The organism is Frankia torreyi (assembly GCF_000948395.1).
GTDB classification, from domain to species: domain Bacteria; phylum Actinomycetota; class Actinomycetes; order Frankiales; family Frankiaceae; genus Frankia; species Frankia torreyi.
In genome coordinates, this window is the sequence record NZ_JYFN01000023.1 from 57,672 (window position 1) to 107,928 (window position 50,257).

Here is a 50,257-nt window from a genome sequence, read left to right on the forward strand (position 1 = left end):
GGCCCGGTCGGGTCTCCCGACGGCCCGCCCGAAGGAACAGCGCCGCCTGCACAGCAAGATCGACCGGATCACCGAGGATGTCCGCCCGGCCCTCGGCTTCACGCCGACCATCCGCTACTCCCCGCGGCAGGGTGACCCGGTCGTCCGCGGTGACCCGGGCGGGCCTCGGGGCTCGGTCCCGACCGGGGGACGGGGACACCGGGGTGCGTAGGCCCGAGACTCTGCTGTGCGCCCACCGTCTGCGCCGCAGCGCGGCGGCGTCGCGGGCCTTGGGCGCCGACACCGACGACCGGCTGGGGAACCTGACCGAGAACTCGTCCGCGGTGTCAGGCCGAGGCTAGCCGTAGCGGCACTGCGGACCGGGCGACCCGGCCTGCGTCGGCACTCCAAAAGTCCCTGGTTACGGCCCTGTGTCGTTGAGAGGCTGGTCACAGCAGCACGTCCCCCTGCGGAACGAGTCTGGAGACGTCCATGCGCCACTGTCTGGTTGCCGCAGCTCGGAACGAGGCCGATCCCGTGGCCCGGGCGTCCGGCCGCGTGGGTCGTCAGTCCCCCCGGATGGGGGGCCTACTGGCATTCGCTGGCCGTGATCCCCGGCTGCGGCGGGGNCTGGGNGGACGTGCTGGACCTCGGCGATGGGCGGCTCGCGCTGTGCGTCGGCGACGCCGCCGGACATGATGAGCGGGCCGCGCGGTTCGCCCGACGCCTGCGGGAGGCGATGCGCCGGCATCTGTGCGCTGGTGTGATGCCCGATATCGTGGTCAGCCGGGCGATGGCCGACGTCGCCGCGGCCGGTGATCTCGGGGAGATGTTCGCCACCGCCTTCCTCGCGGTGGCCGATGCCCGGTCGGGCCGCGTGGACTACGTCAACGCGGGGCATCCGCCGGTCCTGTATCTCCCCGCGCATCCGGCCGCCGGCGGTGGCGGTGGCGGTGAACCATGTTCGCTTGGCCCGACCGGGCCGATCCTCTCCGATCTGTTCGCCGGGACCGAGATCTGGTTGACGCGTTCGTTGACCGTGGCGGTCGGGGACTGCCTGCTGCTGTACACCGACGGCATCAGCGAGGCCCGGGACGAGCATGGCGATCAGTTCGGCGTGCTTCCCCTGACCGCCGCGTGCGCCGGGACGGACTCGCCCGACGGGTTGCTGCACCGCCTGTTTACGCAGGTCGCCGAGCACGCCTGCGGGGCCGTCCGGGATGATCGCACGATCGCGGTCCTCGCGCGGCAGCCCCGGTCGATCCCGCCCCGCGGCGGCTGCGTCCGCGGGTGACCGTCACCGGCGATGCCGCAGCCGACTGTCGCGCCGCGCGCGCCGGCCACCGTGTCACCGGCCCTCGATGCTGAGCCTCTCGGTGTCGAGCCCTTCGGCACCTGCCGCTACGTGTGGTCCTGCTCGGGTGGCGCCGCCGTGGCACGACGGCCCGCCTACGGGCGGCCACGATTCCGAACGTCTCGGGAGACCAGAAAATAGGTCAGGCCGGGGCGCACCGGAATGCCCATGATGAACCGCCCCGAAAAAGGAATCGTTACGGATCGACGTCAGGTGCGAACCGGAACGAAAAAGGGCGTGGAACAATGGTTGCCACTTTATCCCGGTCGGCAGCGGCCGCGGTGGCCGCGATCCTGCTCGCGGTGCCGATGGCCGCCTGCGGCGACTCCCGCGACACCGCTGTTCCGGTGCCGGCCGCTACCACCACCTGCCCGCCGTCGGCCTCGTCGACCGGAAGGCCGCGTCCCTCGGCGACACCGACGTCGGCGGCACCTGCCTCTGCGGCGCCCCCGTCGGCGATCTCGCCGACGCCGTCGAGCACGCGGCGTCCGTCCTCGGCGGCCGACGGCCTCGCGGCGTTCCTCGCCGAGGCGGCGCGGAGCGATCAGCGGCTACGGGCGACCGCGGCATTGATCAACGGTGACGTCGGCACGTCGGGGACGATCCGCTTCCGGCCGGAGACGCTCGCCGCCATACGCGCCGCCTGGCCGCCCGACGCGGCGGCCAGGGCGATTCCCGCCGGGTTGCCGCCGCAGTTGCTCCGCTCCGTGCTGCTCGTCTACAGCGACCTGGCCGCCAGGGCCGCGTCGATCAGCATGGTGCGCCACGAATCCGACCGCGCGGACCAGCTACGCTGCCTCGGCTACGGTGCCGCGCCCGCCGCCCGCTTCTCCGGCGACCTCGCCGCGCTGCGGGCGCAGGCTGCCGCATCGCCGGCCGTCGTGATCGCCCCGGCCGACTCCCGTGCGGTCGCGGAGGTCCTGCTCCGCACGGCGTACATCGACGGGTCCAACGCCGGCTGCGGTAGCTGCGGCGGCCAGGTCTTCACCGACCTCACGCCGATTGTCTGGCGGACCCGGGTGATGACCGCCGGCCAGCCACCCGTGGACGGCACCATCGGCACGGCCTTGTTCCGGGCTCACTACCAGGCCGGATCAGGCTGGCAGGTCACCATCTTGGCCTGCTGATCGGGTGCGTGGGCGGTCAGCTCAGGGCCCGGTCGGCGGGATCGGTTCGCCGGAAGCCGTCGCCGCCCGGCGCCGCGACGCCCGCCAGAGTTCGTCGGCGCCCCAGACCAGGACCGGCAGCGGGAGCAGCAGGAGGAGATCGGAGGGCGGGACCGAGGCGGTGCCGAGAACGTGCTGCAGGGGCGGGACGTAGACCACCACGGCCGCGAAGGCGATCTCGAAGGCGATGCCGGCGAGGAGCAGCCGGTTGGTGAGCAGCCCGACGGCGCGCAGGGAGGCGTGCTCGGTGCGGGCGGCGGTGGCCGTGCCGATCTGGCAGGCCACGATCGCGAGGAAGGTCATGGTGGTGGCGCGCAGATAGCCCTCGTGCAGGGGGGTGCCCTTGTCGACGGAGTCGCCCGGGTGCCAGCCGATGCGCCAGAGCACGGCGAAGTAGACGGCCATGACGGCGGCGGCGGAGACGAGGCCGAGAACGGCCCAGGCGCGTAGCAGCATCACCGGCCGGATCACTCCCTCGTTGCGCGGCCTCGGCGGGCGCTCCATCAGGCCCGGCTCGGCCGGCTCCCGGCCCAGCGCCAGCGCCGGCAGCGTCTCGGTGCCCAGATCGATCATGAGGATCTGCAGAACGGTGAGCGGCAGGGGCACCGTGCCGCCGGACAGCGCGAAGACCAGGAACGGGACGAGCTCCGCAACGGCGTGGGCGAAGATGTAGACGATGAACTTCCGGACGTTGTCGTAAACCTGGCGGCCGGCCTCGACGGCGCGGACGATCGTGGCGAAGTTGTCGTCGGTGAGCACCATCGTGGACGCCTCGCGGGCCACGTCCGTGCCGGAGCGTCCCATCGCGACGCCGATGTCGGCGCGGCGCAGGGCGGGGGCGTCGTTCACACCGTCGCCGGTCATCGCGACGACCTCGCCGCGGGCGTGCAGGGCATCCGTGACCCGCAGTTTCGTCTCCGGTGAGCTGCGGGCGAAGACGATCTCGCGGTCGTCGTGCAGGAAGGCGTCGAGGTCGGCCTCTGTCGGATCGCCGAGGTCCTCCGTGGTGACCACCTGCAGGCCCGCCGTGCCCGGCCCGCCGATGCCGACCTGGCGGGCGACGGCCGCCGTGGTCAGGGCATGGTCGCCACTGACGACGTTGATCCTGATCCCGGCGCGGTGGCAGGCCGCGACGGCCTCGGCCACGCCCGAACGAGGCGGATCGGCCAGCCCGACGATGCCCAGCAACCGCAGATTCGTCTCGAGGGCGTCCCGGTCAATCCCACCGGCCTGCCCGCCGCCGAGCGCCGGATCCCCGTCCGGCAGCTCGCGGTCGGCCACGGCGAGGACCCGCAGCCCGTCGGCGGCGAAGTCGGCGAGCCGTCGGGTGAACCCGTCGCGGTCGGCGTCGGTCAGCGGGCGGGATCCCGCGGGCGTCAACAGGCTCACGCAGCGCGCGAGAACCGCTTCCGGGGCGCCTTTGACGGACGCGACGAGGCGCCCGGGCTCGACCTCGTCGACGGTCGACATCCGGCGCGCGCGGGAGTCGAAGGGCGCTTCCGCCCGCCGCCGGGCGGACCGCGCGGCCGGGTCCGTGTCGGCGCCGAGCCACCGGGCGGCGTGCAGCAGCCCGATCTCGGTCGGATCGCCGTGGGCGCCGCGGCCGCGGTCGGGATCGCCCAGATCGGCGTTGGAACAGGCGGCCAGGGCCTTCCCGAGCGGGCCGGACACCGACTCGGGCACCGACACCGGTATGGACGGGGGCGCCGGCATGGACGGGGGCTCCGGTAGGGACGCGGATGCGGTCACGGGCGCGGTCACGGGCGCGGGCACGCTGACGGGCTGGTCGCCCGCGGCCGTCCACAGCCGGACCGGCCGCATCCGGTTCTCGGTGAGCGTCCCGGTCTTGTCGGTGCAGATCACCGTGGTGGAGCCGAGGGTCTCCACCGCGCTGAGCCGGCGCACGACCGCGCCCCCGCGGGCGAGGACCCGCACGCCGACCGCGAGCGCGAGGGTGATGGTGGGCAGCAGACCCTCGGGTACGTTCGCGACGAGCAGGCCGATGGCGAAGACGAGGGCCTCGTTCACGGGGAGCCCGGCCAGGACGCCGAGCGGCAGGAAGGCCAGCCCCACTCCCACCGCGACCGCGGCGATCAGCCAGGCGACCCGACGGACCTGCCGTTCCAGCGGGCTGTCGTCCCGGGAGACCTGTTCGGTCAGGGCCGCGACCCGGCCGATCTCGGTGCGCATGCCGGTCGCCACCACGATCGCGCGCGCGGAGCCGGCGGTGCAGGTGGTGCCGCTGAAGACCAGGTCGCGCGCGGAGAGCAACGGGCCGGTGTCCGGCTCCTCGCCGGCCGAGCGCGGCACCGGGACCGACTCGCCGGTCAGCATCGACAGGTCGGCCTCGACGTAGCCGCTCAGCAGCCGGGCGTCGGCCGGGATCCGATCACCCTCGCTGATCACGATCAGATCTCCGGAGACGACCTCGCGGACGGCGATGCTCTGCTGGACACGGTCCCGGACCACCGTGGCCTGGGGCGGCAGGTAGGCGCCGAGTGCCTCCACAGCGTGCTCGGCGTGCCGTTCCTGGACGAAGGCGACCGCGGCGTTCAGCAGCACCACGGCGACGATCGCGGCGGCGAGCACGGTGCTGCCCGACAGCAGGGCCAGCAACGCGGCCAGCCACAGCAGGAGGGCCAGCGGGTGCACGAGCTGGCGGCCGATCTCCCCCGGCCAGGTGAGCCCCCGCCGCCTCGACAGTTCGTTCGGCCCGTCGGCGAGAAGCCGGCGGGCGGCCTCCCGGCTGCTGAGCCCGTCCGGACCGCTGCGTAGGTCACGGAACAGCAGCGCGAGGGGCTCCCGGGGATCCGACGTCATCGTGTCCGTAGCCGGACGGCTGTTTCCTGGCGTTTCGGTGCTCACGTCAGACATCGCCACGTCCGATCAGGATTTCGAAAGTTCGATCGGGATTTCGGATTTCGGCGTTCACTCGGTCGGGGCCGGGGCGGGATCCCGACCGGGTGCCGGTTCGGCGCCGCCGGAGTCGAGCCGAAACGGCGGGTACTCGTCGGTCATTTCCTGTCGGGACGGATGTTTCCTGGCAGGCCGGACGGTTTCAGGGGCCGTTGTACCCGCCGCCGCTGGTCCTGTCGGGGGGTGCACACCATCCGATCGGCCCCCCGGGAGGGCAGGGGTGCCGCGACCTTCGGCCGGCGCCGGTGGGTCACAGGTCCCGGGCCGGCCGGGAGCGACGTCTGTGTTGCCCGGATCCGCGAGGGGGGACATTGCACCGTGAGGTCGCCGCGCGGTGACAGGAGGAGTACCTCATGAGGCGTGAGATCACGTACAGGGCGCCGGTGACGGTGCCCGCGGACAGCCGGATCCAGCAGGCCGCGCAGCTCATGGACCGGGCCGGAGTCGGATCGCTGATCGTGACCGAGGGCCAGCGTCCGGTGGGAATTGTGACAGATCGTGACATGTCCCTGCGGGTCGTCGCCGGTGCCGTGCCGCTCGACGGCCGGATCGACGCCGTCATGACCTGCGGGGTGGTGAGCGTTGCGCACACGGCCACCTGGGAGGAGGTCGCGCAGGTCTTCGTCGGGCACGCGATCCGCCGCGTGGCCGTGACCGACGGCGATGCCCTCGTCGGCGTGATCACGCTCGACGACCTGCTGGCCGCCGGGACGGACGCGCCGGCCGCGGCCCTGGCCGCCGTGGCCGCCGAGGAGATCGGGCATCCGCGACACGAGGGCGGCCTGCCGCTGCCGTTGAGCGCGCTGCTCCCGCAGACGCGGGCGCTCACCCGGTGGCAGGCCCGGATCGGGGACGCGATCCTGGTCCACCCCGCCAGGGGCGGCGCGCCGCGGGACGGGGAGATCCTCGAGGTCGCGACGCCTGCCGGCGACCCGCCGTTCCTGGTCCGCTGGTCCGACGGCCGGCGCAGCTACGTCTACCCCGGCCCGGACGCCCAGATCCACCACTACGCCGAATCGGCGCAACAGGGGTCCGTGCCGGCCGCTCAGGACGCGTAGCGGGCCCGAGTGCCGATGCGGTGGCGGAACTTGCGGATCTCCTCCAGCCACAGCGCCGAGGAGGCGATGCCCGCCGCCAGCAGCCATTCCCGCCAGCCCAGCGGCGCGGTGTCGAAGAATCCGCGCAGGGCGGGGACGCTGACCACCAGGACCTGGAGCAGGACGACGCCGCCGATCGCCGCCAGCACCGCCCTGTTCTCCAGGGTCCGGGCGTTGAACACCGACGCGGTTTCGCTGCGCAGGTTCAGCAGGTTGAACATCTGGAACAGGGCGAAGGTGGTGAAGGCAACCGTGCCCGCGGTCGTCTCGGCGCCCTGCGCGGGCAGCGGGCCGGGCAGCACGCTGATCGCGATGAGGGTGCCGGCCGCCATCACGGCGGCAAGGCCGATGATGCGGGCCAGCCGGCGGCCCGTCAGCAGGCGTTCCCCGGCCGGTCGGGGCGGGCGGCGCATCGTGTCGGGGGCGGGCGGGTCCACCCCGAGTGACATCGCCGGCGGGCCGTCCATGATCAGGTTGACCCAGAGGATCTGCACCGGGGTGAACGGCGCGCCGGCCATGATGTCCGCGGATCCCGCGACGAGAAAGATCACCACGAAGGCGATCGCCGTGGTGAGCTGGAACTTCACGAAGTTCACGATGTTGTCGTAGATTCCGCGACCGGAGCGCACCGCCTCGACGACGGTGGCGAAGTCGTCGTCGGTGAGCACCATCGCCGCGGCGTCCTTGGCGACGTCGGTGCCGGAACGGCCCATCGCGACGCCGATGTCCGCCATGCTCAGCGCCGGGGCGTCGTTCACGCCGTCGCCCGTCATCGCGACGATGTCGCCGCGTTCCTGCAACGCCTGCACGATGCGGATCTTGTGCTGCGGCGCGACCCGGGCGATCACGGCGATGCCGTCGAGGCGGCGGCGCAGCTCCTCGTCGTCCCAGCCGTCCAGGTCTCGGCCGAGCACGACGTCGCCGTCGAGACCGAGCTGGCCGGCGATGGCCGCGGCGGTTCCGGCATGGTCGCCGGTCACCATCCGGACCCGGATGCCGGCCTCGCGGCAGGCGGCGAGCGCCGGTCCGGCCGACTCCCGCGGCGGGTCGACGATCGCGACGAGCCCGATCATCGCCAACCGCGCCACCCCGGACAGCGGATCGCCCGGCGGCAGCGCAACCGCGCCGGGAGGATCATCGCGGTAGGCCAGCGCCATCACCCGCAGTCCCCGGTCGGACAGGACGGCGTTGGCCTCGCGCCAGCTCTTCCGGCGGGCGTCGTCGAGCTCGACCACGTCGCCGGTGCGGTCGAGCTGGGCGGTCGACCGTTCCAGCAGCGCGTCCGGAGCGCCCTTGACGAGCAGGCGGGTCGACCGGCCGGCGCCGCCGTCGGCCGCGGGAGCCCGCCGCCCGCCGCCGGCCGCCTGGGTTCCATCGGCTCCGTCGGCTCCATCGGCTCCATCGGCGACATCCTCGACGGGATGCACGGTCGCCATCAGCCGGTAGTCCGCGTCGAACGGGACCTCGGCGAGGCGGGGTCGGCGCCGGCGCCGGGCGCCCACGTCCACTCCGCTCTTGGCGGCGAGGGCCACCAGCGCGCCCTCGGTCGGGTCGCCGACGAGCTGCCCGTCGCCGACGGTCGCGTCCGAGCACAGCGCGAGCACCTCGACGGCCACGGGTGGCAGGCTGGCCGGGGCACCGTCCCCGTCGTGGAGGCGGCCGTCCGGGCCGTAGCCGAGCCCGGTGACGCTCAGCTCCCGGCCACCGGACCAGATCGCGGTGGCGGTCATCTCGTTGCGCGTCAGGGTGCCGGTTTTGTCCGTGCAGATCTGCGAGGTCGACCCGAGCGTCTCCACCGCGGCGAGCCGTTTGACGATCGCGTTGCGTTTCGCCATCCGGGACGTGCCCATCGCGAGGGTGAACGCGACGACCGCGGGCAGCCCTTCGGGGATGGCGGCGACCGCCAGCGACACCCCCGTGAGGAACAGGTCCGCGAGGTCGCGTCCCTGGACGACCCCGAGCACGACCACGACGACGACCACGGCGGCGGCGATCGCCGCGATGGTCCGGCCGAGCTGGTCGACCTGACGCTGCAGCGGCGTGCGTCGGACCGGCGTCTGTTCGAGCAGCTCGGCGATCTGGCCGATCTCGGTGCCCCGGCCGGTCGCGGTCACGACCGCGAGCCCGCGGCCGCGGGTGACGACCGTGTTCATGTAGACCATGTCGGACCGGTCGGCCAGCGCCGCGTCGGGCGGTGCCGCGCCGGTGCCCTTGCCGACCGGTGCGGCCTCCCCGGTCAGGGTCGACTCGCCGACCGCCAGCGTGGCCGCCTCCACCAGCCGCCCGTCGGCGGGGATCCGGTCACCGGCGGCCAGCAGCACGATGTCGCCGGGCACCAGGTCCGCCGGGTCGATCTGTTTCTCGGTGCCGTCGCGGCGCACCGACACGGTCGCGGTCAGCATGCCGCGCAGCGCGGCGAGGCTGGCCCGGGCCCTGGTCTCCTGGATGAAACCCAGCGTGGCGTTCACCAGCACGACGACGCCGATGACGATCGGCGTCTCGAGCGACTTCGACACGACCGCGCTGACGATCGCCGCCACCGCCAGGATGGCGATCAGCAGGTCCGCGAACTGCCGGAGGAACAGCCTCCAGACCGGCTCGACGGCGGGCTCGGCGAGCGTGTTCGGGCCGTACCGCGCCAGCCGGCGGGCGGCCTCCACGCTCGCCAGCCCCTCGGCCGGATCGACGTCGAGGGCGGCGGCGGCCTCGTCGGGGTTGAGCGCATGCCAGACCCGGGCGGCCTGGCCGCCGTCACCGGAGAGCATGTCTCATCCCATCACGGCCAGGGCCACCACCGCGTCCTCGACCGTCATGAACAGGCGGTCCGGGCCGAGCGCGGCGAGCAGGCCGGCGTGCACCAGGTCGTGGTGGACGAGGTGGGACGACCGGGCGATCCCGACGGTGACGCCCCGTCGGCGCAGCCTGTGCAGCAGGTCCCGCAGGGTCTGTGCGGCCGTGTAGTCGATGTCGGAGATGCCGCCGGCGTCGAGCACGAAGGCGTGCACCGGTGAGCGCGCCGCGTCGACGAGGTCGCGGATGCGGGCGGCCGTGTGGTCGGCGTTGCCGTACCAGAGCGGGCCGTAGAGCAGGTAGACGACCACGCCGGGCACCTGTTCGGTGGGCTGCCCGACGTCGACCGGAATCCAGTGATCGGTACCGGGTTCGCGGCCCAGCACCACATCGGCGGGACGGGCGGCCCGCCAGGTGCGGTCCGCGAGCGCCAGCACCATCGCCACGATGACGCCCTGTTCGACCCCGACCAGCGCCACCGCCGCGGTCGTGACGACGGCCAGCGCGTACTCGAGCCGGTCGAACCGCCGGATCGTGCGCAGCTCGGTGATCCGCAGCAGCCGGGACGCGACGAAGACGAGGATGGCGCCGAGGGCGGCCTGCGGCAGATTCCGCAGCACGCCGGCGGCCCCGGTGACGAAGCCGAGCGTGAGGCCGGCCGCGACCACGGCGCAGACCTGCGTGCGGCCGCCCGTCGCGACCACGATCGCGGTCCGCGGCGGGCTCGCGTTCACCGCGAACGATCCCCCGAGACCCGCCAGCAGGCTGCCGGCACCCACGGCCACCAGGTCGCGGTCGAAGTCGCCCGCGGTCCCGGGGGCCGGGGCGGCCCCGCGCTCGGTCGCCGCCGTCTGGATCACGCACAGGAAGGTGACGACCAGCGCCGCCGGCAGGAGGTGGCGCACCTCGCTCCACGGCGCCGACGGCAGGCCGACGGTCGGCAGGCCGGCCTGGACCGGGCCGACCGTCTCGACGCCCCGGGAGCCCAGCCCGAGCCAGGCGACCGCCACGGTCGATCCGATCACGCCGAGCAGCGCACCCGGTATGCGGCGGTCGAGGCGTTCGCCCGCGACGATCACAGCGAGGACGAACGCCGCGATGGCCACCGCCCAGCCGTTGGTGTGGCCGAGCCGGCCGGCGACGGCACGTAACCGGCCGATGGTGTTCGTCCCCTCCCCGGGGACGCCCAGGACGGCGGGGAGCTGGCGGACGAGGATCTGCACGGCGATGCCCGCCAGCACCCCCGTGACCACCGGCGTGGACAGGAACTGGGAGACCCAGCCGAGCCGGAGCAGACCGACCGCGGTGACCAGCAGTCCGACCATCACCGCGAGGATCGCGAGGGACTGGACGTAGGGCGGACTGCCCGGGGAGCCGACGGTCGCCGCCGCCGCGGCCAGCAGCGGCGCGATCGTCGAATCGGCCCCCACCGAGAGCTGGGGATGGCGGCCGAGCACGGCGAACATCAGCGATCCGGCGACGAAGGCGTACAGGCCGGCCCAGGCCGGTGCGCCCGCCAGGCCCGCGGTGGCGACCTGCTCCGGTACGGCGACGCCGGCGAGGGTCAGCCCGGCGGCGAGATCCCGACCCAGCCAGGCGGCCCGGTAGCCGCGCAGGGTCGGGATGATCGGCCAGGAGGTCACAGTGCATCCCTGTATACAGGGATGCCGCCGGCCGGCGCCTACCCGGGCTGCTCGTCCTCGCCGGGGTTCAACCGGGCCGCGAGCACGCCCGGCACCGCCCGCACCAGCCGCAACGCCGTCTCCGGCTCGGGCAGGCCCGCGACGACGAGGGTCACCTCGCCCTCGGTGACCTCGACGGTCGGGCGCAGGCCGCCGTCCCACCGGGCGAGCACGTCCCGCACGTCCGCGGCGATCTCGGCGTCGGGGCGGGCCAGCGGACGGAGCAGGTCGCTGCGGCTCACCAGGCCGACCAGGCGCTGATCCTGATCAAGGATGGGCATCCGGGTGATGTGCTCGGACAGCATCGTCTGGATGATGTCCGCGACATCGGTGTCGGTGCGGGCGGCCACGACGGGGCTGGTCATCGCCTCGCCGGCGGTGAGCGGCACCCGGTCGTCGATCGGCAGGTCGCGGCGGAGGTGGCGGCGAGGGTCGGGGGTGGACTCGACCGCGATGAGGTCGGCCTCCGTGATCATGCCGAGCAGCCTGCCGTCCTCGTCGACGACGGGGACGGCGCCCACCCCGCGGTGGACGAGGAAGACGGCCACCTCCTTGAGTGGGGTGTCGGGGGTCACCACGCAGACCTTGGGTGTCATGATCTCGTCGGCGCGCACGACCTGCCTCCTGGACGTCGGCGGCACGGGGCCCGTGGGGGCCGCGCGGTGCCACGCGGCGGCCCTGTGTCGAGGATCTCCCCGCCGGCCTGCGGTGGACAGGGACGAACGACACACCGGCCCGGACCTTCGGCCCTCGATCGGGAGCCGTCTGCGGAGGATCGTCCCGAACGAGGGTCGCCGCAGGGAGGCGTCTCGCCGGCAAGGGGATGATCCTTCATGTTCACGGTTCGTATCCATGGGTTCGGCGGTCAGGACGTGCTGGCCGCCGCCGAGCTGCTGTCCGTCGCGGCGTACACCGACGGTCGGCACGGGCAGGCCTTCCGCGTCGGCGGCCAGGAACGGACCGGCTCCCCGACGGTCGCCTGCTGCCGGATCGACGACCGGCCGCTGCCCGCCCGGGAGCCGGTGCTCACGCCGGACGCCGTCGTGGTTCGCGACCCGGCGTTGCTGGGCGTTCACGAGGTGTTCGACGGCCTCGGCCCGGACGGCTACGTCCTGATCGACGCCACCGGTGCCGCCGGCCGGTTCGGGCTGGCGGCGGCCGCCGGCCGCCGGCCGGAGCGAACGGTGGCGGTGCCCGCGAGCGAGATCGCGCGGCGTGAGCTCGGGCTCGCGCTGCCCAACGCTGCCCTGCTGGGCGGTCTTGCCGCGCTGACCGGCGTCGTGTCGCTCGCTTCGGTCGAGACGGCGATCCGGGAGTCGTTCGGCGGCCGGTTGGCGCACGACAACGTCGAGGCGGCGCGGGATGCCTTCGCGTTCGTCCGGTACCAGCAGCGGGAGCGCCTCGGCGCCGCCGCGGCGGAGGCACCGGCACCGGCGGAGGTACCGGCGCCGGCGGAGGTACCGGCGCCGGCGGAGGTGCCGGCGCCGTAGGGGCTGCCCTCGGGCCGGCCGCGAGCGGTGAAGGCCGGGTACCTGATGCGCCGCGGCCGTGGATTGGGACGATGGGGGTATGCGAATCGTCAGCACGTCCCTGCTTGGCCAGCTGGTCGCGGGGCATCTTGCCGGCCGCGGTGACGGGGCCGCCGGGCGGCGGCCGGTGGTGGTGGCGTCGGGGAACTTCGCCAGTCCGGGGGTGGCCCTGCGGGTGGTGGACGAGGTCGTCGAGTCCTACCGGTTGTTCGTGCTCAATCCGCAGGCGGGCCTGCCGGTGCGGGCGGGGGTGTCGCATGTGACGCCGTTCGTCGGTCCCGGCATGCGGGGGCTGGCGACGTTGGAGTACGTGCCGTGCCGGTTGAGCCTGGTTCCCCGGCTGCTCGCCGGGCCCTACCGTCCGGATGTCGTCGTGGTGCACACCAGCCCGCCGGTGAACGGGCGGGTGTCGCTCGGCACCGAGGTCAACATCCTGCCGGCGGCGGTGGAGGCGGCGCGGGCCGGCGGGGGGCTGGTCGTCGCCCAGCTCAATCCGGCGATGCCGTACACGTTCGGGGACGGGGAGCTGTCCTTGGAGATGATCGATCTGGCCGTCGAGGCGGAGCAGCCGCTGTCACAGCCGGCGGTGAGAGCGGGTGACGAGGTGGGGCGGGCGATCGGGGAGCGGGTCGCTGCCCTGGTCGTCGATGGTGCGACCCTGCAGCTCGGGATCGGTGGGGTGCCGAACGCCACGCTCGCCGCGCTGACCGGCCGCCGTGGGTTGCGCGTGTGGACCGAGACGTTCTCCGACGGTGTGCTGGCCCTCGATCGGGCCGGTGCGCTCGATACCGGTGCCGATCTGGTCACCAGCTTCCTGTTCGGTTCGGCGGAGCTGTACGGCTGGGTGGATCGCAACCCGCGGGTGCGGCTGCTGCGTACCGAGACCGTGAACGATCCCGGCACGATCGCCCGCCGGCCGGCGATGATGTCGATCAACACCGCGTTGCAGGTGGACCTGCACGCGCAGGTGAACGCCTCCCACGTGCGGGGGCGGGTCTGGTCCGGCTTCGGTGGACAGCCCGACTTCGTCGCCGGTGCCCTGCACGCGGCGGGTGGCCATGCGGTGATCGCGCTGCCGAGCTGGCATGCCAAGTCGGACACCTCGACGGTCGTGGCGTCCCTCGGTGAACCGACGACCAGCTTCCAGCACAGCTACCTCGTCAGCGAGCACGGCACCGCCTCGCTGTGGGGGCGCAGCGTGCAGGGGCAGGCCCGCGACATCATCGCCCACGTCGCCGACCCCCGCGCCCGCGACGGGCTCACCCAGCACGTCGAGGCCCTGGCCGTGGCGCCCTCGGGCTGAGCGCGCGATCTTCCTGCCGTGGCCCGGGGCGGGGTTGCGGCAGGGTGGCCGGTTCCCGGCAGGTCGGTCAGTCCTCGCCGGTCAGCTTCAGCGCGTAGACCGCGGCCTGTGTCCGGCTGGTCATGTCGAGCTTCTCCAGGATGCTGGAGACGTAGTTCTTGACCGTCTTCTCGGACAGGTGCACCCGGGTACCGATCTGCCGGTTGGTGAGACCTTCGGCGATGTACTGAAGGATCTCGCGTTCCCGGGCGCTGAGGGACGCCAGCGCCGGATCCTTCTTCGGCCCCTCGCGCATGCGTTCGAGCACCCGGCGGGTGACCGACGGGGAGAGCAGCGACTGCCCGGCTGCGACCGAACGGATGGCGCTCACGAGGTCGTTGCCACGGATCTCCTTGAGCACGTAACCGGCCGCGCCCGCCATGATGGCGGAGAACAGCGCCTCGTCGTCGTCGTAGGACGTCAGGATCAGACAGGCGATGTCGGGGTGGGCGGAGCGGATGTCCCGGCACACGTCGATGCCGCTTCCGTCGGGGAGCCGCCCGTCGAGGACGGCGACGTTCGGCAGGAGAGCCGGGATCCGGCGCAGCGCCTCGGCGGCGAGACCGGCCTCGCCGACGACCTCGATGTCGTCGTGGCGTTCGAGGGTCTGTCGTAGACCGTTGCGCACGATCTCGTGATCGTCGAGGATGAACACCCGGATCGTCTCCATGCGCAGGACGATACGGCGCTCTTCCCGCTCGGTCAGGCGGAGCCGCCAACGTCCCACTCTGGACTTCTGGCCTGGCCCCGGTGCGGCCCGGGGGATGGGGCACCGTCCGCGCCGCCACCCCGGTGTGGCATGCCCGACTCCGGGCGGGGAGACCGTTGGTCCGCCCGGGCAGGACGATCGGCCCGTGTGGCCGGGTGGCCGCCGCGGGATGGTCATCTCATGAATCTCCCCGGCATTCACCTGTCCCGGTCGGCCGTGGCGTCCAGCCCGGACGCGCAGAACGGTACGGCCGTCGTGGACCCGCGCCCGCCGCACCGGGCGATCGAGCCCGGCAGCCGGTCCTGCTGCTGCCCCTCCGAGCCGGTCGCGCAGATCGTGCTCGCCCCGGGCGAGACGCATGCCCATGAGGTCGACATCCTGCTGTGCGCCCACCATCTGCGCCGCAGCGCCCTGGTACTGAGATCGTTGGGGGTCGCCGTCTACGACCGGAAGGGCAACCTCATCGAGGACCCGGCCAGGGTGTTCGGCCGGGATCGCTGATCCCGAACACGGGCGGACGAGGGGCTGTGCCCGTGAAGTGGATGACCCCACAGAGGTATCTGATCGAGGAAGCGGTCGTCCGGACCGTTCCCGACCGCCCGTCCCGGGTCCTTCGGGTGACCCGTGACGGGCATGAGGTCGAGCGTTATGCCTCCTGGATCGACCTGATGGTCGCCCTGGACGTCCACCGGATGGTCGAGCTCGACTGACGAGGTCGACTGACGAGGTCGGCGGACGAGGGCGACGGACGAGGGCGATCGACGAGCTCGCCGCCGTCGGCGCCGCGGGCCTGTGACGAACGTCCCGAAAATCCCCTACCAACGCCGCGCGATCTCTGTTCGAAAGTCGGTCGTCCGCACGGCCGCCAATCGCGACAGTCAGTGCAGGAAGCAACCGGCTGCCCGGTGGGGCGAGGATGCGGGAGGCGCAGATGAGGACCGGAACCATTCTTGTCGGAGTCGACGGTTCGGCGGGATCCGAGAGCGCATTGCGGTGGGCCGTGCGGGAGGCGCGGCTGCGGCCCGGACCGGTCACGGCCGTGTTCGGCTGGACGGCGGAGGGTCCGCGCGGCGTGTACCGCGCCGCCCCCCACGCCGACCACGACGCGCTGGCCCGGGCCGCGGCGGCGGTCCTCGACCGGGCCGTCGTGGACGTGGTCGGCCAGGACGGGCGGGTCGGCCAGGACGGGCGGGGCGCGGTAGGTCAGCTGGTCGTCGAGGCCGACCCGGTCGAAGCACTGATCAAGAACGCGGGCACGGCCGAGATGATCGTGGTGGGGGCGCGGGGGCACGGGCCGGTGCACCGGATGCTGGCCGGCTCGATCAGTCAGGGCGTCGTGCACCACGCGCCGGTGCCGGTCGTGGTGACACGCGGATCCGTCCCCGCGGTCGAGGAGCGCGACAGCCGGCCGGTGGTCGTCGGGGTCGACGGCTCGCCGTCCTCGCTCGCCGCCCTGACCTGGGCCGCGGTCGAGGCCGAGGCGCGCGGCGTCCAGCTGCGGGTGGTGCACGCCTGGGGCAGCGGCAACGTCGTGGGCCCGGCCCTGATCGCCTCCTGGCAGCAGTCGCTGGTGGGACAGGCGCAGCGCACCCTCGACGCGGCGGTGGCCGACGGCGTGGGGGAGAGGGCGAACGTCGACGCGGTCGTCACGGGCGACCTGCCGGCCCAGGCCCTGCTGCGGGAGTCCGGCGACGCCCAGCTCCTCGTCGTCGGCAGCCGGGGTCGGGGCGGCTTCGCCGAGCTGGTCCTCGGCTCGGTGAGCCACCAGTGCGTCCTGCACGCCGCCTGCCCGGTCGCGGTCGTGCGCACCGGCCCGCGGTAACACGGTCGATCGGGCCAGGACCGACTTCGGCCGCCTCGACATCCTGGCCAACAACGCCGGTCTCGGGCGGCTACGTCTCGCAGCTGTGATCCCGTGACCGCAGGATCCCGTGACCGCAGCCTGGGCTGCGGCCGTCTCCGAGTCTTCCCGCGTGTCTCGGCGAACAGCGAGGTGAGTGTCTGGGCCTCGTCATGAGGACCGAGGACGGTAAGATCCTGCGCGAGATCATCGGCCGTGGCGACCGTTTGCGGATGCTCCTCTCCGAGCACGTCCTCGCAGCAAGCTGATCCGCCCGGATCTCGCCCAGCTGGCCGGGTTTCGCCGCCGGTTCAAGCACGAGGCGGACAGCGCCCGCCGCGTCGCGCGATTCTGCACGGCGGCGGTCCTCGACGTCGACACCACCGCCGACCCGCCGTATCTGGTCACCGAGTACGTCGACGGCCCGACCCTGGCCGAGGCGGTCGGTGGGCGGGGTCCTCATCTACGCCGGAACCGGCCGCTATCCGTGTTCAGCCGATCGGAGTGCGTCCCTTGCCGTCCAGCGGGACCGACGGCCACACGGAACGCCGGATCCGGTGCGGCCGACGAAGCCGAACCTTCGGGTGCAGCACCCCTGCCGGCACCGAAACATACGGCCGGATCGAAAGGGGAGAGCACTTTCAGCGGTCACCCGTGAGGCGCTCGGTCAGGTCAGCGGTTCGGATTCCGCCCCCGCCACCGTGCAGGCCTTGCAGGTGGACGCGCGGGCCGGCCGGGGCCGACCCGCGCGGATGGTGGGGGCACCTGCAGGTGGGACTACTGGCCTGCGCCCGTGGCGGCCACCGAGCCCAGCAGCGAGGCGTTGCCGGAGTCGGCCTCCGCCTTGCGGCGGCCCATGCTCTTGGGCTCGATGTCGACGTCGGCCGCCTCGGCGCGCAGCGCGGCGACGGTGGACTTCTCCCTCGGCCGGATGGCGAAGGGGTCGAACGAGAACGCCCGCATCGCGTTCTCGTGGGTGATCTTGTTGATGTCGGCGTCCGAGACCCCGGCGAGGTCCTTGAACAGCTTCTCGGGACCGTGCGGCCAGGTGGAGTCCGAGTGCGGGTAGTCCAGCTCCCACATGATCTTGTCGATGCCGACCTGGTCGCGCAGCTTCACGCCCACCGGGTCGTCGATGAAGCAGGTCCAGATGTGGTCGTAGAAGACCTGGCTGGGCAGCCGGCCGCCGAGGTCGGTGAACGTCCACGCGTGGTGGTGCTGGTAGACGTAGTCGGCGCGCTCGAGGGCGTAGGGCAGCCAGCCGATGCCGCCTTCGGACAGGGCCATCTGCAGGTTCGGGATCCGCTTGAAGATCCCGGAGAAGACCAGGTCGGTGACCGCCATCAGGCTGTTCACCGGGGTCAGGGCGATCATGACCTCCGGCGGGGCGTCCGGGGCGGTGATGTTCATCGACGACGACGAGCCGATGTGGATGTTGACGACCACGTTGTTGTCCGCGCAGGCGCGCAGGAACGGGTCCCAGTACTCGGTGTGGTAGCTCGGCAGGCCCAGCTTGGTCGGGTTCTCCGAGAAGGTCACCGCGTGGGCGCCCTTCGCCGCGACCCGGCGGATCTCCTCGGCGGCGAGCTCGGGGTCCCACAGGACGGGCAGGGTGATCGGGATCAGCCGGTCCGGGTGGGAGCCGGCCCACTCGTCGATGTGCCAGTCGTTGTAGGCGCGCACGCTGGCCAGCGCGAGGTCCTTGTCCTTCGCGCGCAGGAAGAGCTGGCCGCAGAAGTGCGGGAAGGTGGGGAAGTTGATGCCCGCGAGCACGCCGCCGGCGCTCATGTCCCGCACGCGCTCGTCGGCGTCATAGCAGCCGGGGCGCATCTGGGCGTACTCGGTCGGGTCGAGCCCGTACTCCTCCGGGGGACAGCCGGCGACGGCGTTGAGGCCGACGTTCGGGGCGAAGCCGTCCTCGAACGCCCACAGGTCGCCGCCGTTGGGGCCCTTGACGATGTGCGGAGCCCGGTCCTTGTACTTCGCGGGGATGTGCGCGTCGAACATCGTGGGCGGCTCCACGACGTGGTCGTCGACGCTGATCAGGATAAGGTCTTCGACCTGCATGACACTCCTTGACGCTTACAGAGGACGGAGGAACGCACCGGATTTCTCCCTGCTCCTCGTCGGTGAACGTGACGCAGCTCTATGAGCTGTAACACTACTAAGACTACCGTCAGGATGGAAGCGTTGTCGGCGATGGAAGCGTTGTCGGCGATGGGAGCGCTCCCGGCGATGGGAGCGCTGTCGGCGAGGGGAGGGGTGCCGGCCTCGGACCGGCTGCGGCGATCCGATCCCGGCGCGGATCAGAACGCCGAGCGGTGATGGCCGCCGTCGACCTCGATCCAGTTGCCGGTGACGTAGCCGGCCTGCTCCGAGCACAGGTAGACGATCATCGAGGCGATCTCGTCCGGACGGCCGAGGCGCGCGGCGGGCACCCGCGCGTTGGTGCGCATCCATTCGCGGCGGGCCTGCTCGTCGTGCACGCCGACGTTGGCGTCCATGTAGGCGATCGCGTTGGCGGTCTCGATCCAGCCCGGCGCGACCGTGTTCACGGTGATGCCGTAGCGGGCGTACTCGTCGGAGACGGTCTTGAGCAGGCCGATCGTCGACGGGCGGGTGGCGTTGGCGATGGCGTGGTGGATCGCGCCCACCGGCTCCTTGGCGGTCGCCGAGCCGATGTGGACGAAGCGCCCCCAGCCGGCCTCGCGCATCCCGGGCAGCACGGCGTGCAGCAGGTAGACCTGGCTCATCGTGTAGCTGCGGAACGAGTCGACGTAGTGCTCGGGCTCGGTGATGTCCTCGAAGTCGCCCGGGATGTTGAAGACGGTCTGGCCGATCACGATCAGCGGCGGGCCGAACGTCGAGGTGACCTCGGCGACCGCCCGGTCGACGTCGGCGCGGTCGGTGAGGTCGGCCGGGACCCCGATCGCGGTGCCGCCGTCGGCCGTGATCTGCTCGACCGCCTCGTCGATGGCGGTCTTCGTCCGGGCGACGATCGCCACCTTGCAGCCTTCGGCGGCGAGCAGGCGGGCGGCCTCGCGGCCCATCCCCTTGCTCCCGCCGGTTAAGAAGACGACCTTGCCGGCGATGCCGAGATCCATGCGTTGTGCCTCCTGGGCGTGAGTGCCCGCTCGCTCGCCGGCCTGCGGCCGGGGCGTCGGGTGGTCAAGCGGGGAACGTCGGTCGGCTCCGGGGCCCGCGCCTCGCCGCGGGGATCGCGGCGGGGAACGAGGTGTGGTCAAGCCGGCAGCCGCGATGTAGAACACAATTCTAGGAACGTCCTGGCGGGAGCGTCAACGCATCGGCGGCGCCGCCACGCGGGGCGTGGGCGGCCGAACCGCCCCCGTGCCGGGCTGGCGCGGGGGAAACTTGATGATTCCGTCAAGTTCTGGTCGCCCCGACGGACTGACGAGGTGATCCCGATCTTGGTGATCATCGTGGGGTGCGGCCGGCAGGCCGACCATAGGGAGACCAGGTGTTGATCTTATGACGTTTCCGCTCACGGGTATCAAGGTGCTGGAGTTCTCCGAGCACGGTTTCGTGCCGTCCGCCGCGGCGGCGCTGGCCGACTTCGGCGCGGACGTCGTCAAGCTGGAACGGCCCACCGGCGATCCGATGCGCCAGATCCACGCCAACCGCCTCGTTCCCGAGGCCGATGGCGAGGAGTTCATGTTCGAGCTGGTCAACCGCAACAAGCGGGGCGTCGCGCTCGACGTGGAGACGGCGGCCGGCCGGGCCGTGTTCGAACGGCTCGTCCGCTGGGCGGACGTCTACATCACCAACCAGTTGCCCCGGGTGCGGCGCAAGCTGCGCACCGAGCCCGCGGACCTGCTGGCGATCAACCCGAAGCTCGTCGTGGCCAAGGGCCACGGCCAGGGCCAGGCCGGCCCGGACGCCGAGGCCGGCGGCTACGACGGGGTCTCCTACTGGGCCCGCGGCGGCGTCGCCCACGTCCTCACCGCGCCGGACGCGCCGGAGCCGACGATGCAGCGCCCAGCCCTCGGCGACGTGCCGACGGGCATGTACCTCGCCGGCGCGGTCTGCGCCGGCCTCGTCCACGTCCTGCGCACCGGCAAGGGCGTCGTCGTCGACACCGCCCTGCTCAACGGCGCGACCTGGACGATGGGCCCCGACCTCGCCTACAGCTCGCTGACCGGCCGCCAGATGCAGATGACCGGCGGCGGCCCGCGCAGCCCCCTGGTCAACACCTACCGCACCGGCGACGGCCGCTTCGTCAACCTCGTGATGCTCGACGAGGCCCGCTACTGGGCGCCCGCCTGCACCGCCGTCGGCCTGCCCGAGCTGATCGACGCCTACCCGGACGCCGCGTCGCGCCGGTCCGCCTGGGGCGAGCTGGGCGACCGGTTCCGGGCGGCGATCGGCGCGCTCACCCGCGCCGAGTTCGACGCCCGGCTGCGGGAGCAGGACTGCATCTTCTCGTTCTACGCGGTGCCGGAGGAGGTCGTCGGCGACCCGGCCGTCGTCGACAACGGCTACCTCATGGCCCATCCGACCCGCCCCGGGCTGCGTCTGCCCGGCGCGCCGGCCCAGTTCGACGACGCGCATCCGGTGATGCGCCTGGCCGCGCCGGCGCTCGGCGAGCACTCCCGCGAGGTGCTGCGCGAGCTCGGCTACGACGCCGAGGAGATCGACCGGCTGGTCAAGGACGGCGTGCTCGGCAGCCCGCCGCCCGCCTGAGCGTCCCGCCCGGCTGAGTCGCCGCCCGGCTGAGTCGCCGCCTGCCGCCCGGCGGATGCGTGGGAGCGGGCCTTCCTGTCTCGTCCACAGGGTTGCACGTCCGAGATATCCCTGTGGAGGAGACAGCTGGCGCCGCTCCCACGCGCACCGTCCGCGGGGCGCGGGGCGCGGGGGCGCGGACTAGCCGGCGACCGGCTCGTTCGGGACGACGCGGGGGACGACCGGCTGGTGGCTGGTCGCGCCGCCGTCGACGGTGAGCTGGGTGCCGGTGACGTACTTCGACTCGTCGGCGGCCAGGTAGACCGCGGCCGCGGCGATGTCGGCGGGTTCGCCGAGCCGCGGCAGCGACAGCATGCTGCGGATGACGTGCATGTACTCCTCGTCGGCGAGCAGCTTGCGCATGGTGTCGCCGTCGGTGTTGATGAACCCGACGATGATCGCGTTGGCGCGGATGGAGTCCGGGCCGTAGTCGACCGACATCTGCCGGGTCAGCGAGTTGATCGCGCCCTTGGACGCCTGGTAGGCGGGTCGGGAGCGCACGGACAGGATGCTCGACGACGCCGAGATGTTGATGATCGAGCCGCCGCCCGCCGCGCGCATGTGCGGGATCGCGTACTTGCTGGCCCACAGCGTCCCGTACAGCGCGGTGCGGACGGTGTAGTCGAAGTCCTCGTTGGTGATCTCGTCGACGTGGTTGTCGACGCCGCTGATCGTCACGTCCGTCGCCGCCGCGTTGTTCACCAGCACGGTGACCGGGCCGTAGGCGTCGACGGTTGCGGCGATGGCGCCCGCGACGTCGGACTCGATCTGGTTGTCGGCGCGCACGAACGTCGCGGTGCCGCCGGCGTCGCGTAACTCCTTCTCCAGCGCGGTGCCGGTGGACTCGTTGCGGCCGGTGAACGCCACCGATGCGCCCTCGTCGACGAACATCCGCACGATCCCGGCGCCGATGCCGGCGGTACCGCCGGTGACCAGCGCGACCTTGCCCTGAAGCCTCATGTGCCGTCCTCTCGGTGCGACCGGTACGACCGGGTCTGCTGCTGGTGCGGGCCGCTCATCCCTTGCCCGCGGCCTGCACGGCGATCGCGGCGAGCTCTCCCGGGGTGCTGCCGCGGTGCTCGCGCAGGATGTGCCGCAGCGTCAGGTCGACGTCGGCGCCCTCGGCCCGCAGCGCCGCGACGGTGGAACGCTCGCGCGGGCGGTGGGAGAAGGCGTCGAAGTCGAACGCCCGCAGCGCGTTGAGGTGCGTGATCGCGTTGACCTCGTCGTCGGGGATGCCGGCCAGCGAGCGGGCCAGCTCCTCGGGGCTGTTCGGCCAGGTCGAGTCGCCGTGCGGGTAGTCGCACTCCCACATGATCGTGTGCAGGCCGACCCGCTCCCGCAGCACGAGCCCGGCCGGGTCGTCGATGAAGCAGCTGTAGATCTGGTCGCGGAACAGCTCGCTGGGCAGCCGGTCGCCGAGCTCGGTGCCCGTCCACGCGCGGTGGTGGCGGTAGACGTAGTCGCAGCGCTCGAGGGTGTAGGGGATCCAGCCGATGCCGCCCTCGGACAGCGCGATCCGCAGGTCCGGGTAGCGGGGGAGCACGCCGGAGAACAGCAGGTCGGTCAGGGTCGACTGGGTGTTCATCGGGCTGAGCGCGATGGAGACCTCCATCGGCGCGTCCTCGGCGGTCACCGGCACCTGCGACGACGAGCCGATGTGCAGGCAGACGACGACGCCCGTCTCCGCGCAGGCCGCCCAGAACGGGTCCCAGGAGCGGTTGTGCAGGCTCGGCAGGCCGAGCTTCGCCGGGTTCTCCGAGAAGGTCACCGCGCGGCAGCCCTTCGCGGCCACCCGGCGGATCTCGTCGGCCATGAGCTCGGCGTCCCACAGCGGCATGACGGCCAGCGGGATGATCCGGCCGGGGTGGGCGCCGGCCCACTCGTCGATGTGCCAGTCGTTGTAGGCGCGCACGACGGCGAGCCCGAGCTCGCGGTCGGCGGTGGCCCGGGTCAGGAACTGGCCGCAGAACTGGGCGAAGGTCGGGAAGTTCAGGCTGGCCAGCACTCCGTTGACGTTCATGTCCCGGATGCGCTCGTCGATGTCGTGACATCCCGGCCGCATCTGGTCGAACCGGGTCGGGTCCAAGCCGTAGTCCTCCGGGCGCACGCCGGCGACCGCGTTGAGGCCGATGTTGGGGGTGATCTGCCCCTCGTAGGTCCAGATCTGGTTGCCGTCCGCGGTCTCGACGACGTGGGGCGCGCGGTCGCGATAGCGGGCGGGGATGTGCGCGTCGAACATGGTGGGCGGCTCGACGACGTGGTCGTCGACGCTGACGAGGATGAGGTCACCGACATCCATGGGGCGCTCCTGTCAGGGGGCGAGCAGGCGAGTGGGCGAGTGGGTGAGCGGCGGTCAGGCGGTGGGGACGGTGACGCCGATGTTGTCGACCAGCGGCGTGGTGCCGAAGCGGACCGAGGCGAGCAGGCGGACCTCGCCGTCGCTGGGGCCGCCGTCCGCGGCCGGGTCGAGGGTGTCCAGCGGGCGCAGCGTCGCCGCCTCGACGGCGACGATGTAGTCCGGGTCGGCGACCGGGCGCAGCCGGGCCAGGGCGACCTCGGCCGCGGCGCGGGCATCGCGTTCCCCGGCGGCGATCGCGTCGGCCGCGGCGGTCAGCGCGGCGTACAGCGCCGGCGCGGCGGCGCGCTGCTCGGGGGAGAGCTTGGTGTTGCGGCTGGAGATCGCCACCCCGTCGGGCTCCCGGCGGGTGGGGCAGCCGATGACCCGCGACGGCAGGTGCAGGTCCTCGGCCATCCGCTGGAACATCACCAGCTGCTGCCAGTCCTTCTCGCCGAAGAACGTCAGGCAGGGCCCCGCGATGTTGAGCAGGGTGGCGACCATCGTGACGAGCAGCTCCATGTGCTCGCCCTCGGGCATGCCGGTCAGGTGCCGCAGCATCCCCGGCATGGCCATGAAGGTGTTCGAGGGCCGCTGGTAGAGGTCGTGGCGCAGCGGGATGTAGAACACGTCTACACCGGCCGCCTCGAACAGCGCCTGGTCGTGGGCGAGGTCGCGGTTGTAGGCCTGCACGCCGCCGGAGGCCCATTCCAGCTTCAGCGCGCCGTTCCAGAACACCGCGACGACGTCGCACTCCTTCTTCGCCTCTTCGACCAGGGAGATGTGCCCGGAGTGGGTGCCGCCGCTGGTGCCGACCATGGCGACCCGTCGCCCGGCCGCCCGCTCGGCGTCGAGCAGCTCGCGGACCTCGGCATGCTTCTCAGTGGTGATCATGACGCGCTCCAGGGTCGAGGATCATCGCCGCTCTCTTCCGGGGAAAAGGGGGCGGGGAAAGATGGTGAGGGGATGTGATGACACTCACGGATCGCTGTCGCCGTGTCAAAGTACCGTTCAGAAAGCTGAACAAGCGTTCAGTCGGCGGACATGCGTGAGCCACCGCGTCGCGACTGCTCGCGAACGCGGTGGCTCAGACGGTGCTGTACGGCGGTGCTGTACGGCGGTGCCGGGCGGTGGGCGCTAAGGCCGGTTCTTGTCGGCTGGCAGGATCGCGGGGGCGTTGCGCCAGTCGTCCAGGCCGTACTCGGCGGTGCCGACGTACACCTTGCCGCCGGAGACCTCGCTCCAGTGCGCGTGGTTGAGCTGGTGCAGGGTGAAGGCGGAGTCGAGCGCCGAGCTGAAGCCCATCGCGTCCTGCGCCTGGTTGACCGACTCCTTGACCAGCAGCGCCGCCATCGTCGGGACCTTCGCGATCCGGGCGGCGAACTCCACCGTCCGCTCGGAGATCTCCGCGACCGGGAAGACCTTGCTGACCATGCCGAGCGCGTGCGCCTCGTCGGCGCCGAGGGAGTCGCCGGTGAGCAGCAGCTCCTTGGCCTTGCGCGGGCCGAACTCCCAGGGATGGGCGAAGTACTCCACCCCGCACATGCCCANGCGGGTGCCGACGACGTCGGCGAACACGGTGTTGTCCGCGGCCACGATGAGGTCGCAGCACCAGGCCAGCATCAGCCCGGCGGACAGCACGTTGCCGTGCACCTGGGCGATGGTGATCTTGCGCAGGTTCCGCCAGCGCTTCGTGTTCTCGTAGTAGTAGTGCCACTCCTGGCGGGTGCGGTTCTCCGCGCCGCCGTAGGAGGCACCGTTGCACAGGAAGGTCGGGTGCAGATCGGGGCCGTCCGGGTCGCGCTCGGCGAGGCTCTCCGGGGTGCCGAGGTCGTGGCCCGCGGAGAACGACGCGCCGGCACCGCGCAGGATCACCACGCGCACGCCGTCGTCGGCCTCCGCCCGCGCGAACGCCTCCCCGAGCTCGACGAGCAGGCCCCGGTTCTGGGCGTTGCGCGCCTTCGGCCGGTTGAGGGTGATCCGGGCGATCCGGCCGTCGGCGAGCGTGTCGTAGTCGATGTAGCGGTAGGTCATGCACGCACCTCTCGCGGCGCCTCTCGCGGCGCGGCCGCCAGCCGGGCACGCAGCGCCTTCTTGTCGATCTTTCCGGTCGGCAGGACGGGCAGCTCGTCGACGATCACCGCGTACCGCGGCGACTTGTAGCGGGCGATCCGGGTGGCCACGTGCTCGCGCAGTTCGCCCGAGATGAGCTCGGCGCCTGCGCCACTCTCGGCACCGGGCGCGAGGACGACGACGGCGCACACGGCCTCGCCCCACCGCTCGTCGGGCACGCCGACCACGGCGCACTGCACGACGGCGGGATGGGTGAGCACGGCGTCCTCGACCTCCAGGGAGTAGATGTTCTCCCCGCCGCTGATGATGACGTCCTTCTTGCGGTCGACGAGGTGCAGCAGGCCCTCTTCGTCGAAGACGCCGACGTCGCCGGTGTGGCACCAGCCGTCGGCCAGGGTCACGCCGGTGGTCGCCGAGTCGTTCCAGTAGCCGCGGAACATCGCCGGGGAGGCCACGACGATCTCGCCGGGCACGCCGGGCGGGCACTCGACGCCGTCGTCGTCGAGGATGCGGATCTCGGTGTCCGGGTAGGGGAAGCCGACGGAGGTGAGCCGGCGGTCCCGGTCCGGCCCCGAGCCGCGGTGCAGCTCGCGGGGCAGCCCGGAGGTGATCACCTCGGTCTGGCCGTACAGGTTGAGGAAGCCGGTGTCCGGCATGGCGGCGAGCGCCGCAGCCAGCGTCGGCGCCGTGATGGGCGCGGCCGAGTAGACGATGGAGCGCACCCCGCGCAGCGCCCCCACCGGCGCCGGGTCGGCCACCCCTGGCCCCGCCCCGGCCTCGGTCAGCACCGCCTGCAGCATGCTCGGCGCCAGGTGCAGCACGGTGATGCCGTCGGCCGGCACCGTGGCCAGCAGCGCCGCCGGCTCGAACTGCCGGTGCAGCACCGCGGTCCCGCCGCGAGCGTGCAGGCCGAAGGCCATCGCCATCGCGCCGATGTGGAACAGCGGCATCACCAGCAGGATCCGGTCGTCGCTGCCGGTGCGCATCTCGACGTTCATCGTCTGGCCGACGCGGAACATCTCCCGCTGGCCCATGATGCAGCCCTTCGGCCGGCCGGTGGTGCCGCTGGTGTAGATCAGGCAGGCGATGTCGTCGGGCCGGGCGGCGAACGGCAGCGCGTCGTCGAGCGCGGCGTCGCGGAACTCCGCCAGCCCCACGACCTCGCCGCCCGCGCTGCCCGCGGCCGGGTCGTCGAGGCGGACGACCAGCTCGAGGCCGAGCTCCGCGCGCAGCGCCGCCACGATCGGCAGGAACTCGGCGTCGACGAAGATCGCCCGAGGCTTCGCGTCGGTGAGGATCCGGGCGATCTCGGGCGCCGCGAGGCGGAAGTTGACGGTTGCGATGACGAGGCCGCTGAGCTGCCCGGCGGCCAGCACCTCGCCGAAGGCGATGCTGTTGCGACCGAGCAGGGCCACCCGGTCCTGGCGGCGCAGGCCGGCCCGGGCGAGGGCCGCCGCGATGGCCGTCGCGCGACGCAGCAGCTCACGATGGGTGACGCTGCGCCCCTCGTACAGGTAGGCGGGAACGTCGCCGAACCGCTCCGCATTGCGGTGCAGGATGTCGGCGAGGCAGGGATCCGGGATGTGTTTCGTCGGCACGGGCTACTCCGTCGAAGCTCCGAGCGTTAATGTTTGACGATGATGTCAAACAACGACACTCCGGGCAAGCGCCCCCCGCGGCCGATCGACCCCCGGACCAGCGCGGTCGTCCTGGTGGAGTGCCAGAACGGGGTGCTCGGCCCGGACTCCATGCTGCCGGCGCTCGCGGCCGACTCGGCCGACATCCGCGACGGCCTGCGCCGGCTGGTGACCGCCGCGCGGTCCGCCGGTGCGCTCGTCGTGCACGCCACGTTCGAGGGCTGGCTGGGTTCCACCGACCCCGGGACCGCGCCGCTGTGGCGGACCGCCGCCCAGAGCAGCAAGGACTGGGGCCCCGGCCACCCGGCCACCCAGGTCGTGCCCGACCTGCTCGACCCCACCGACCTGATCATCCCGCGCCACCACGGCCTGTCGCCGACCTGGGGCACCGAGCTGCTGCCGGTCCTGCGCGGGCACCGGGTGGACACGGTCGTCATCGCCGGCGTCTCGCTGAACGTCGCGATCCCGCTCGGGGTGGGGGAGGCCGTCCACGAGGGCTTCCGCGTCATCGTCCCGCGCGACGCGGCCGCGTCGACCCCGGCCGAGTACGGCGAGCAGATTCTGGCGAACACCATCGCCATGCTCGCCCGCGTCACCACGGTCGACGACATCGCCGCCTCCTGGGCCGCCGCCACCGCCGCCGTCTGAGCTGCCGGGCTGTCTGAGCTGCCGGGCCGGGCTGACGCCGCGGGGCAGCCCGAGCCGGGTTCGGGACAAGTGTTGGCGGAAGTGTCAACTTTGGCTAGGGTCAGGCGGAGCCCGATGGCCGCGGTGCCGGGCCCGTGACGGTCCGCCGAGCGTCACCGCGTAGCCCTACCGAACGTGACCGCACCGCCGGACCGGCCGTGGTCCCCGCGGCCGATCCGGCTCCCCTTCCCGGAGGCGCCCCATGACCACCAGCACCGAGTCGACGGCGAGCGGCGCCCCGGCGCCGTCGCCGGCCGGCGACCCGGCCCAGTCGGCCCGCCCGGCCCACCACGCCCACGCCGTGCTCCACTGCAACCTCAACACCGTCGACGTCGACCGCTCCGCCGCCTTCCACCTGGCGCTGTTCGCCGGCGAGCCGCGGATGCGTTCGATCAGCACCGACGGCGACACCGCCACCATGGGCCTGGGCACCGGCACCGCCAGCGTCACCACGTTCCTCTACGACCTGCGCGGCCCGCGCTCGGCCCCCGCCGTCGAGCTGGTCGGCTGGACCAGGCCGCACACCACGCCCGCCACCGCCGACCAGCGGCCCACCGGGTTCTCGGCGCTGGGCTACCGCGTCGAGTCCCTGCGCATCATCACCGCGCGCCTGGAGGCCACCGGCGTCGAATTCACGCCGGTGCCCGAGGGCCTGGCGGTCCGCGGCGCCGTGCGCCCGGCGCTGCGGCTGACCGATCCCGACGGTGCCGTCATCGAGGTCGTCGAGATCCCCGCCGCCCCCGGCGACCCGCGCCGGCTGCCGCTGCTGTCCCACGAGCGGATGCGCTGCACCGACCTCGAGCGCACCATCGCCTGGTACACCGGGATCGGCTGGACGGTGCGCGACCGCGGCGAGAGCCCCGCGGGACCCACCGCGTCGCTGGTGCTGCCCGAGGACCCCACGTTCTCCCTGGAGTTCATCCAGCAGCCCGCGCCCGCCGGCGCCACGGCGACGCCGCCGGCCAACGTCCAGGGCCTGTACCGGATCGCGCTCGCGGTGGAGGACGTCCGCGAGGCGCACGCCTCGCTCGTCGCCGACGGCGCGCTCGGCGACGTCGACGACCCGGTGGTCATGCCGATGCCGGACACGCCGACCGGCGGCTTCACGGTGCTGTTCCTGCACGACCCGGACGGTGCCGTCGTCGAGTTCGTCGACCGCCCCCGCTCGGCGGTGCGCCGCCCCACCGAACCTGCCTGACCCCGGCGGCGGGCAGCCGGCCGGACGGGGGCCGGCTCAGCCGGGGTGGATCGTGGCGACGAGCAGGGCCGCGGCCTCGGCGATGATGTCGGCCTCGTCCATCCGGATTTCGGTGGCCCGGATCTTGTACCAGCAGCGGTCGAGCATCGCGAGCACGACCAGGCCGACCGCCTCCGGCGAGCCGGCGGGATCGCGCTGGCGGGCGTGCAGCAACTCGCCGAGCTTGCGGGCGACGCGGATCTGCGTGCGGTGGGAGTCGTTGCGGAAGGCCGCGTCCGTCGGCGCGGACAGCATCGCGGCCAGCGCGAAGGCCCCGTGCTGATCGAGATGGGTGAAGTAGAGCCGGATCCACTCCTCGACGGCGGCGGCCGGCCAGTCGTCGGGCACCGCGGTGAGCCGGGCGACGACGGCGAGGCTGGACTGGTATCCGGCCCGCCCGAGCTCGGCGAAGATCTCCCGCTTGTCCCGGAAGTAGGTGTAGAACCCGGCGCGCGAGATGCCGCACGCCTCGGTGATGTCGGCGACGCTGGTGCCCGCGTAACCGTGGCGCAGGAACAGCCCGCGGGCGGTGTCGACGATGACCTGACGGGTGCGCGCGGCGCGCGGTCCGAGGTCCGCCGCCGCGGCGGGGACGCGCTGTCGGGGGGTGTCGGACGGTTGCATGGCATTCATCTCGGCGCGTCGACCCTGCCGCCGTGGCCGGCGGCCGCACGGGGCGACCGCCGGCCACGGCGGCGGTGATCAGATCGCGACGACCGGTTCGAGCTCGGCGCCGGCGAGCAGCTCGGTGCCGAGCTGCTCGGCCAGGGTGCGGTGGTCGCCGAGCAGCAGGTCGAGCGCGGCGGTCCGGGCGACGAAGCGGTGCAGCTCGCTCTCCAGCGACAGCCCCATCGCGCCGCAGACCTGCACGGCATGGCGCATGACCTCGGCCTGGGCGAGCCCGGCCCGCAGCTTGACCAGCCGCGCCGCCCAGGCGCCGCCGTCGGCCTGCCCCGCGCTGCCCCAGGCCACCGTCAGCTCGGAGCGCAGCGACTCGACCGCCACGTGCGCCTCGGCGAGCCGGTGGCGCACGGCCTGGAAGGTCGCGATGGACCGGCCGTACTGGACCCGGGCCGAGGTGTGCGCGACCGCGATCGCGAGCGCCGCCTCGCAGCCACCGATGATCTCGGCGGCGAGCGCCCGGCGCCCGGCGGCCACCGCGCGGGTCCACGCGTCGCCGGCCGGGGTGGCGGGGCCCGCCGGTCCCGCCGGCGCCGCGGAGACGGTGAGCCAGCCCGCGGCGGTGTCGAAGCCGCGCACCGGCTGTGCGGCCGCCGCGACCAGGTCGGCCGGCAGGATCCGCAGCGTGGCGCCGGCGGTGTCGCCCGCGTCGGCCGGGTCGAGGGCGGTCGGGACGACGACCTCGGCGATGCCGTCGAGGCCGCCGAGCAGCAGCCCGGTCAGCGGCCCGCGCGGGTCGGCCGGGTGGTCGGAGTGCAGCGGGTAGAGCAGCGCCCGCGGGCCGGTCGCGGCGGGCAGACCGCCGGCGAGCTCGGCGAGCAGGACGTCGTCGAGGACGCGGGAGTGGGCCAGCGCCCGCCCGTGCTCGGTGAACAGCAGGGTGGTGGCGCGGGCCGGGTCGTCGGCGAGCACGTCGGCCCAGCCGAGCTCCGCCAGCGCCGCGGTGAGGTCGCCGCCCTCGGCGAGCACCTCGCGCAGGGAACCCGCCAGCAGCTCGGCGGTGGCGTCGTCGAGTCCCGGAGTGGTCACTTCGCCTCCTTCGGCAGGCCGAGGACGTGATCGGCGATGATCGTGCGCTGGACCTCGGCGGAGCCGCCGAGGATCGTCGCCGAGCGGGAGAACCACCACTCGTTGCGCCAGGCCCTGACCTCGTCCGTGGCCCCGAGGACGAACTCGGTGCCCAGCAGGTCGCGGGCGAGGTCGAACAGGGAGATCTCGACGGTGGCGAGCAGCACCTTGTCGACGCTGGCCTCGGGGCCGACCGTGTCGCCCGCGGCGAGCCGGCGCACGGTGCCGGCGCTGCGGGCGCGCAGCGCGATGATCTGCTCGTAGACGGAGCCCAGGCGCGCGGCCGAGCCGTCGGGCAGCCGGGCGCCGGCGGCGAGCCGGGTGGCGACCTGCCCGCGCAGGTCACGCAGCCGGCGCAGCGCGTCGGCGGCGCTGAGCCAGGCGTACATCGCCCGCTCCCACTGCAGCAGGTACATCGCGACGGCCCAGCCCTTGCCCTCGTCGCCCACGAGGTTGGACGCCGGGACCACGGCGTCGTCGAAGAACACCTCGGCGAGCTCGTTCTCGCCGCTGGCCAACGCGATCGGCCGGATGGTGACGCCCGGCGTGTCCGCGTCGAGCATGATCATGGACAGGCCGCGGTGGCGGGATTCCGGGGTGCCGGTGCGCACCAGGCACACCAGCCGGCTCGAGGTCGCGCCGTGGCTGGTCCACAGCTTCGACCCGGACAGGATGTAGGTGTCGCCCTCGCGCCGCGCGCGGCAGCGCAGCGACGCCAGGTCGCTGCCGGCCTCCGGCTCGGAGAAACCCTGCCCCCACCACTCCTCGCCGCGCAGGTAGGCCGGCAGGTAGGCGGCGGCGAGCTCGGGGGCGAAGTGCACCACCGGCGGCCCGAGGGTCTCCAGCATCAGGTGCGGCGCGGGGATCGGCAGCCCGGCGGCGGCGAGGCCGTCGTAGAGGACGGCGCGGTGGCGCTCGTCCCCGCCGAGCCCGCCGGCCGACTCCGGCCAGCCGTAGCGGTTCCAGCCGGCGCGGAACAGCACACCCATGAGCAGGCCGTGGTCGGCGATGCGCTCCTCGGTGTTCGGGTAGTGCCGCCCGCGCCACCGGTCCAGCGCCGGCTCGCTCGCCAGCCACGCGCGCAACCCGCGGGCGTAGGCGTCGAGGTCGTCGCGCAGGACCGCAGGATCGGTCACCGCCGCCTCGGCGGCCGTCGTGGTGGTGGCCGCCGTGGTGGTCATGAGGGGCGTCCCGCCGCGGCCGCGCGGGCCTTGGAACGCTCGAGGAAGCTGCGCACGAGCGCCTGGTGCTCGGGGGTGTCGAAGGAGGCGAACTCCTCGCCGAGGGCGTACTCCAGCACGCCGGCCACGGCCCGCTTGATGTGCATGTTCAGCGCCCGCTTGGTGCTCTGCACGGCCTGCGGCGGCTGGGCGGCGAGCTTGTCGGCGACCTTCAGCGCCTCGTCGAGCAGCTCCGCGTCGGGCACCACCCGGTTGGCCAGGCCCAGCGAGACGGCCTGGTGGGCGGGGATGCGCTCGGAGGTCAGCAGGTACTCCTTGGCGCGCAGCATGCCCATGAGCAGCGGCCAGGTCGGCGCGCCGCCGTCGGCCGCGGTCAGCCCGACGCCCACGTGCGGGTCGGAGATGAACGCGCTCTCGGCGAGCAGCACGATGTCGCTGCACACCGCGAGGTTGCAGCCGAGGCCCACCGCGGCGCCGTTGACCGCGGCCACCACCGGCAGCGGGAAGTCGACCATCTCGTTGAGCAGCCGGCGGGCGCCGTCGATCTCGGCGCGGCGCAGCTCACGGTCCTCCCACAGCTCGACGAAGTGCTGGAAGTCGCCGCCGGCGCTGAACGCCCGGCCCGCTCCGGTCAGCACGACCGCGCGCGCGCCCGGGTCCTCCGCCAGGTGCCGCCACACCCTGACCAGGGCGTGGTGCAGCGCCTCGTTCGTCGCGTTGAGCGCCTCCGGCCGGTTCAGGGTGACGAGGCGGACTGGACCCCTCTCCTCGATGAGCAGCTCCGGCGCGAACGGGTTGTCCATCAGTTCTCCTGTCGGTCCTGCTGTGCGCCTGCGATACGTCTGAAAGGTCTGTAGGTCCGCGGTGGGCCCGCGGCTTGCCGTGCCGCCCGCCGCGCGGAGCCGGGCCGCGGCGGACGCGTCCGCGGCCGGCTGCCGCCGCGTCGTCGGGTGGGCTACCAGGCCCGGCGCCCAGCCGTCGGGTGGTGGGCGTCCGGGAAGCCTCCGGCCGGCCTTCGTCCGCCGGGGGTGAATCTCCCGTCAACTGCCCGCTACCCTGCCTGGGAACGCCACCGGTGGTGCGCCACCCCGGCCATGAGACCGTTGTTTGACGGAAATGTCAAGTTCTCCTAGGGTGCTCCTGGTGGCGGCGTCAGCCGCCCCCGAGGTCCACTGTGGGACCTGCGGACGGCGGCATCGAGGGCGCCGTCCGACGAGCGCGCGGCCCGGCCGGTGCCGTCGACCGCGACGGCGCCGGGGGCCGTGGGAGGAGGCGGCGTGACGGATACGAGTTCCCCGGCACCAGCGAGTTCCCCGGCGTACGTGCGGCCCGAGCGGCGGCTGCTGCCGCAGCCGACCGCCGAGTCGGCGGCGTTCTGGACCGGCGGGCGCGACGGTCGGCTGCTGATCAGCCACTGTCGGGGCTGCGGACATTTCTTCCACCCCCCGGGCCCGGTGTGCTGGCGCTGCCGCAGCACCGACGTCGGCCCGGAGCCGGTCTCCGGCCGGGCGACGGTGGCCGCCTACACGATCAACCGCCAGCCGTGGATCCCCGGCTACCCGCCGCCGTACGTGGTGGCGATGGTGGAGCTCGCCGACGAGCCGGACGTCCGCCTCATCACCAACATCGTCGACGTCCCGCTCGACGAGGTGCGCGTGGGCCTGGAGGTAGAGGTGTTCTTCGAACAGTGGCCGGCCGAGCCCGGTCCGGATGACTCGCCGGTGTGGCTGCCGCTGTTCCGGCCGGCCGCGGCGACGGTCGGGGGTGCGCGATGAGCGGCGGGCCGTTCGACGGCAAGGCGGTCATCACCGGGGCCGGCAAGTCCCAGGTCGGCCGGCGCCTCGGCCGCACCGGGCTGGACCTGACCATCGAGGCGGTGACCCGGGCGATCGCCGACGCGGGCCTGTCGGTCGACGACATCGACGGCATCGCCAGCTACCCGGGGCCCGGCGTGCCGGACCTGGGCTTCTCCGGGGCCACCATCACCGAGGTCCGCAACGCCCTCGGCCTGCGCAGCCGCTGGTACCTGTCCTCGACGGAGACCGCCGGGCAGATCGGCCCGGCGATCGAGGCGTGCATGGCCGTCACCCTGGGGCTGGCCAACCACGTCGTCGTCTACCGCTCGGTGTGGGAGTCGACCGCGCAGGCCGGCGCCGGCCGGGCGTCGGTGCTGTTCGGCGGTGGGGCGGTGTCGGGGCACCTGGAGTACACGGGGCCCTTCGGCGCGCTGTCCGCGGCGAACTGGCTGTCCATGCCCGCGCAGCGCTACATGCACGACTTCGGCCTCACCCGCGAGCAGCTCGCCGCGATCCCGCTCAACGCCCGCGCCAACGCCGGGCTCAACCCGGACGCGATCTACCGCGACCCGCTCACCCTCGACGACTACCTCAACGCCCGGATGATCTCCGAGCCGCTGTGCCTGTTCGACTGCGACGTGCCCTGCGACGGGGCGACCGCGGTCATCATCTCCCGGCGCGACGCCGCGGCCGGGCTGCCGCACCACCCGCTGACGGTGGAGTCGGTCGGCACCGGGATGTTCGAGCGGGCCACCTGGGACCAGCGCGTCGACGTCACCACCATGGCGGCGCACGACGTGGCCGCCACCCTGTGGGAGCACACCACCCTGCGTGCCTCCGACGTCGATCTCGCCCAGCTCTACGACGGGTTCAGCTTCCTGACCGTGATGTGGCTGGAGGCGCTGGGCTTCGCCGAGCACGGCAAGGTCGGGCCGTTCATCGAGGGCGGGGAGCGCATCGCCCTGAACGGGCCGCTGCCGCTGAACACCTCCGGCGGGCAGCTCTCCGGCGGCCGGCTGCACGGCATGGGCTTCCTGCACGAGGCGTGCGTGCAGCTCTGGGGTGAAGGCGGCGAGCGGCAGGCGCCGAACAGCCCCGAGGTCGCCGTGGTGGGCGTCGGCGGCGGCCCCGTCGGCGGCGCGATGCTGCTCAGCACCCGCTGATCAACACCCGCTGATCCACCCGGGGACGACGCCACCGCCACGACGCAGAGGGAGAACGCCCAGATGGAGATCTACCGCAGCGCGGCCGACCTGGAGGCCGCGCTCGGCAGCGAGATCGGCCCCACCGACTGGCTCACCGTGGAGCAGTCGCGGATCGACCTGTTCGCGGACGCCACCGAGGACCACCAGTGGATCCACGTCGATCCCGTACGGGCCGCCGGCGGCCCGTACGGGGCGACGATCGCCCACGGCTTCCTCACCGCCTCGCTGGTGCCGTACTTCATGAACAAGCTGCGGACCATCGAGGGCATCCGGATGGGCATCAACTACGGCCTGGACCGGGTGCGCTTCCCGTCGCCGGTGCGGGCGGGCGCGCGCATCCGCGCCCGCGCGACCCTCATCGACCTGCGCAAGCTCGACGACGGAGCCGTCCAGGTCACCAACCGGGTGACGATCGACGTCGACGGCTCCGCCAAGCCCGGCTGCGTCGTCGAACTGCTGGCCCGGTACTACTTCGCCGACGCCGCCGGTTCCTGAGCCCCCGGTTCGTGAGGCGCCGGTCCGTGGGTCGCCGGTCCGTGGGTCGCCGGTCCGTGGGTCGGCGCGGCCCACTCGCGTAGGACCTCGCCGGTGTGCTGGCCCGCCTTGGGCAGCACACCGGCCTGCGGGGCGCCGCCCGTGGCCGGGTCGTGGGCGGTGCGTGGGGAGGGCGCTGGCACGGTGACCGTCGCGCCCTCCGGGGTGCGCAGCGTGCGCAGGGCCTGCCGGTGGCGCAGGTGCGGGTCCGTCACCACGTCGTGGGCGGTGTTGACCGGCGCTCCGGGCAGTCGCGCGGCGGCGAGGCGTTCCACCGCCTCGGCGCGGTCGAGCCCGCCCGCCCACGTCCGCACCGCCTCGCCGAGCTCCCCGCCGGCGGTCCCGGCCGGCGCGCCGACGACGGCGGCGAGGTCGCGTAGCTGGCGGGGGGTGGACACGCTCACCGCCAGCCAGCCCCCGTCCGCGCAGGCGAACACGTCGCGCAGGGCCGAGCCCGCGAGCCCGCCGCCGAGGCGCCCGGGCGGTGCGGCGCCGGCCGCGACCCCCGCCGCCGCCGACACCAGCGTCGGGCCGACGACGTGCAGCATCGCCTCCACCGGGTTGACGTCGACGACCCGGCCGGGCCCGCCGTTGACCCGCACGTCGTGGCAGGCCGCGGCGACCCCGAAGGCGCCCGCGTAGGCCATCACCGCGTCGCCGAGCGGGACCGAGGGCAGCATCGGCGGGCCGTCCGCGTCGCCGGTCATGTGGGTCAGGCCCGCGAACGCCTCGCCCATCGTCCCGTTGCCCGGCCGTCCCGCGGCGGGGCCGTCGGCGCCGTAACCGCTCACGTGCGCCACGACGAGGCCCGGGTTGACGGCGAGCATCGTGTCGGGATCCAGTCCGCGGGTGGCCAGCCGCGCCGCCGGCTCGTTGACGACGACGACGTGGGCGGCGGCGACCAGGCCCCGCAGCGCCGCCCGCTCGCCCGCGTCGGCCAGGTCGAGGACGACCGACCGCTTGCCCCGTGCGACCAGCGGCCAGAACCCGGTGGCCCGGTAGGCGTCCCCGCCGGGCGGCTCCAGCTTGACCACGTCCGCGCCCTGATCGGCCAGGAGACTCGCGAGCAGAGGCGCGGCATACAGGGACGCGGCGTCGAGCACCCGCAGCCCGGCGAGCGGACCGCCCACGTTCGCATCATCGCGTCGGACCATCCGGTGTCTCCTTCTCCGCCCCGTCGGTGACCGTCGCGGGCAGCCTGCCCCCTGTTGACAGAGGATTCAACTATTTGATGTGGTTGCCCTGGTCAAGGAGAGCACCCGTCCGGCACTGCCGTCACCCACGGACTCCCGCCGCGCCGCCGGAGGCGCGACGGTCTGCTCGCCGGACGCCGCAATCCCCAGGAGGCGCGTCATGACGTCCGTGTCGAGCGAGCAGCCCGCGGCGGGCGGTCTGGCCGCGACCGAGGCGGTGGACCTCGCGCGGGCCGCGGAGCGGTGGCCGTGGCTGCTGACGGCCCCCACGGTCGACGGGTTAGTGGCCCGCCGCGCGCAGGCGACCCCCGACGCACCGATGCTGATCGACGAGCATGACGCGCGGCTGACCTTCGCCGAGTTCGACGCGAAGGTCGACCGGGTCGCGGCGGCGCTGGCGGGCGAGGGCGTCACGGCCGGCACCCGGGTGGCCTGGCAGCTCCCGACGAGGATCAGCACCCTGCTGGTGATGATCGCGCTGCGCCGGCTCGGTGCCGTGCAGGCGCCGGTCATCCCGATCTACCGCGAGCGGGAGGTGGGCGCCGCGCTCGCCGCCGTCGACGCGGAGGTCTTCCTGGTACCGGGGACGTGGCGGGGCACCGACTACACGGCGATCGCCCGGGCGGTCGCCGCCGCCGGCGGGCCCNCGCCCCGGCTGCTGGAGATCGGCCACGACGCACCGGAGGCCGACCCACCCGGCGCGGGCGCGCGTCCGGACCATCGTCCGGACCATCGTCCGGACGAGGTGCGGTGGATCTACTTCACCTCCGGGTCCACCGGCATCCCCAAGGGCGCGCGCCACAGCGACGGCACGCTGCTCGCCACCGCGGTGTCCTTCGCCGGCCTGAGCGGTCTCGGCCGGGCGGCGGGGGAGGTCGGCGCGGTCGGCTACCCGGTCGCCCACGTCGGCGGTATCCAGTACCTCATCGCCGCGCTCGCCGCCGGCTTCCCGATCCTGCTGCTCGAGGCGTTCATCCCCGACCAGGCCGTGGAGCTCTTCCGCCGGCACGGTGTCACCGCCACCGGCGGCAGCACGCCGTTCTACACCGCGCTGCTCGACCTCGCCGCCGCCCGCCCGGGCGAGCGGCTGATCCCGACGCTGCGCTCCCTCAAGGGCGGCGGCGCCCCCTGCCCGCCGCATCTGGTCGGCGAGGTGGACCGCGTGCTCGGCGCGGTGCTCGCGCACGACTACGGGATGACGGAGGTGCCGATGGTGGCGGTGGCCGCCATCGCCGACCCGCCCGACGTGCTGGCCGCCACCGACGGCCGACCGGTGCCGGTCAACCGGCTGCGCTTCGTCGACGAGGGCGGCGCGGCCCTCGCGCCGGGCGCCGTCGGCGAGGTGCAGGTCTCCGGTCACGGTGTGTGCCACGGCTACACCGACCCGGAGGCGACCCGGGCGGCGTTCACCGCCGACGGCTGGTTTCGTACCGGCGACCTCGGCCGGCTGGTCCCCTCCGGCCACATCGAGATCGTCGGCCGGCTGAAGGACCTCATCATCCGCAAGGGCGAGAACATCGCCCCCCAGGAGATCGAGGCGCTGCTCGGTCGCCACCCCGACGTGGCCGAGGTCGCCGTGATCGGCCTGCCCGACCCCGATCGCGGCGAGCGTGTCTGCGCCGTCGTCGTCGCCCGGCCCGGACGGCCGGTGCCGTCGCTGGCGCAGCTGTCGGCCTGGCTGCGCGAGGCCGGGCTGATGCGCCAGAAGCTGCCCGAGCAGCTCGAACTGATCGACATCATGCCGCGCACCGGGCTCGGCAAGGTCGCCAAGGCCCAGTTGCGCGCCCGCTACGAGCCGCGCGAGCCCTGACCGGCACAGGGCGGTAGGGCCGGCGTCAGGCGGTCAGGACCGCCATGATGAACCCGGCGATGGTGGCGACGACGTCGGTGTCGTCGACCGGCAGGTGCTGACCGTGGCAGTGGTACCAGGCGCGGTCCATCATCGACTGGACCGCCAGGCCCAGCGCCTCGGGGGCGTCGGTCGGCGTGCGCTGGCGGCCCCGCAGGTGGACCCCGAGCAGCCAGACCACGCGCAGTTCCATCTTGGTGCGCGCGCTGCCGACGGCCTGGTCGCCGGGACCGGACTGGGCGGACAGGATGAACGCGCCGTGGCGGTCCATGAACGCGAAGTACTGCCACACCCACGTTGCGACGTCCGCGTGGGTGCACGGGCGCGGCATGGCCTCCCACAGGGCTATGACCTGCAGGATCTCGTGGTAGGTGGCCTCGCCCAGGGTGTCGAAGATCTCCCGCTTGTCGCGGAAGTACGTGTAGAAGCCGGCGCGGGAGATGCCGCAGGCGTCGGTGATGTTGTTGACCCGGGTGCCCGCGTAGCCGCGCTCCAGGAACAACCGGCGGGACGCGTCGAGGATGAGCCCGCGGGTGCGAGCCGCGCGGCGGCCCATGGTTCTGGGGGCCGCGTCGACCGCATCAGCCGTCTTGGCCGAGTCAATCGCGTCAACCGCATCGACGGCAGGGGGGTCGTCCATGATTCTCTCCAGTGTAGGAGGGCACGCCGCAGCCGGGTCTGACGGACCTGTCGAAGCCGGCGCCCGCCGACGGCTGAAGCGACCTGGCGGCGTCCCACATGTCCGTGTCAGCTACGTTCCGACAAAGTTGACAGTTTCGTCAAGTCGGCTTACTGTTGCCTCGCGCAGCAGTACCCGAGACAGCACCGAGGTGGCGAAAGCCCGGTCGCCCACGGTCGACGGCACGTGACGCCGACGGCGAGTTCCCCCGGGCAGCGAGGAGCAGCAGCCGTGACGCAGTTCACCGACGCGCCGATCTTCGACGCCGACCAGCACATGTACGAGACCCCGGACGCGCTCACCCGGCACCTGCCGGAGCGCTACCGGCGCGCGGTGCAGTTCGTGCAGGTCGGCCGGGCGACCAGGATCGCGATCAAGGGAAAGATCACCGACTACATCCCGAACCCGACGTTCGACCGGGTGGCGGCGCCCGGTGCCTGGGAGAAGTTCTTCTCCGGCCAGAACCGCGAGGGCCAGTCGCTGCGGGAGATGACCGGACGGGCCATCGAGTCCCGCCCGTCGTTCCGCGAGCCCGCCCCGCGCCTGGTGGAGATGGACGCCCAGGGTGTCGAGGAGGCGCTGGTCTACCCGACGCTGGCGAACCTGGTCGAGCACTCCGCCGCCGAGGACCCCGAGCTCGTCGTCGCGATGATCCACGCGCTCAACCGCTGGATGCTCGACACCTGGGGCTACACCCACGCCGACCGGCTGTTCATGACGCCGGTCATCAGCTGCGCCCTGGTCGACGACGCCCGCCGCGAGCTCGACTACGTCCTGGAGAACGGGGCGAAGGTCGTCCTGATCAAGCCGGCGCCGGTCAAGGGCCTGCGGGGCTGGCGCTCCCCGGCGCTGCCGGAGTTCGACCCGTTCTGGGCGGACGTCGAGCGCGCCGGCATTCCGGTGGTGCTGCACTCCAGCCAGCCGCCGTTGGACGACTACATCAACCGGTGGGAGCCGCCGGACTCCAACGACTTCACCGAGATGAGTGCCTTCCGCTGGGTGACGCTCGGTCACCGCGAGATCGCCGACATGCTCACCAGCCTGATCTGCCACGGCACGTTCACCCGGTTCCCGAAGCTGCGCGTCGCCAGCATCGAGAACGGCAGCGCCTGGATCCACCCGCTGTTCGACGACCTGGAGTCCGCCTACGGCAAGATGCCGCAGGCGTTCCCCGAGCACCCGCTGGAGGTGTTCCGCCGCAACGTGTGGGTCAGCCCGTTCTGGGAGGGCTCCGTGGCCGACGTGATCTCCACGGTCGGCTGGGACCGGGTGCTGTTCGGCTCCGACTTCCCGCACCCGGAGGGCCTCGCCGAGCCGCGCGGCTACTACGCCTACGCCGAGGGCATGGACGAGAAGCGCACCCGCGACTTCATGGGTGACAACGCGCGGCGGCTGCTCGGCCTGCCGGTGCGCGACCCCGCCGGTGACCGGACCCCGGTCGCGGTCTGACGCCGTGGAGCTCAACTACCAGTTCCCGACCCGTGCGGTGAAGCACTGGGAGCGGTGGATCGGCGAGCGTGACCTCGCCGACGTGGCGGTCGCCGCCGAGGAGAGCGGATTCGACATCGTCTCCACGACGGACCATCCCTTCCCGTCCAGCGCGTGGATCGACGGCGGCGGCCACCACTCCTTCGACCCGTTCGTGTCGCTGGCGTTCATGGCGGCGGTGACCCGGCGCGTGCGCCTGCTGACGTTCATCCTCGTCGCCGGCTACCGCAACCCCTACCTGACCGCGAAGTCCACGGCCAGCCTCGACCTGCTCTCCGGCGGTCGGCTGATCGTGGGCATGGGCGCCGGGTACCAGAAGCCCGAGTTCGACGTGCTCGGCGCGCAGTTCGACGGCCGCGGCGGCCGGTTCGACGCGGCCATCGCCGCGATGCACGCCGCCTGGACGGGTGAGGTCGTCGAGCGCGACGACCCGTACTTCCCGGCGTCGGGCCACGTCATGCTGCCCCGGCCGGCGCAGCGCCCCGGCCCGCCGATCTGGATCGGTGGCAACAGCAAGGCGGCGATGCGCCGGGTCGCCGAGGTCGCCGACGGCTGGCTGCCCTTCGAGCAGCCCGCGCAGATGGCGGAGATCACCACCACCCCGAGCCTGGCCGCCGACGAGATCGGCGAGCGGATCGCCACCCTGCGCGAGCTGCGCGTGGCGGCGGGCCGCCCGTCCACCTTCGACGTCTGTTTCACCCCGCAGGTCAGCCGGGATCCGGCGCGCGCCGCCGAGTCGCTCGCGGCCGCCGCCCCCGGGTACGCGGCCGCGGGCGTCACGCACCTGTCGGTCGAGTCGCACGCCCGCAGCATCGACGACTGCCTGGCCGAGATCGAGCTGTTCGGCAAGGCCCTCGCGCCCCCGCCCCCCCACGCTCCAGAACGAGGAGAGAGTTCATGACCACCCTGGCAGCCCCCGGCGACGCGGCCGTGCTCCCGTCGCTGGGCTACCCGCTCTACGACGCCGACCAGCACTACTACGAGACGGCCGACGCGCTCACCCGCCACCTGGCGCCCGAGTACAAGCGGCTGATCAAGATTCTGCAGACGCCCGACGGCCGGACCCGGATGGTGATCAACAACAAGCTCTACACCACCAACCCGGACCCGACGTTCCCGACCGTCGCCGCCCCCGGCGTGTTCGAGCAGTACTTCCGCAGCAACAACACCGAGGGCCGGGAGTTGGCGGCGTTCGTCGGCAGGCTGCAGGAGAGCCAGCCCGAGTACACCGACCGCGACGCGCGCATCGCCAAGCTCGACGAGCAGGGCGTCGCCGCGACGATCATGCTGCCGACGGTCGGGGTCGCCGTCGAGGGGCTGCTCACCGACAAGCCCGATGCGCTGCACGCCATCATCGAGGCGTTCAACCGGTGGATCGAGGACGAGTGGGGCTACTCGTACCAGGACCGCATCATCTCGACGCCGGTGCTGTCGCTGGCCGACCCCGACCTGGCCGTCAAGGAGCTGGAGCGGGTGCGCGACGCCGGCGCGCGGATCGTCGTGCTGGTGCCGGGCCCGGTCCGCGCCGGCGCGATCACCCGCTCCCCGGGCAACCCGGTCTTCGACCGGTTCTGGGCGACCGCGGCCGAGGCCGGCATCGTCGTGTCGTACCACACCGGTGAGGCCGGCTACGAGTGGGTCGCCGAGAAGTGGGGCGAGGGCGCCTTCGAGGGCCTGCGCACCACGCCGCTGCCCGAGATCATGCAGCTCCACGTCGAGCGGCCCATCCAGGACACCATCGCGGCGCTGGTCGGCCACGGCGTGTTCGAGCGGCACCCGGCGCTGAAGGTCGCCACCATCGAGGCCGGCTCCACCTGGGTGCTCGACCTCGTCCGCCGGATCCGCAACGCCTACGGCAAGATCCCGCAGAAGTTCGCCGTCGACCCGGTGGAGAGCTTCCGCGAGCACGTCTGGGTCGCGCCGTTCTACGAGGACGACCTGCTCGCGCTCAAGGACGCCCTCGGCATCGGGCACATCATCTTCGGTTCGGACTGGCCGCACCCGGAGGGCCTGCCGACCCCGGCCGCCTTCGCCCGCGACGCCGCCGTGCTCTCCGACGAGGACCGCAAGCTGATCCTGTCGGACAACCTCAAGTCCCTGCTGCAGCTCTAGCAGCTCCCTCCGGCACGGCGGCAGTCCTGCGGGCCTCGGGGCTGACCGCCGCGTCCGGGTAGAACTGCGCGGACCAGCTTCGCAGCGCGCGGAACCCGCGGGCCTCCTCGGTCGCCAGCGCCGGCGCGTCGAGGAAGGTCTGGTTGGCCCAGATGACGATGTCGTCAGGTAGCGCCAGCTTGGCGTCGGCCAGGCGCCGCTCGTAGGTCCCGTCGGCGAGGTCGCCGGCGAGCTCGTCGATCCAGTAGGTCGCGAAGATCTCCGTGCGGCCGTCCTCGACCGGCGTGGTGTTGATCGAGATGACCCGGACGCCCTCGCCCATGTGCTCGACGTTGACGCTGACGCCGGGGCCGGACCAGAGGATCTCGATCGTGTTCGCGGTGTCGGTGCGTACCCGACCCTCGGCGTCGCGGGCGTGCTGCGCCCAGCCGCGGCCGAAGCCGACCCGCGACCACCACTGCGCTCCCTCCACCCGCTCCTCGAGCACCACCGGGCTGGCCGCGGTGTGGTGGACGAACCGGAAGTGGTGCGGGTCGACGACGTTCTCCAGCACCATCTGCGGGTGGGCGCGCAGGTCGCGGAAGTGCTGGCGGCCCTCGACGCCGGCCGGGTGGAAACGCCGGCTCGCCGCGTGCGGGGCGTCGCCGAGCGCGTCGGGGACGTCCCACAGCGGTTCCCGGCCGGCCGCGTCGTGCCAGACGTAGATCGTCTCGTTGCGTTCGACCGTCGTCCAGGTCCCCAGCTTCGGGCCGCGGTTGGGCCGGTCCTGGTAGGGGATCGACACGTTGCGTCCCTCGGGGCTCCACACCCAGCCGTGGAACGGGCAGCGGATGCCCTCGTCGACGACGCAGCCGCCGTGGGCCAGGCTCGCGCCGAGATGCCGGCAGTACCGGTCGTGGACGCGGACCACGCCGTCGCGGCCCCGGTAGGCGACGAGGTCCCGGCCGAAGTACCGCAGCGGGACGACCTGCTCCGGGCCGATGTCGACCGACCACGCCACCTGGAACCACCCGGTCAGCGCCAGGTCCAAACCATGCAGTTTCATCGCCGCGACCTCCGCGTTCTCCCGGCCTGCGGGATCTCTCAGAATGAGTGCACCCTACGGGGAACGGCATTCCCAGACAAGCCGGCGGATGTCGAGCGGCACGCCGGGGCCCGTCCGCGCCGGCCCGGCGGCCAGCGCACCGGTTTACTTCTGACGAAATCGTCAACTACGATGTGCGGGCTGGATCGCACCCCCCGGGCCGCGGTGCGAAGCATCCCGCCGACATCGGTGCGGGCGCCGTCCCGCGGCGGCTGCGCACCCGGAGGAACCATCATGATCGTCGTCCGCGACGAGGTCGGCTGATGGCCGATCCCCACGACAAGCTGCGCCGAGAGGTCCGCGCGTTCGTCGCCGCGGCCGGCATCGTGCCGCGCAACGACAGCTGGTTGCGTGGCTACGACCCCGACTTCACCCGCGCGCTGGGCCGCCACGGCTGGATCGGCATGACCTGGCCGACCGAGTACGGCGGCGGCGGGCGGTCGAACACCGAGCGGTTCGTCGTCACCGAGGAGCTGCTGCGCGCCGGCGCGCCGGTCACCGCGCACTGGACGGCCGACCGTCAGATCGGCCCGACGATCCTGCGGGTCGGCACCGAGGGCCAGCGCGCCGAGATCCTGCCGAAGATCTGCCGCGGCGAGGTCGTCGTCGGCCTGGGCCTGTCCGAGACCGAGGCCGGCTCGGACCTCGCGGCCGTGCGCACCCGGGCGACGGCCATCGACGGCGGCTGGTCGATCACCGGGGCGAAGGTGTGGACGACCTCCGCGCACCACGCCACCCACCTGTACATCCTCGCCCGCACCGGCGAGGGGGCGTCCAAGCACGAGGGCCTGACCGAGTTCCTCGTCGACGCCGACACCCCCGGCATCACCGTACGGCCCATCCTCGACCTCGTCGGCGAGCACCACTTCAACGAGGTGATCCTCGACGACGTGCACGTGCCCGACGACCGCGTCCTCGGCACGGTCGGCGCCGGCTGGAAGCAGGTCACCGAGCAGCTCGCCTTCGAGCGCGGCGGGGTGGAGCGCTACCTGAGCACCTATCCCGTGCTCGCCGCGATGATCCGCACGGTCGCGCGCCATCCCGACCGGGCCGCGACCGAGCGCCTCGGCGAGCTGGCCGCGCGCCTGACCGCGCTGCGCCAGCTCGGCCTGCAGCTCGCCGGCGCCCTCGACCAGGGCGAGGCGCCGGTGCGCCTGGCGGCGGGGCTCAAGCTCGCCGGCACCCGGTTCGAGAAGGACGTCGTGGAGACCGCCCGGTACGTCCTCGACGTCTGCGAGGGCGACGCCGAGGCCCACCGGCTGCTCGTCGACGGCCTGGCCGTCGTGCCCGGCGCGTCGATCCGCGGCGGCTCGTCGGAGGTCCTGTACACCGTCATCAGCCGGGCGGAGCTGCCACGATGATCTTCGATGCCGATCTGCGCCCCGTCGTCGACGACGTGCTCGGGGCGAACACCGACACCGCCCCCGGCGAGCTGTGGGCGCTGCTGACCGAGCTCGGCTGGCCGGTCGTCGGCGTGGCCGAGGACGACGGCGGCGCCGGCGGGGATCTCGCCGCGGTCGCCGAGCTCGCCGCGGGTGTCGGCCGCCACGCCGCCGCCGTCCCGCTGATCGAGACCGGCCTGGCCGCCTGGGCGCTGGCCGCCGCCGGGCTGCCCATCACCGCGACCGCCGAGCGCGCCGCGCTGGCGCTGGCCCCCACCGGCACCGTCGAGGCCCGCCGCGACCCGGCTGCCGGCGACGAGGCGGGCGACTGGGTCCTCGACGGCACCGTCCCGCGGGTGCGCTGGCTGCCCGAGGTGCCCACGGTCGTCCTCGTCGTCGAGCAGGCCGACGCCACCGTCGTCGCCGTCCTCGACGCCACAGCCGCCGCCACAGCCGCCGCCGCAGCCGCCACAGCCGAACGCGACCTGGCCGACGAGCCGTCGGGGACGCTACGCCTCGACGGGGTGCGGCTGCCCGCCGACCGCGTCGCCGTGGCCCCCGCGGGGCTCGCTGGGGACGTGCTCGACCGCGTCGCGGTGCTGCGCGCCGCGGCGATCTCCGGCGCCGTCGAGCGGGCCTGCGCGCTGACGAAGGACCACGTCACCACCCGCCAGCAGTTCGGCCGGCCGCTGTCGGCGCTGCCCGCGGTGCGCCAGCTCGTCGCCGGCCTCGCCGTCGAGCGCGACCTGCTCGACGCGGCGCTCACCGTCGCGGTGACCCGTCCCGGTCGCGGCACGGCGGCGGCGGTGCGCGCGGTGGCCGCCCGGACCGCCGGGACGGTGGCCACCGACACCCACCAGCTGCACGGCGCGATCGGCATCACCCAGGAGTACCCGCTGCACCTGGTGACCCGCCGGCTGTGGTCGTGGCGCGACGACGAGGGCACGCAGCGGCGCTGGGAGCGGCTGCTCGGTGACGAGGTGGTCCGCACCGGTTCGGACGAACCGCTGTGGGCGCTGGTCACCGGCGCGTCTGTCTGACGGCTCGACCGCTCGACCCGCGCACAGGCTCGACGCGCACAGGCTCGAAGGCTCGAAGGAGAGTGGGAATGGCACAGCAGGTACCCCTGGCCGAGGATCTTTTCACCTGGCCGGCGGAGGAACCCGCCCTGATCGGCGGTCGATCGTCGGACGGCAAGATCGTCTTCCCGTACCGCAGCCACAAGCTGGTCGGGGGCGTCAACGAGGAGCTGGAGCGGGTGGAGCTGCCGCGCCGCGGCACGCTGTGGACGTTCACCGGCCAGCGGTTCCGCCCGCCGTCCCCGCCGTACGCCGGCGATGACACGCCGAAGACGTTCGAGCCGTTCGCGGTCGGCTACATCGAGCTGCCCGGCGCGCTGCGGGTCGAGGCCCGGCTCACCGAGGCCGACCCCGACAAGCTGCACATCGGCCAGGAGATGGAACTGCGCATCGTCCCGTTCGGCACCGACGCCGACGGCAACCAGACCTTGATCTACGCGTTCGCCCCGGTCGGGGCCGAGGAGGGACACGGCGATGGCTCCGAGTGACGTTGCGATCATCGGCACGGGCCTGCACCCGTTCGGGCGCTACCCCGGCAAGTCGGCGCTGGAGATGGGCGAGGACGCCGTCATCGAGGCCCTCGCCGACGCCGGTGTCGAGTGGTCGGCCATCCAGGCGCTGTACGCGGGCAGCATGGAGGTCAAGAACCCCGAGGCGATCGTCGGGCTGCTGGGCCTGACCGGTGTGCCGGGCCGGGCGGTGTTCACCGGCTGCGCGACAGGCGCGACGTCGCTGGCGATGGCGGCGAACGCCATCCGCCTCGGCGACGCCGACATCGCGATCGCCATCGGTCTGGACAAGCACCCCCGCGGCGCGTTCTCCGACCACCCGTCGGTCTCCGGCCTGCCCGGCTGGTACGGCGAGGCCGGCCTGTTCCTCACCACGCACTTCTTCGGCATGAAGATCAACCGCTACATGCACGACTTCGGCATCACCCCGATCACGCTGGCCCGGGCGGCGGCGAAGGCGTTCCGTAACGGCGCGGCGAACCCGCGGGCGTGGCGGCGCACCCCGATGACCGAGGAGCAGATCCTCGAGTCGCAGTACCTGAACTACCCGCTGACCCAGTACATGTACTGCTCGCCGGACGAGGGCGCCGCCGCGGTCGTGCTCGCCCGCGCGGACCTGGCGTCGAAGTACACCGACAAGCCGATCTACCTGCGCGCCAGCACCCTGTTCTCCCGCCGCGAGGGCGCCTTCGAGCTGCTCAGCCCGTCGCTGCCGCTGGAGACGGCGCCGAGCCCCACCGTCTTCGCCGCGCAGGCCGCCTACGAGCAGGCCGGCATCGGTCCCGAGGACGTCGACGTCGCCCAGCTCCAGGACACCGACGCCGGCTCGGAGATCATCCACCTGGCCGAGAACGGTTTCTGCAAGGACGGCGAGCAGGAGACGCTGCTGGCCGAGGGCGCCACCGAGATCGGCGGGAAGCTGCCGGTCAACACCGACGGCGGCCTGCTCGCCAACGGGGAGCCGGTCGGCGCCTCCGGGTTGCGTCAGATCCACGAGCTGGTCACCCAGCTTCGCGGCCGCGCCGGAGACCGCCAGGTCGCCGGCACCCCGCGGGTCGGCTACGCCCACCTCTACGGCGCCCCCGGCACCGCCGCCGTCACCATCCTGTCCACCTGAGCTGGACCCGATTGCGAGGGTGATGGCGTGAGCGTCGGTGCTGGCGTGAGGACGTGGGCGTGAGGGTCGAGAGCGGGAAGCTGGCGGAGCTCGTCGAGCCGGGCAGCCGGGTGGCGCTGGCCGACGGGATCGGCGCGCCGCGCGCGGTGTCCGGCGAGCTCGCCGCCGCGGCCGCCGCGGCGGGCGGGGTGCGGCTGCTGCTCGGCTGGCTGCCCGTCGCCGACCGCGAGCTCGACCTCGCCGCCTTCGCCGACGTCCGCGCGGTGATGTCCGGCTGGGGGCTGCGCCGCCCGGTGGACGACGGTCGGGTGCGGGCGTTGCCGGTGCGGCTGTCGGCGGTGCCGGCGCTGCTGCACGGCCCGCTGCGCCCGGATCTGCTGGTCGCCACGGTCGTGCCGGCCCCCGGCGGCGGGTACGCCTTCGGCACCGAGGTGGCGTGGATGCGCGCCGCGATCGCCGCCGGCGCCCGCGTCGCCGGCGTCGTCGCCCACGCCACCCCGCACTGCGACGCGGGCCCGGCGCTGCCCGCCGACCGGCTCGTCCTGGTGGGGGAGACCGACNCCCCGCCGATCGCGCTGGAGTTCAGCGCCCCCGGCGACGAGCACCGGGCGATCGCCGAGCGGATCGCCGCTCTCGTCCCCGCCGGTGCCCGGCTGCAGGTCGGCCCGGGGGCGCTCGGCGTCGCCGTGCTGGAGGCCCTGCGCACCCCCGTGCACATGGACTCGGGCCTGCTGCCCGAGGGCGTCGTCGACCTCGACCGCCGTGGCCTGCTCGCCGGCACCCCCGTGACGACGTACCTGGCCGGTGGCCCCGGCCTGCTGGCCTGGGCGGCGGGCCGCCCGCTGCTGCATCCCATCGAGCACACCCACGACCTGGGCCGGCTGTCCACCGGCCTGCCGTTCGTCGCGGTGAACACCGCGATCGAGCTCGACGAGCAGGCCCAGGTCAACGTGGAGGGCTTCCCCGGTGCGACCGTCGGCGGCGTCGGCGGCCACGCCGACTACGCCGCCGCCGGCGCCCGCTCGCCCGGCGGCCTGTCCGTCATCGCGATGCCGGCGACCCACCGCGGCCGCCCCACCCTCGTCGAGCGTCTGTCGGCCCCCGTGAGCACCCCCGGCCACGACGTCGACGTCGTCGTCACCGAGCACGGCACCGCCGACCTGCGCGGCCTCGACCGCCGCGAACGCGCCGCCGCCCTCCACCACCTCTGGGACCGCCCGGCGACCTCCTGATCTCCCCGATCATCATCCCGGCTCCAGTCCCGGCGCCGGCTCCGCGGAATCTGAATGACTGTGTCACGTGGTCGTGGGGGCGGCTGTCGGTCGGGTCGGGTGCTCCGCGCCAGGTGCGGGGGAGAGCGCCTACCCGGGTTCTTCTCGGGATGCGGTGTCCGGTTTGTCGCTGGAGTAGGACCCGGGTGGCCTCGTTCCCATGCGCGCCCCTCGCGCCGGCCCATCGACCCCGACCCGGATCGGCAGAGACAACCGAGGCGTCACAGCCGCAGACCGGGATGAGCGGCCCGCCCCGGCAACAGGCGAGGACAGCGCGCAGCGCCGGCCGCAGCGGAACCGGCGCAGTCATACGCCCGCCCTGCGGCGCGGGCGATGACCGTGACGCGGTTCCGCGGAACACCAAGATCGTCTTGGGGGTGCCGGCTTGGTCGCCGGCTGGGTCGCCGGCTTGGCTTCCAGGCGCCGCTTCCGGACGCTGCTGCCGGGTCTGCTGCCGGCTAGGAGCCCAGGTTCCGCGTCGCGGCCGAGGGTGCGGGCCGGTCCCGGCGGTGTGTAACCATTGCCCACCGGTTGATCTTGGTTGGGTTTTTGTCGGTGGGGGGTGGGATGCTGTTCGAGTCCTGTTCGAACGACACCCCTGGCCCGGTGATCATGATGGCTGTTCCTGTGTCCCCTGTTTCCGCTGATCCCTTCGTCTCGTCGGTGCTGGTGGGGGTGGATGTGGAGTCGGCGTCGTTGGGGGAGGTGGAGGAGGTGATCTGCCGGTGGGCGGGGCGGATCGCGGCGGCGACGTGTGCCTGGCTGCTGGCGGTGGCGGCGTTCGATCGGCGGGAGGGCTGGTCGGGGATGGGGATGGTCTCGTGCGCGCACTGGCTGTCGTGGCGGTGCGGGATCGGCCTGCGGACCGCGCGGGAGCATGTGGCGACCGGGCATGCGTTGGAGCGTCTGCCCG

At 73.2% G+C, this 50,257-nt stretch carries 42 protein-coding genes and 6 pseudogenes; 27 read left to right on the forward strand and 21 right to left on the reverse strand.

Annotated elements, in window-relative coordinates; all coding sequences use genetic code 11:
• Positions 1 to 619: 619 nt before the first annotated feature.
• Positions 620 to 1,273: a PP2C family protein-serine/threonine phosphatase gene (locus tag FF36_RS15550; protein WP_242422540.1), complete on the forward strand. Its 654-nt coding sequence runs from the start codon at positions 620 to 622 to the stop codon at positions 1,271 to 1,273.
• Positions 1,274 to 1,529: 256 nt separating this feature from the next.
• Here the strand turns inward: FF36_RS15550 and FF36_RS15555 are convergent, their stop codons facing one another.
• Positions 1,530 to 1,814, reverse strand: a complete 285-nt coding sequence (locus FF36_RS15555; RefSeq protein WP_044885784.1) for a hypothetical protein — start codon at positions 1,812 to 1,814, stop codon at positions 1,530 to 1,532.
• Between the two features lie 88 nt (positions 1,815 to 1,902).
• Between FF36_RS15555 and FF36_RS15560 the strand changes: the two genes are divergently transcribed.
• Positions 1,903 to 2,460, forward strand: coding sequence for a hypothetical protein (locus FF36_RS15560; protein ID WP_044885785.1), 558 nt, complete (start codon positions 1,903 to 1,905; stop codon positions 2,458 to 2,460).
• A gap of 21 nt (positions 2,461 to 2,481) precedes the next feature.
• Here the strand turns inward: FF36_RS15560 and FF36_RS15565 are convergent, their stop codons facing one another.
• Positions 2,482 to 5,319 carry a cation-translocating P-type ATPase gene (locus FF36_RS15565; RefSeq protein ID WP_044885786.1) on the reverse strand — a complete coding sequence of 946 codons (2,838 nt, stop codon included), beginning with the start codon at positions 5,317 to 5,319 and terminating at the stop codon, positions 2,482 to 2,484.
• Positions 5,320 to 5,768: 449 nt separating this feature from the next.
• Between FF36_RS15565 and FF36_RS15570 the strand changes: the two genes are divergently transcribed.
• Positions 5,769 to 6,473: a CBS domain-containing protein gene (locus tag FF36_RS15570; RefSeq protein ID WP_044885787.1), complete on the forward strand. Its 705-nt coding sequence runs from the start codon at positions 5,769 to 5,771 to the stop codon at positions 6,471 to 6,473.
• On the opposite strand, the gene FF36_RS15575 is transcribed toward FF36_RS15570, so the two are convergent.
• From FF36_RS15575 to FF36_RS34935, 3 genes are read right to left on the reverse strand one after another with little or no spacing between them, the layout of a single operon-like run.
• Positions 6,461 to 9,277 (reverse strand): cation-translocating P-type ATPase, encoded by a 2,817-nt coding sequence (locus FF36_RS15575; RefSeq protein ID WP_044885788.1) that lies wholly within the window; start codon positions 9,275 to 9,277, stop codon positions 6,461 to 6,463. The two genes, FF36_RS15570 and FF36_RS15575, sit on opposite strands and share 13 nt — an antisense overlap.
• A gap of 3 nt (positions 9,278 to 9,280) precedes the next feature.
• Entirely contained in the window at positions 9,281 to 10,945 is a 1,665-nt protein-coding gene (locus FF36_RS15580) for a SulP family inorganic anion transporter (RefSeq protein WP_199865406.1), read from the reverse strand.
• 38 nt (positions 10,946 to 10,983) lie between these two features.
• Entirely contained in the window at positions 10,984 to 11,598 is a 615-nt protein-coding gene (locus FF36_RS34935; protein ID WP_044885789.1) for a CBS domain-containing protein, read from the reverse strand.
• A 219-nt stretch (positions 11,599 to 11,817) separates the two neighbouring features.
• On the opposite strand from FF36_RS34935, the gene FF36_RS34940 reads away from it, so the two are divergent.
• Positions 11,818 to 12,474, forward strand: a complete 657-nt coding sequence (locus FF36_RS34940; RefSeq protein WP_063870428.1) for a 2-oxoacid:acceptor oxidoreductase family protein — start codon at positions 11,818 to 11,820, stop codon at positions 12,472 to 12,474.
• A 79-nt stretch (positions 12,475 to 12,553) separates the two neighbouring features.
• Entirely contained in the window at positions 12,554 to 13,816 is a 1,263-nt protein-coding gene (locus FF36_RS15595) for an acetyl-CoA hydrolase/transferase family protein (RefSeq protein WP_044885790.1), read from the forward strand.
• Positions 13,817 to 13,883: 67 nt separating this feature from the next.
• Here the strand turns inward: FF36_RS15595 and FF36_RS15600 are convergent, their stop codons facing one another.
• The gene (locus tag FF36_RS15600) at positions 13,884 to 14,525 is read right to left on the reverse strand and encodes a response regulator (protein WP_044885791.1); all 642 of its coding nucleotides are present in this window, start codon (positions 14,523 to 14,525) and stop codon (positions 13,884 to 13,886) included.
• A 219-nt stretch (positions 14,526 to 14,744) separates the two neighbouring features.
• Here FF36_RS15600 and FF36_RS15605 point away from each other — a divergent pair, with 219 nt between their 5' ends.
• From FF36_RS15605 to FF36_RS38100, 4 genes and pseudogenes are all read left to right on the forward strand, one after another.
• The gene (locus FF36_RS15605) at positions 14,745 to 15,065 is read left to right on the forward strand and encodes a hypothetical protein (RefSeq protein ID WP_236705795.1); all 321 of its coding nucleotides are present in this window, start codon (positions 14,745 to 14,747) and stop codon (positions 15,063 to 15,065) included.
• Positions 15,066 to 15,106: 41 nt separating this feature from the next.
• The gene (locus FF36_RS35465) at positions 15,107 to 15,274 is read left to right on the forward strand and encodes a hypothetical protein (protein ID WP_157866958.1); all 168 of its coding nucleotides are present in this window, start codon (positions 15,107 to 15,109) and stop codon (positions 15,272 to 15,274) included.
• A 221-nt stretch (positions 15,275 to 15,495) separates the two neighbouring features.
• Positions 15,496 to 16,386: a universal stress protein gene (locus FF36_RS15615; protein WP_095212215.1), complete on the forward strand. Its 891-nt coding sequence runs from the start codon at positions 15,496 to 15,498 to the stop codon at positions 16,384 to 16,386.
• Between the two features lie 280 nt (positions 16,387 to 16,666).
• A pseudogene (locus tag FF36_RS38100) lies at positions 16,667 to 16,864 on the forward strand (serine/threonine-protein kinase); the annotation flags it as partial.
• 317 nt (positions 16,865 to 17,181) lie between these two features.
• On the opposite strand, the gene FF36_RS15620 reads toward FF36_RS38100, so the two are convergent.
• Positions 17,182 to 18,471 (reverse strand): amidohydrolase family protein, encoded by a 1,290-nt coding sequence (locus FF36_RS15620; RefSeq protein WP_044885794.1) that lies wholly within the window; start codon positions 18,469 to 18,471, stop codon positions 17,182 to 17,184.
• Between the two features lie 239 nt (positions 18,472 to 18,710).
• Positions 18,711 to 19,508 (reverse strand): SDR family oxidoreductase, encoded by a 798-nt coding sequence (locus tag FF36_RS15625; RefSeq protein WP_044885795.1) that lies wholly within the window; start codon positions 19,506 to 19,508, stop codon positions 18,711 to 18,713.
• Between the two features lie 385 nt (positions 19,509 to 19,893).
• Here FF36_RS15625 and FF36_RS15630 point away from each other — a divergent pair, with 385 nt between their 5' ends.
• Positions 19,894 to 21,105: a CaiB/BaiF CoA transferase family protein gene (locus FF36_RS15630; RefSeq protein ID WP_044885796.1), complete on the forward strand. Its 1,212-nt coding sequence runs from the start codon at positions 19,894 to 19,896 to the stop codon at positions 21,103 to 21,105.
• Between the two features lie 180 nt (positions 21,106 to 21,285).
• Here the strand turns inward: FF36_RS15630 and FF36_RS15635 are convergent, their stop codons facing one another.
• The 6 genes and pseudogenes from FF36_RS15635 to FF36_RS15655 form a co-directional block, all read right to left on the reverse strand.
• Positions 21,286 to 22,104 carry an SDR family NAD(P)-dependent oxidoreductase gene (locus FF36_RS15635; RefSeq protein WP_044885797.1) on the reverse strand — a complete coding sequence of 273 codons (819 nt, stop codon included), beginning with the start codon at positions 22,102 to 22,104 and terminating at the stop codon, positions 21,286 to 21,288.
• Positions 22,105 to 22,159: 55 nt separating this feature from the next.
• Positions 22,160 to 23,446: an amidohydrolase family protein gene (locus FF36_RS15640; RefSeq protein WP_044885798.1), complete on the reverse strand. Its 1,287-nt coding sequence runs from the start codon at positions 23,444 to 23,446 to the stop codon at positions 22,160 to 22,162.
• A gap of 54 nt (positions 23,447 to 23,500) precedes the next feature.
• Complete coding sequence (locus FF36_RS15645) at positions 23,501 to 24,376, reverse strand: pantoate--beta-alanine ligase (RefSeq protein WP_044885799.1); 876 nt, start codon at positions 24,374 to 24,376, stop codon at positions 23,501 to 23,503.
• A gap of 243 nt (positions 24,377 to 24,619) precedes the next feature.
• Positions 24,620 to 25,032: enoyl-CoA hydratase-related protein (locus FF36_RS38105; protein ID WP_242422534.1), on the reverse strand; the 413-nt coding region annotated here is incomplete at its 5' end.
• A gap of 1 nt (position 25,033) precedes the next feature.
• Positions 25,034 to 25,516, reverse strand: a pseudogene (locus FF36_RS38110) (enoyl-CoA hydratase-related protein); the annotation flags it as partial.
• The gene (locus tag FF36_RS15655; RefSeq protein ID WP_052681149.1) at positions 25,513 to 27,153 is read right to left on the reverse strand and encodes an AMP-binding protein; all 1,641 of its coding nucleotides are present in this window, start codon (positions 27,151 to 27,153) and stop codon (positions 25,513 to 25,515) included. The gene FF36_RS15655 and the pseudogene FF36_RS38110, both read right to left, overlap by 4 nt.
• Positions 27,154 to 27,192: 39 nt before the next feature.
• Between FF36_RS15655 and FF36_RS15660 the strand changes: the two genes are divergently transcribed.
• Both FF36_RS15660 and FF36_RS15665 read left to right on the forward strand, forming a co-directional pair.
• Complete coding sequence (locus tag FF36_RS15660; RefSeq protein ID WP_044885801.1) at positions 27,193 to 27,840, forward strand: cysteine hydrolase family protein; 648 nt, start codon at positions 27,193 to 27,195, stop codon at positions 27,838 to 27,840.
• Between the two features lie 241 nt (positions 27,841 to 28,081).
• Positions 28,082 to 29,077: a VOC family protein gene (locus tag FF36_RS15665; protein ID WP_044885802.1), complete on the forward strand. Its 996-nt coding sequence runs from the start codon at positions 28,082 to 28,084 to the stop codon at positions 29,075 to 29,077.
• Between the two features lie 36 nt (positions 29,078 to 29,113).
• Here the strand turns inward: FF36_RS15665 and FF36_RS15670 are convergent, their stop codons facing one another.
• The 4 genes from FF36_RS15670 to FF36_RS15685 all read right to left on the reverse strand — a co-directional run bounded on the left by FF36_RS15670 (position 29,114) and on the right by FF36_RS15685 (position 32,849).
• A complete protein-coding gene (locus FF36_RS15670; protein ID WP_236705797.1) occupies positions 29,114 to 29,740 on the reverse strand; it encodes a TetR/AcrR family transcriptional regulator in 627 nt (208 codons plus the stop codon).
• Between the two features lie 78 nt (positions 29,741 to 29,818).
• A complete protein-coding gene (locus FF36_RS15675; RefSeq protein ID WP_044885804.1) occupies positions 29,819 to 30,826 on the reverse strand; it encodes an acyl-CoA dehydrogenase family protein in 1,008 nt (335 codons plus the stop codon).
• The gene (locus tag FF36_RS15680; protein WP_082121950.1) at positions 30,823 to 32,046 is read right to left on the reverse strand and encodes an acyl-CoA dehydrogenase family protein; all 1,224 of its coding nucleotides are present in this window, start codon (positions 32,044 to 32,046) and stop codon (positions 30,823 to 30,825) included. The genes FF36_RS15675 and FF36_RS15680 overlap by 4 nt, the downstream gene beginning before the upstream one ends.
• Complete coding sequence (locus FF36_RS15685) at positions 32,043 to 32,849, reverse strand: enoyl-CoA hydratase/isomerase family protein (RefSeq protein ID WP_044885805.1); 807 nt, start codon at positions 32,847 to 32,849, stop codon at positions 32,043 to 32,045. Before FF36_RS15685 ends, FF36_RS15680 begins: the two co-directional genes overlap by 4 nt.
• Before the next feature lie 474 nt (positions 32,850 to 33,323).
• On the opposite strand from FF36_RS15685, the gene FF36_RS15690 reads away from it, so the two are divergent.
• The 3 genes from FF36_RS15690 to FF36_RS15700 all read left to right on the forward strand — a co-directional run bounded on the left by FF36_RS15690 (position 33,324) and on the right by FF36_RS15700 (position 35,542).
• Positions 33,324 to 33,821: a Zn-ribbon domain-containing OB-fold protein gene (locus FF36_RS15690; protein ID WP_044885842.1), complete on the forward strand. Its 498-nt coding sequence runs from the start codon at positions 33,324 to 33,326 to the stop codon at positions 33,819 to 33,821.
• Positions 33,818 to 35,005 (forward strand): thiolase family protein, encoded by a 1,188-nt coding sequence (locus FF36_RS15695; RefSeq protein WP_044885843.1) that lies wholly within the window; start codon positions 33,818 to 33,820, stop codon positions 35,003 to 35,005. The genes FF36_RS15690 and FF36_RS15695 overlap by 4 nt, the downstream gene beginning before the upstream one ends.
• Before the next feature lie 63 nt (positions 35,006 to 35,068).
• Positions 35,069 to 35,542, forward strand: a complete 474-nt coding sequence (locus FF36_RS15700; RefSeq protein ID WP_044885806.1) for a MaoC family dehydratase — start codon at positions 35,069 to 35,071, stop codon at positions 35,540 to 35,542.
• Here FF36_RS15700 and FF36_RS15705 read toward each other — a convergent pair.
• Positions 35,515 to 36,735, reverse strand: coding sequence for a CoA transferase (locus tag FF36_RS15705; protein ID WP_044885807.1), 1,221 nt, complete (start codon positions 36,733 to 36,735; stop codon positions 35,515 to 35,517). The two genes, FF36_RS15700 and FF36_RS15705, sit on opposite strands and share 28 nt — an antisense overlap.
• A gap of 199 nt (positions 36,736 to 36,934) precedes the next feature.
• Between FF36_RS15705 and FF36_RS38115 the strand changes: the two genes are divergently transcribed.
• Positions 36,935 to 37,420: AMP-binding protein (locus tag FF36_RS38115; protein ID WP_242422535.1), on the forward strand; the 486-nt coding region annotated here is incomplete at its 3' end.
• A 1-nt stretch (position 37,421) separates the two neighbouring features.
• Positions 37,422 to 38,584: pseudogene (locus tag FF36_RS15710) on the forward strand (class I adenylate-forming enzyme family protein); the annotation flags it as partial.
• 487 nt (positions 38,585 to 39,071) lie between these two features.
• On the opposite strand, the pseudogene FF36_RS40860 reads toward FF36_RS15710, so the two are convergent.
• Positions 39,072 to 39,263, reverse strand: a pseudogene (locus FF36_RS40860) (TetR/AcrR family transcriptional regulator); the annotation flags it as partial.
• Between the two features lie 270 nt (positions 39,264 to 39,533).
• On the opposite strand from FF36_RS40860, the gene FF36_RS15720 reads away from it, so the two are divergent.
• The 3 genes from FF36_RS15720 to FF36_RS15730 are packed head-to-tail and all read left to right on the forward strand — an operon-like array spanning position 39,534 to position 42,902.
• Complete coding sequence (locus FF36_RS15720) at positions 39,534 to 40,751, forward strand: amidohydrolase family protein (protein ID WP_044885809.1); 1,218 nt, start codon at positions 39,534 to 39,536, stop codon at positions 40,749 to 40,751.
• Positions 40,752 to 40,755: 4 nt separating this feature from the next.
• On the forward strand, positions 40,756 to 41,691 hold the full coding sequence (locus FF36_RS15725) for an LLM class F420-dependent oxidoreductase (protein WP_044885845.1): 936 nt from the start codon (positions 40,756 to 40,758) through the stop codon (positions 41,689 to 41,691).
• A complete protein-coding gene (locus FF36_RS15730; RefSeq protein ID WP_044885810.1) occupies positions 41,688 to 42,902 on the forward strand; it encodes an amidohydrolase family protein in 1,215 nt (404 codons plus the stop codon). Before FF36_RS15725 ends, FF36_RS15730 begins: the two co-directional genes overlap by 4 nt.
• On the opposite strand, the gene FF36_RS15735 is transcribed toward FF36_RS15730, so the two are convergent.
• Positions 42,880 to 43,947 carry a Rieske 2Fe-2S domain-containing protein gene (locus FF36_RS15735; protein WP_044885811.1) on the reverse strand — a complete coding sequence of 356 codons (1,068 nt, stop codon included), beginning with the start codon at positions 43,945 to 43,947 and terminating at the stop codon, positions 42,880 to 42,882. The genes FF36_RS15730 and FF36_RS15735 overlap by 23 nt on opposite strands.
• A 302-nt stretch (positions 43,948 to 44,249) precedes the next feature.
• Here FF36_RS15735 and FF36_RS15740 point away from each other — a divergent pair, with 302 nt between their 5' ends.
• From FF36_RS15740 to FF36_RS15765, 7 genes and pseudogenes are all read left to right on the forward strand, one after another.
• A complete protein-coding gene (locus FF36_RS15740) occupies positions 44,250 to 45,347 on the forward strand; it encodes an acyl-CoA dehydrogenase family protein (protein ID WP_044885812.1) in 1,098 nt (365 codons plus the stop codon).
• Complete coding sequence (locus FF36_RS15745; protein ID WP_044885813.1) at positions 45,344 to 46,408, forward strand: acyl-CoA dehydrogenase family protein; 1,065 nt, start codon at positions 45,344 to 45,346, stop codon at positions 46,406 to 46,408. Before FF36_RS15740 ends, FF36_RS15745 begins: the two co-directional genes overlap by 4 nt.
• Positions 46,409 to 46,476: 68 nt before the next feature.
• Positions 46,477 to 46,935, forward strand: a complete 459-nt coding sequence (locus tag FF36_RS15750; RefSeq protein WP_044885814.1) for a Zn-ribbon domain-containing OB-fold protein — start codon at positions 46,477 to 46,479, stop codon at positions 46,933 to 46,935.
• Entirely contained in the window at positions 46,922 to 48,073 is a 1,152-nt protein-coding gene (locus FF36_RS15755; protein ID WP_044885815.1) for a thiolase family protein, read from the forward strand. Before FF36_RS15750 ends, FF36_RS15755 begins: the two co-directional genes overlap by 14 nt.
• Positions 48,074 to 48,132: 59 nt before the next feature.
• Positions 48,133 to 48,633: pseudogene (locus FF36_RS38120) on the forward strand (acetyl-CoA hydrolase/transferase C-terminal domain-containing protein); the annotation flags it as partial.
• 156 nt (positions 48,634 to 48,789) lie between these two features.
• The gene (locus FF36_RS38125; RefSeq protein WP_242422541.1) at positions 48,790 to 49,305 is read left to right on the forward strand and encodes an acetyl-CoA hydrolase/transferase C-terminal domain-containing protein; all 516 of its coding nucleotides are present in this window, start codon (positions 48,790 to 48,792) and stop codon (positions 49,303 to 49,305) included.
• Positions 49,306 to 49,959: 654 nt separating this feature from the next.
• Positions 49,960 to 50,257 (forward strand): annotated as a pseudogene (locus tag FF36_RS15765) (HNH endonuclease); the annotation flags it as partial.

Coding starts and splice junctions, on each gene's coding strand:
- FF36_RS15565 (WP_044885786.1), bottom strand. CDS start 5,319: ATGACGTCGGATCCCCGGGAGCCCCTCGCGCTGCTGTTCCGTGACCTA.
- FF36_RS15570 (WP_044885787.1), top strand. CDS start 5,769: ATGAGGCGTGAGATCACGTACAGGGCGCCGGTGACGGTGCCCGCGGAC.
- FF36_RS15575 (WP_044885788.1), bottom strand. CDS start 9,277: ATGCTCTCCGGTGACGGCGGCCAGGCCGCCCGGGTCTGGCATGCGCTC.
- FF36_RS34940 (WP_063870428.1), top strand. CDS start 11,818: ATGTTCACGGTTCGTATCCATGGGTTCGGCGGTCAGGACGTGCTGGCC.
- FF36_RS15595 (WP_044885790.1), top strand. CDS start 12,554: ATGCGAATCGTCAGCACGTCCCTGCTTGGCCAGCTGGTCGCGGGGCAT.
- FF36_RS15600 (WP_044885791.1), bottom strand. CDS start 14,525: ATGGAGACGATCCGGGTGTTCATCCTCGACGATCACGAGATCGTGCGC.
- FF36_RS15605 (WP_236705795.1), top strand. CDS start 14,745: ATGAATCTCCCCGGCATTCACCTGTCCCGGTCGGCCGTGGCGTCCAGC.
- FF36_RS35465 (WP_157866958.1), top strand. CDS start 15,107: ATGACCCCACAGAGGTATCTGATCGAGGAAGCGGTCGTCCGGACCGTT.
- FF36_RS15615 (WP_095212215.1), top strand. CDS start 15,496: ATGAGGACCGGAACCATTCTTGTCGGAGTCGACGGTTCGGCGGGATCC.
- FF36_RS15620 (WP_044885794.1), bottom strand. CDS start 18,471: ATGCAGGTCGAAGACCTTATCCTGATCAGCGTCGACGACCACGTCGTG.
- FF36_RS15625 (WP_044885795.1), bottom strand. CDS start 19,508: ATGGATCTCGGCATCGCCGGCAAGGTCGTCTTCTTAACCGGCGGGAGC.
- FF36_RS15630 (WP_044885796.1), top strand. CDS start 19,894: ATGACGTTTCCGCTCACGGGTATCAAGGTGCTGGAGTTCTCCGAGCAC.
- FF36_RS15635 (WP_044885797.1), bottom strand. CDS start 22,104: ATGAGGCTTCAGGGCAAGGTCGCGCTGGTCACCGGCGGTACCGCCGGC.
- FF36_RS15640 (WP_044885798.1), bottom strand. CDS start 23,446: ATGGATGTCGGTGACCTCATCCTCGTCAGCGTCGACGACCACGTCGTC.
- FF36_RS15645 (WP_044885799.1), bottom strand. CDS start 24,376: ATGATCACCACTGAGAAGCATGCCGAGGTCCGCGAGCTGCTCGACGCC.
- FF36_RS15660 (WP_044885801.1), top strand. CDS start 27,193: ATGATGTCAAACAACGACACTCCGGGCAAGCGCCCCCCGCGGCCGATC.
- FF36_RS15665 (WP_044885802.1), top strand. CDS start 28,082: ATGACCACCAGCACCGAGTCGACGGCGAGCGGCGCCCCGGCGCCGTCG.
- FF36_RS15670 (WP_236705797.1), bottom strand. CDS start 29,740: ATGCAACCGTCCGACACCCCCCGACAGCGCGTCCCCGCCGCGGCGGCG.
- FF36_RS15680 (WP_082121950.1), bottom strand. CDS start 32,046: ATGACCACCACGGCGGCCACCACCACGACGGCCGCCGAGGCGGCGGTG.
- FF36_RS15685 (WP_044885805.1), bottom strand. CDS start 32,849: ATGGACAACCCGTTCGCGCCGGAGCTGCTCATCGAGGAGAGGGGTCCA.
- FF36_RS15695 (WP_044885843.1), top strand. CDS start 33,818: ATGAGCGGCGGGCCGTTCGACGGCAAGGCGGTCATCACCGGGGCCGGC.
- FF36_RS15700 (WP_044885806.1), top strand. CDS start 35,069: ATGGAGATCTACCGCAGCGCGGCCGACCTGGAGGCCGCGCTCGGCAGC.
- FF36_RS15705 (WP_044885807.1), bottom strand. CDS start 36,735: ATGGTCCGACGCGATGATGCGAACGTGGGCGGTCCGCTCGCCGGGCTG.
- FF36_RS15730 (WP_044885810.1), top strand. CDS start 41,688: ATGACCACCCTGGCAGCCCCCGGCGACGCGGCCGTGCTCCCGTCGCTG.
- FF36_RS15735 (WP_044885811.1), bottom strand. CDS start 43,947: ATGAAACTGCATGGTTTGGACCTGGCGCTGACCGGGTGGTTCCAGGTG.
- FF36_RS15740 (WP_044885812.1), top strand. CDS start 44,250: ATGGCCGATCCCCACGACAAGCTGCGCCGAGAGGTCCGCGCGTTCGTC.
- FF36_RS15745 (WP_044885813.1), top strand. CDS start 45,344: ATGATCTTCGATGCCGATCTGCGCCCCGTCGTCGACGACGTGCTCGGG.
- FF36_RS15750 (WP_044885814.1), top strand. CDS start 46,477: ATGGCACAGCAGGTACCCCTGGCCGAGGATCTTTTCACCTGGCCGGCG.
- FF36_RS15755 (WP_044885815.1), top strand. CDS start 46,922: ATGGCTCCGAGTGACGTTGCGATCATCGGCACGGGCCTGCACCCGTTC.
- FF36_RS38125 (WP_242422541.1), top strand. CDS start 48,790: ATGGACTCGGGCCTGCTGCCCGAGGGCGTCGTCGACCTCGACCGCCGT.